Annotated in this window: 62 protein-coding genes and 2 pseudogenes (2 of these 64 only partly in view); 33 read left to right on the forward strand and 31 right to left on the reverse strand. The window is 60.0% G+C overall.

All coding sequences use genetic code 11. The annotated features are described in order from the left end of the window. From HWX89_RS17315 to HWX89_RS17335, 5 genes are all read right to left on the reverse strand, one after another. Window positions 1-660: the 5' portion of a GGDEF domain-containing protein gene (locus HWX89_RS17315; RefSeq protein ID WP_138792391.1), read on the reverse strand. Its footprint begins 594 nt before the window's first position; 660 of the gene's 1,254 nt are visible here — the first part of the coding sequence; it begins with the start codon at window positions 658-660; its stop codon lies beyond the left edge, outside the window. Window positions 661-842: 182 nt separating this feature from the next. Next, a complete protein-coding gene (locus HWX89_RS17320; RefSeq protein WP_138792392.1) occupies window positions 843-1,580 on the reverse strand; it encodes an SDR family oxidoreductase in 738 nt (245 codons plus the stop codon). A gap of 101 nt (window positions 1,581-1,681) precedes the next feature. Further along, complete coding sequence (locus tag HWX89_RS17325) at window positions 1,682-2,362, reverse strand: TetR/AcrR family transcriptional regulator (RefSeq protein ID WP_138792562.1); 681 nt, start codon at window positions 2,360-2,362, stop codon at window positions 1,682-1,684. Between the two features lie 67 nt (window positions 2,363-2,429). After that, complete coding sequence (locus HWX89_RS17330) at window positions 2,430-3,266, reverse strand: SDR family NAD(P)-dependent oxidoreductase (RefSeq protein WP_138792393.1); 837 nt, start codon at window positions 3,264-3,266, stop codon at window positions 2,430-2,432. Beyond that, a complete protein-coding gene (locus HWX89_RS17335; protein ID WP_178340815.1) occupies window positions 3,259-3,405 on the reverse strand; it encodes a hypothetical protein in 147 nt (48 codons plus the stop codon). Before HWX89_RS17335 ends, HWX89_RS17330 begins: the two co-directional genes overlap by 8 nt. Window positions 3,406-3,573: 168 nt before the next feature. Here HWX89_RS17335 and HWX89_RS17340 point away from each other — a divergent pair, with 168 nt between their 5' ends. Both HWX89_RS17340 and HWX89_RS17345 read left to right on the forward strand, forming a co-directional pair. Further along, complete coding sequence (locus tag HWX89_RS17340; RefSeq protein WP_138792394.1) at window positions 3,574-3,891, forward strand: hypothetical protein; 318 nt, start codon at window positions 3,574-3,576, stop codon at window positions 3,889-3,891. A gap of 11 nt (window positions 3,892-3,902) precedes the next feature. Further along, complete coding sequence (locus HWX89_RS17345) at window positions 3,903-4,226, forward strand: hypothetical protein (protein WP_138792395.1); 324 nt, start codon at window positions 3,903-3,905, stop codon at window positions 4,224-4,226. A 73-nt stretch (window positions 4,227-4,299) separates the two neighbouring features. On the opposite strand, the gene HWX89_RS17350 is transcribed toward HWX89_RS17345, so the two are convergent. From HWX89_RS17350 to ftrA, 3 genes are all read right to left on the reverse strand, one after another. Beyond that, a complete protein-coding gene (locus HWX89_RS17350) occupies window positions 4,300-4,674 on the reverse strand; it encodes a VOC family protein (RefSeq protein WP_138792396.1) in 375 nt (124 codons plus the stop codon). An 84-nt stretch (window positions 4,675-4,758) separates the two neighbouring features. After that, entirely contained in the window at window positions 4,759-5,103 is a 345-nt protein-coding gene (locus HWX89_RS17355; RefSeq protein WP_246705207.1) for a YkgJ family cysteine cluster protein, read from the reverse strand. Window positions 5,104-5,622: 519 nt separating this feature from the next. Next, complete coding sequence (ftrA, locus tag HWX89_RS17360) at window positions 5,623-6,642, reverse strand: transcriptional regulator FtrA (protein ID WP_210271442.1); 1,020 nt, start codon at window positions 6,640-6,642, stop codon at window positions 5,623-5,625. A gap of 58 nt (window positions 6,643-6,700) precedes the next feature. Between ftrA and HWX89_RS17365 the strand changes: the two genes are divergently transcribed. Then, window positions 6,701-7,117, forward strand: a complete 417-nt coding sequence (locus HWX89_RS17365) for a rhodanese-like domain-containing protein (protein ID WP_138792397.1) — start codon at window positions 6,701-6,703, stop codon at window positions 7,115-7,117. A 40-nt stretch (window positions 7,118-7,157) separates the two neighbouring features. Here the strand turns inward: HWX89_RS17365 and arsH are convergent, their stop codons facing one another. The 7 genes from arsH to HWX89_RS17400 form a co-directional block, all read right to left on the reverse strand. Next, a complete protein-coding gene (arsH, locus tag HWX89_RS17370; RefSeq protein ID WP_178340816.1) occupies window positions 7,158-7,934 on the reverse strand; it encodes an arsenical resistance protein ArsH in 777 nt (258 codons plus the stop codon). Further along, window positions 7,861-8,286 carry an arsenate reductase (glutaredoxin) gene (gene arsC, locus HWX89_RS17375; protein WP_178340817.1) on the reverse strand — a complete coding sequence of 142 codons (426 nt, stop codon included), beginning with the start codon at window positions 8,284-8,286 and terminating at the stop codon, window positions 7,861-7,863. Before arsC ends, arsH begins: the two co-directional genes overlap by 74 nt. A gap of 2 nt (window positions 8,287-8,288) precedes the next feature. Beyond that, complete coding sequence (gene arsB, locus HWX89_RS17380; protein WP_138792400.1) at window positions 8,289-9,347, reverse strand: ACR3 family arsenite efflux transporter; 1,059 nt, start codon at window positions 9,345-9,347, stop codon at window positions 8,289-8,291. A 1-nt stretch (window position 9,348) separates the two neighbouring features. Next, window positions 9,349-9,876, reverse strand: a complete 528-nt coding sequence (locus tag HWX89_RS17385; RefSeq protein WP_138792401.1) for an arsenate reductase ArsC — start codon at window positions 9,874-9,876, stop codon at window positions 9,349-9,351. A 39-nt stretch (window positions 9,877-9,915) separates the two neighbouring features. Beyond that, window positions 9,916-10,281 carry an ArsR/SmtB family transcription factor gene (locus HWX89_RS17390; protein WP_138792402.1) on the reverse strand — a complete coding sequence of 122 codons (366 nt, stop codon included), beginning with the start codon at window positions 10,279-10,281 and terminating at the stop codon, window positions 9,916-9,918. 118 nt (window positions 10,282-10,399) lie between these two features. Beyond that, window positions 10,400-11,167 carry a hypothetical protein gene (locus tag HWX89_RS17395; RefSeq protein ID WP_246705235.1) on the reverse strand — a complete coding sequence of 256 codons (768 nt, stop codon included), beginning with the start codon at window positions 11,165-11,167 and terminating at the stop codon, window positions 10,400-10,402. A 147-nt stretch (window positions 11,168-11,314) separates the two neighbouring features. Next, entirely contained in the window at window positions 11,315-11,878 is a 564-nt protein-coding gene (locus HWX89_RS17400) for a TetR/AcrR family transcriptional regulator (protein ID WP_138792403.1), read from the reverse strand. 80 nt (window positions 11,879-11,958) lie between these two features. On the opposite strand from HWX89_RS17400, the gene HWX89_RS17405 reads away from it, so the two are divergent. Together HWX89_RS17405 and HWX89_RS17410 are read left to right on the forward strand one after the other, a co-directional pair. Continuing rightward, the gene (locus HWX89_RS17405) at window positions 11,959-13,161 is read left to right on the forward strand and encodes an MFS transporter (RefSeq protein ID WP_138792404.1); all 1,203 of its coding nucleotides are present in this window, start codon (window positions 11,959-11,961) and stop codon (window positions 13,159-13,161) included. Window positions 13,162-13,244: 83 nt separating this feature from the next. Further along, window positions 13,245-13,832 (forward strand): sugar O-acetyltransferase, encoded by a 588-nt coding sequence (locus HWX89_RS17410; protein WP_138792405.1) that lies wholly within the window; start codon window positions 13,245-13,247, stop codon window positions 13,830-13,832. 61 nt (window positions 13,833-13,893) lie between these two features. On the opposite strand, the gene HWX89_RS17415 is transcribed toward HWX89_RS17410, so the two are convergent. Further along, window positions 13,894-14,382, reverse strand: coding sequence for an Imm63 family immunity protein (locus HWX89_RS17415; protein ID WP_138792406.1), 489 nt, complete (start codon window positions 14,380-14,382; stop codon window positions 13,894-13,896). A gap of 247 nt (window positions 14,383-14,629) precedes the next feature. On the opposite strand from HWX89_RS17415, the gene HWX89_RS17420 reads away from it, so the two are divergent. Beyond that, entirely contained in the window at window positions 14,630-15,694 is a 1,065-nt protein-coding gene (locus HWX89_RS17420) for an AI-2E family transporter (RefSeq protein ID WP_178340818.1), read from the forward strand. On the opposite strand, the gene HWX89_RS17425 is transcribed toward HWX89_RS17420, so the two are convergent. Further along, a complete protein-coding gene (locus tag HWX89_RS17425; RefSeq protein WP_138792408.1) occupies window positions 15,666-16,124 on the reverse strand; it encodes an Lrp/AsnC family transcriptional regulator in 459 nt (152 codons plus the stop codon). The two genes, HWX89_RS17420 and HWX89_RS17425, sit on opposite strands and share 29 nt — an antisense overlap. 251 nt (window positions 16,125-16,375) lie before the next feature. Here HWX89_RS17425 and HWX89_RS17430 point away from each other — a divergent pair, with 251 nt between their 5' ends. Both HWX89_RS17430 and HWX89_RS17435 read left to right on the forward strand, forming a co-directional pair. Then, a complete protein-coding gene (locus HWX89_RS17430) occupies window positions 16,376-17,014 on the forward strand; it encodes an AzlC family ABC transporter permease (protein WP_138792566.1) in 639 nt (212 codons plus the stop codon). A gap of 16 nt (window positions 17,015-17,030) precedes the next feature. Continuing rightward, window positions 17,031-17,330 (forward strand): AzlD family protein, encoded by a 300-nt coding sequence (locus tag HWX89_RS17435; RefSeq protein ID WP_422646297.1) that lies wholly within the window; start codon window positions 17,031-17,033, stop codon window positions 17,328-17,330. A 20-nt stretch (window positions 17,331-17,350) separates the two neighbouring features. Here HWX89_RS17435 and HWX89_RS17440 read toward each other — a convergent pair whose 3' ends face one another. Beyond that, window positions 17,351-18,805, reverse strand: a complete 1,455-nt coding sequence (locus HWX89_RS17440; RefSeq protein ID WP_353505700.1) for a metal-dependent hydrolase family protein — start codon at window positions 18,803-18,805, stop codon at window positions 17,351-17,353. A gap of 622 nt (window positions 18,806-19,427) precedes the next feature. Here HWX89_RS17440 and HWX89_RS17445 point away from each other — a divergent pair. Beyond that, window positions 19,428-22,340, forward strand: coding sequence for an autotransporter family protein (locus HWX89_RS17445; protein WP_138792410.1), 2,913 nt, complete (start codon window positions 19,428-19,430; stop codon window positions 22,338-22,340). Between the two features lie 39 nt (window positions 22,341-22,379). On the opposite strand, the gene HWX89_RS17450 is transcribed toward HWX89_RS17445, so the two are convergent. Further along, on the reverse strand, window positions 22,380-22,664 hold the full coding sequence (locus tag HWX89_RS17450; protein ID WP_138792411.1) for a K+/H+ antiporter subunit F: 285 nt from the start codon (window positions 22,662-22,664) through the stop codon (window positions 22,380-22,382). Between the two features lie 300 nt (window positions 22,665-22,964). On the opposite strand from HWX89_RS17450, the gene HWX89_RS17455 reads away from it, so the two are divergent. From HWX89_RS17455 to HWX89_RS17465, 3 genes are all read left to right on the forward strand, one after another. Further along, on the forward strand, window positions 22,965-24,119 hold the full coding sequence (locus tag HWX89_RS17455; protein ID WP_138792412.1) for a calcium:cation antiporter: 1,155 nt from the start codon (window positions 22,965-22,967) through the stop codon (window positions 24,117-24,119). Window positions 24,120-24,193: 74 nt separating this feature from the next. Further along, on the forward strand, window positions 24,194-24,364 hold the full coding sequence (locus HWX89_RS17460; RefSeq protein ID WP_178340819.1) for a hypothetical protein: 171 nt from the start codon (window positions 24,194-24,196) through the stop codon (window positions 24,362-24,364). 237 nt (window positions 24,365-24,601) lie between these two features. Next, a complete protein-coding gene (locus HWX89_RS17465; RefSeq protein ID WP_138792413.1) occupies window positions 24,602-25,348 on the forward strand; it encodes a F0F1 ATP synthase subunit A in 747 nt (248 codons plus the stop codon). Window positions 25,349-25,424: 76 nt separating this feature from the next. On the opposite strand, the gene HWX89_RS17470 is transcribed toward HWX89_RS17465, so the two are convergent. Beyond that, window positions 25,425-25,940: a DUF6428 family protein gene (locus tag HWX89_RS17470; protein ID WP_138792414.1), complete on the reverse strand. Its 516-nt coding sequence runs from the start codon at window positions 25,938-25,940 to the stop codon at window positions 25,425-25,427. Window positions 25,941-25,982: 42 nt separating this feature from the next. Here HWX89_RS17470 and HWX89_RS17475 point away from each other — a divergent pair, with 42 nt between their 5' ends. Next, complete coding sequence (locus tag HWX89_RS17475; protein WP_138792415.1) at window positions 25,983-26,333, forward strand: ArsR/SmtB family transcription factor; 351 nt, start codon at window positions 25,983-25,985, stop codon at window positions 26,331-26,333. Beyond that, the gene (gene arsK, locus HWX89_RS17480; RefSeq protein ID WP_138792416.1) at window positions 26,326-27,504 is read left to right on the forward strand and encodes an arsenite efflux MFS transporter ArsK; all 1,179 of its coding nucleotides are present in this window, start codon (window positions 26,326-26,328) and stop codon (window positions 27,502-27,504) included. Before HWX89_RS17475 ends, arsK begins: the two co-directional genes overlap by 8 nt. Here arsK and HWX89_RS17485 read toward each other — a convergent pair. From HWX89_RS17485 to HWX89_RS17510, 6 genes are all read right to left on the reverse strand, one after another. Then, window positions 27,501-28,178 carry a DUF4405 domain-containing protein gene (locus HWX89_RS17485; protein ID WP_138792417.1) on the reverse strand — a complete coding sequence of 226 codons (678 nt, stop codon included), beginning with the start codon at window positions 28,176-28,178 and terminating at the stop codon, window positions 27,501-27,503. The two genes, arsK and HWX89_RS17485, sit on opposite strands and share 4 nt — an antisense overlap. Further along, on the reverse strand, window positions 28,175-28,648 hold the full coding sequence (locus tag HWX89_RS17490; RefSeq protein ID WP_138792418.1) for a cytochrome P460 family protein: 474 nt from the start codon (window positions 28,646-28,648) through the stop codon (window positions 28,175-28,177). The genes HWX89_RS17485 and HWX89_RS17490 overlap by 4 nt, the downstream gene beginning before the upstream one ends. Beyond that, on the reverse strand, window positions 28,641-29,132 hold the full coding sequence (locus HWX89_RS17495) for a (R)-mandelonitrile lyase (RefSeq protein WP_138792419.1): 492 nt from the start codon (window positions 29,130-29,132) through the stop codon (window positions 28,641-28,643). The genes HWX89_RS17490 and HWX89_RS17495 overlap by 8 nt, the downstream gene beginning before the upstream one ends. Window positions 29,133-29,135: 3 nt before the next feature. After that, window positions 29,136-29,480, reverse strand: a complete 345-nt coding sequence (locus HWX89_RS17500) for a carboxymuconolactone decarboxylase family protein (RefSeq protein WP_138792568.1) — start codon at window positions 29,478-29,480, stop codon at window positions 29,136-29,138. Between the two features lie 161 nt (window positions 29,481-29,641). Next, a complete protein-coding gene (locus HWX89_RS17505) occupies window positions 29,642-30,652 on the reverse strand; it encodes an alpha/beta hydrolase (RefSeq protein ID WP_246705237.1) in 1,011 nt (336 codons plus the stop codon). 140 nt (window positions 30,653-30,792) lie between these two features. Then, on the reverse strand, window positions 30,793-31,875 hold the full coding sequence (locus tag HWX89_RS17510) for an alpha/beta hydrolase (protein WP_210271467.1): 1,083 nt from the start codon (window positions 31,873-31,875) through the stop codon (window positions 30,793-30,795). 313 nt (window positions 31,876-32,188) lie between these two features. On the opposite strand from HWX89_RS17510, the gene HWX89_RS17515 reads away from it, so the two are divergent. Then, window positions 32,189-33,502 carry an adenylate/guanylate cyclase domain-containing protein gene (locus HWX89_RS17515; RefSeq protein WP_138792422.1) on the forward strand — a complete coding sequence of 438 codons (1,314 nt, stop codon included), beginning with the start codon at window positions 32,189-32,191 and terminating at the stop codon, window positions 33,500-33,502. Between the two features lie 4 nt (window positions 33,503-33,506). Here the strand turns inward: HWX89_RS17515 and HWX89_RS17520 are convergent, their stop codons facing one another. Then, the gene (locus tag HWX89_RS17520; RefSeq protein WP_138792423.1) at window positions 33,507-34,400 is read right to left on the reverse strand and encodes a LysR family transcriptional regulator; all 894 of its coding nucleotides are present in this window, start codon (window positions 34,398-34,400) and stop codon (window positions 33,507-33,509) included. A gap of 134 nt (window positions 34,401-34,534) precedes the next feature. On the opposite strand from HWX89_RS17520, the gene HWX89_RS17525 reads away from it, so the two are divergent. From HWX89_RS17525 to HWX89_RS17545, 5 genes are read left to right on the forward strand one after another with little or no spacing between them, the layout of a single operon-like run. Further along, complete coding sequence (locus HWX89_RS17525) at window positions 34,535-35,968, forward strand: MFS transporter (RefSeq protein ID WP_138792424.1); 1,434 nt, start codon at window positions 34,535-34,537, stop codon at window positions 35,966-35,968. 16 nt (window positions 35,969-35,984) lie between these two features. Then, a complete protein-coding gene (locus HWX89_RS17530; protein WP_138792425.1) occupies window positions 35,985-36,968 on the forward strand; it encodes an aldo/keto reductase in 984 nt (327 codons plus the stop codon). A gap of 16 nt (window positions 36,969-36,984) precedes the next feature. Continuing rightward, window positions 36,985-37,974: an aldo/keto reductase gene (locus HWX89_RS17535; protein ID WP_138792426.1), complete on the forward strand. Its 990-nt coding sequence runs from the start codon at window positions 36,985-36,987 to the stop codon at window positions 37,972-37,974. A 10-nt stretch (window positions 37,975-37,984) separates the two neighbouring features. Further along, window positions 37,985-38,896, forward strand: coding sequence for an FAD:protein FMN transferase (locus tag HWX89_RS17540; RefSeq protein WP_353505701.1), 912 nt, complete (start codon window positions 37,985-37,987; stop codon window positions 38,894-38,896). A 1-nt stretch (window position 38,897) separates the two neighbouring features. After that, the gene (locus HWX89_RS17545) at window positions 38,898-39,287 is read left to right on the forward strand and encodes a hypothetical protein (RefSeq protein ID WP_178340820.1); all 390 of its coding nucleotides are present in this window, start codon (window positions 38,898-38,900) and stop codon (window positions 39,285-39,287) included. Between the two features lie 48 nt (window positions 39,288-39,335). On the opposite strand, the gene HWX89_RS17550 is transcribed toward HWX89_RS17545, so the two are convergent. Then, a complete protein-coding gene (locus HWX89_RS17550; protein ID WP_138792428.1) occupies window positions 39,336-40,508 on the reverse strand; it encodes an MFS transporter in 1,173 nt (390 codons plus the stop codon). An 88-nt stretch (window positions 40,509-40,596) separates the two neighbouring features. Between HWX89_RS17550 and HWX89_RS17555 the strand changes: the two genes are divergently transcribed. The 3 genes from HWX89_RS17555 (at window position 40,597) to HWX89_RS17565 (ending at window position 43,379) form a co-directional block, all read left to right on the forward strand. Continuing rightward, complete coding sequence (locus tag HWX89_RS17555; protein ID WP_178340821.1) at window positions 40,597-41,094, forward strand: Lrp/AsnC family transcriptional regulator; 498 nt, start codon at window positions 40,597-40,599, stop codon at window positions 41,092-41,094. Window positions 41,095-41,178: 84 nt separating this feature from the next. Then, window positions 41,179-41,670, forward strand: coding sequence for a P-loop nucleotide/nucleoside kinase family protein (locus HWX89_RS17560; protein ID WP_138792430.1), 492 nt, complete (start codon window positions 41,179-41,181; stop codon window positions 41,668-41,670). 107 nt (window positions 41,671-41,777) lie between these two features. Then, on the forward strand, window positions 41,778-43,379 hold the full coding sequence (locus HWX89_RS17565; RefSeq protein ID WP_138792431.1) for an EAL domain-containing protein: 1,602 nt from the start codon (window positions 41,778-41,780) through the stop codon (window positions 43,377-43,379). A gap of 5 nt (window positions 43,380-43,384) precedes the next feature. Here HWX89_RS17565 and HWX89_RS17570 read toward each other — a convergent pair whose 3' ends face one another. Beyond that, on the reverse strand, window positions 43,385-44,266 hold the full coding sequence (locus HWX89_RS17570; protein ID WP_178340822.1) for a LysR family transcriptional regulator: 882 nt from the start codon (window positions 44,264-44,266) through the stop codon (window positions 43,385-43,387). A 157-nt stretch (window positions 44,267-44,423) separates the two neighbouring features. Here HWX89_RS17570 and HWX89_RS17575 point away from each other — a divergent pair, with 157 nt between their 5' ends. The 10 genes and pseudogenes from HWX89_RS17575 (at window position 44,424) to HWX89_RS17620 (ending at window position 53,642) form a co-directional block, all read left to right on the forward strand. Further along, window positions 44,424-45,077, forward strand: a complete 654-nt coding sequence (locus HWX89_RS17575) for a hydrolase (protein WP_138792432.1) — start codon at window positions 44,424-44,426, stop codon at window positions 45,075-45,077. 152 nt (window positions 45,078-45,229) lie between these two features. Next, the gene (locus tag HWX89_RS17580) at window positions 45,230-45,967 is read left to right on the forward strand and encodes an SDR family oxidoreductase (RefSeq protein ID WP_138792433.1); all 738 of its coding nucleotides are present in this window, start codon (window positions 45,230-45,232) and stop codon (window positions 45,965-45,967) included. A gap of 76 nt (window positions 45,968-46,043) precedes the next feature. Then, window positions 46,044-46,700, forward strand: a complete 657-nt coding sequence (locus HWX89_RS17585) for a DapH/DapD/GlmU-related protein (RefSeq protein WP_138792571.1) — start codon at window positions 46,044-46,046, stop codon at window positions 46,698-46,700. Window positions 46,701-46,748: 48 nt separating this feature from the next. Continuing rightward, a pseudogene (locus HWX89_RS17590) lies at window positions 46,749-47,947 on the forward strand (MFS transporter). A 19-nt stretch (window positions 47,948-47,966) separates the two neighbouring features. After that, a pseudogene (locus HWX89_RS17595) lies at window positions 47,967-48,405 on the forward strand (acetyltransferase). Window positions 48,406-48,482: 77 nt separating this feature from the next. After that, window positions 48,483-49,301 (forward strand): nucleotidyltransferase domain-containing protein, encoded by an 819-nt coding sequence (locus tag HWX89_RS17600; protein ID WP_138792434.1) that lies wholly within the window; start codon window positions 48,483-48,485, stop codon window positions 49,299-49,301. Between the two features lie 150 nt (window positions 49,302-49,451). Then, window positions 49,452-50,183, forward strand: a complete 732-nt coding sequence (locus HWX89_RS17605; protein ID WP_138792435.1) for a class I SAM-dependent methyltransferase — start codon at window positions 49,452-49,454, stop codon at window positions 50,181-50,183. 47 nt (window positions 50,184-50,230) lie between these two features. Beyond that, on the forward strand, window positions 50,231-50,617 hold the full coding sequence (locus HWX89_RS17610; protein ID WP_138792436.1) for a nuclear transport factor 2 family protein: 387 nt from the start codon (window positions 50,231-50,233) through the stop codon (window positions 50,615-50,617). 183 nt (window positions 50,618-50,800) lie between these two features. Further along, complete coding sequence (locus HWX89_RS17615; RefSeq protein WP_138792437.1) at window positions 50,801-51,988, forward strand: MFS transporter; 1,188 nt, start codon at window positions 50,801-50,803, stop codon at window positions 51,986-51,988. Between the two features lie 100 nt (window positions 51,989-52,088). Continuing rightward, window positions 52,089-53,642: a hypothetical protein gene (locus HWX89_RS17620; RefSeq protein ID WP_138792438.1), complete on the forward strand. Its 1,554-nt coding sequence runs from the start codon at window positions 52,089-52,091 to the stop codon at window positions 53,640-53,642. Between the two features lie 21 nt (window positions 53,643-53,663). Here the strand turns inward: HWX89_RS17620 and HWX89_RS17625 are convergent, their stop codons facing one another. Beyond that, on the reverse strand, window positions 53,664-54,164 hold the full coding sequence (locus HWX89_RS17625) for a GrpB family protein (RefSeq protein WP_138792439.1): 501 nt from the start codon (window positions 54,162-54,164) through the stop codon (window positions 53,664-53,666). A gap of 64 nt (window positions 54,165-54,228) precedes the next feature. Then, window positions 54,229-55,048, reverse strand: the 3' portion of a protein-coding gene (locus HWX89_RS17630) for a M20 aminoacylase family protein (protein WP_138792440.1). Its footprint extends 338 nt past the window's final position; the window shows 820 of its 1,158 coding nt (coding positions 339-1,158); its start codon lies beyond the right edge, outside the window; it ends in the stop codon at window positions 54,229-54,231.

Genomic DNA, 55,048 nt, shown 5'->3' on the forward strand with positions numbered 1-55,048 from the left:
CTCCCGCAGCCCGGCGACGCTGCGCTCATAAGCCAGAGACAGCGAAAAAGCCCCGCTCGCGCTGATGTGGATGGCGGCGGCAATGAGGTTGAGATCGAGGAAGATATCGGCGGGCAGCAGGTTGTCCATGCCACGGTCAAGAAGCAACCCCTGCAGCACGCGAAGCGCCGAGGAGGCCGCAACGGCGCCATAGGCGAACACCAGACCCCAGCGGGACGGTAGTTGCTCGCGCTCCCGCGCCAGCGACACCATGATCGCCACGATCTGCGCAGCGACGATGGCGTTCGTCAGGCCGAAGATCAGGCCCTTGCCAAGAACCGGTGAAAACAACAGCGCCAGCGCAATGAAGACACTGAGGGACAGAAACCAGACCGACGACGAGGCATGCCCGAAAAAGCTTCTGATCGCCCGCCATCGCAGGCCAAGACCGATGACGAGCAGACCATTCGGCAAGATCAGATCGCCCGGCGTGCCATTGATCTGGCGCGAGAACAGAACGAAAGCGACGGCGAAAACAACATTGGATGCGACGAGATAAGCCCAGTAACGCCGATCCTTCTGCCAGAGCCCCGCAAAGGAAAAGGCCGCAGCGAACACGATCAGCAGCAACGCATTCAGCTTGAACATGGTTTGCTGGTCGAGGCCGAACAGAGGTTCCATAGAGTAGAAAGTACCAATTCACATCTTTGACGTGCAGACAGATTAGGCCAACTCATTGACAATCCCCTCAAACACCGCACGCCATTTTTAATCTCATTTTAGGCAAGTGGGGGATGGCCTGGCGAAGTAGCGAGTAACGTCATTGCAGAGCGTTGCTCGACTTCACTTGCCTCGGACGTGTGCTACCACGGCAGTGAACCATCATCGTTGAAGAATCCGCCGCTCGGTCCGGTTTCATCGAGCGTCGCCAGTTCGACGACAATTTTCGCACCTTGATCGACCGTTCGCGTCCCCTGATGATTGTTCAAATCGGTCGCGATGTGTCCCGGCGTGGCTGCGTTGATCTTGATATGTGCATGTGCGCTGCTCCGGCGGAAAGCGTTAGCGTATTGAACGGTCAGCATGGTGAGAGCTGCCTTGGACGACGCATAGGCAAGAATAGTGTCAGATCTGCCAAACAGGCTTTTCGGATCACTGCACAATGTCTGCGATGCACTCGTGCTTGCAACTGTTACAATGCGTGCACCGGCAGAGGCCTGTAGCAGAGGAAGCATTTTGTGAATGGTGCGAACAACCCCGAAAACGTTCGTTGCATAGGTGTCCTGCATATCAGTAGCGGTTGTCTCAAGGGTTGGTACTCGCCGTAATATCCCCGCATTTGCAACGAGGACATCAAGCCGCCCGTGCCCGTCGCCAATCCACCTTGCCGCCGAGGCAACACTGTCGTCATCCCTTACGTCGAGATATAGTGGCTGAACATTCAGACCTTCGCCCCGTAACTCACGAGCTGCTTCTTGCCCAAGACGCAAGTCTCTCGCTCCAAGCAAGACCTGCATGCCGAGAGCGCCAAGCTGACGTGCAACTTCTTTCCCAAGACCTTTGTTCGCGCCCGTGACGAGCGCAACCTTTGCATGGTGCATGGAGATTTCCTTCTGACCACATTGACCAACAGCGATCCCGCTCCGTGCAACGATGCTGACGGATTACGAGCCTGGACAAGGATGACTTTTGTTATCGGGCTTCAGCGACCAGTGGGGTGTGAGATGCCCTTACCTGCGACGATCAAGAACCGAGACAACCGTTCCACAAAATCAACGCGAGCGTGAGCGAGATCCGGGTGTCTTAATGCTTCTCGAACGGACTCCGCTGGATTTGCGAACGGCCACAGTCCGGCAACCATGACAATGGTGATGGACACGAATTCCCGAGCATTCCCAATACTCAATCCAGGAAGTGACGAGACAATGATCTCCGCGAGACGTGCCTGGCATTTTGAATGTTCGAGTTTGAAAATACGCACTGCATCAGGAGAGATGTTGCGCTCCAGCTCCCCTCCCAACGCACTCCAGAGTTTGCAGATGTTCGGCTGGCGTCCGATTGCTTCGGCGAAAGCATGGGCGAAAGGTTCGACCCCTGCCGCGCCTTCTGGAAATCTCTCACGAAACGCGACGTCAACGACATCGAGCCATTCCTCAAATTCCTGATTGAGCAAGGCAAAAAACACCGCTTCGCGGGTCTCGAAATAGCGAACCACGTTGGTCTTGGACAAACCAACATGGCGACTGAGTTCGCGAAGACTGATTTCGCTAACGGGCGTCGTTTTAAGAAGCTCTTTGGCTGCATTCAGAATGACCGCGCGACGTGTCTCTCGTTGTGCTTCGTTACGAGCACGTTGGAATTCTGGTTTTGGTTCGTTCACCATCGTCACGATTTCGTCCGCTTATCGCTACAGAGCCGCGTTTTTCTCAAGCTTCGGCGACCATCGCAAATCATTCAGCATAGGACACCGACTCGCTGAGATAACGCCATTTTTCGTCTGAAGCAGCAAGATTGTTGGCCGCCATTTGGGCAACAGCAACAGCATCGCTGCCAAGCAACAGATGAAGTGGCGGTTTGTCCATTTTTGCAAGTTCCATAAGAACGACGGCAATGCGTGAGGGGTCACCTGGCTGCTTTCCATCAGCTCCGCGCAGACGTTCAATAATCGGTTCCATCACGGGTTTATAGGCATCGCTGAATGGTGGTGTGGACATGGATGACCCGGCCCAGTTCGTTCGCATGCCGCCCGGTTCAGCGATGGTTACCTTGATGCCGAACAAAGCAACCTCCCGCGAAAGGACTTCAGAAAAGCCACCAACGGCCCATTTCGCAGCCTGATACGCACCAAGACCGGCTCCACCAATCCGCCCGCCGACCGATGAAATCTGGATGATGTGCCCGGATTTCTGTGTTCGCATGATCGGCAGTACGGCGCGGCTGAGATTGACGACGCCGTAAAAATTTGTGTCGATTTGGGCGCGGAAGGTTTCCTCGTCCATTTCCTCGATCGGCGCTACGTCGGCGTACCCGGCATTGTTGACGAGCACATCCACGCGACCAAACGTATCGACTGCTTCGCGAATGGCGTCACGGGCGGCGTTCGCATCGGTTACATCAAGCGAAACAGATTTAATCCTCGAGCCGTATTTAGCTGCAAGCTCATCAAGGTGTCGTTTATCACGCGCCGTAGCAACCAGATTTGCGCCGGATTCGAGAATGGTTTCGGCAATATTTCTCCCAAGCCCGCGTGCGCTCCCGGTAACGAGCCAAGTTTTGTTCTCAGTCATGAAAAATCTCCGGATTGATTTCAATTCCATGGTCAGGGTGCCAATTTAGCGTGGCGGAAAATAAAAGACCAATGGTCTCTAAATAAAATACCAGCGGACCTTTGTCAACGAGCCATCGAGAAAATGTCTCTGCTGCCACGCCAATCTCCCTCGACAACGCGGAAAATCACTTGAATCATTTCCCGAGAGAAAGAGGGTTGGGAGTGGTGGCGCGACATGTTGAAATTTCCAAAATGCACGCACTTTTACGGATCGTTTTAAGTGATCCGCAGGGGATGTTTCATAGCTTTGCTATGGGGAGGCCTGTATGTCCTGGAGCCGAAAGATCACTGAGAATTTGCAGGCGGTCGCGCGCAACACCAACCGCACCCACGACCAATGGTCGAAATCGCCGTTGCGTGCGCTCTTCCGCGAGTTTTTCCGCGACTATATCAACCTGGCGTTTTTCAGCCGCATATCGATTTTGATGTATATGAGCATCGGCTTCTTCACGGGCGCGATTTTCGGACCACTCGCGGGTTTTCCTGCCATCTATGCCTGTTTTGCCCTGACGTTCCTGGCTGTACTTGTCTGGGCCCTGATGCGCGTTGCCAAACGGTATGAGCGCCGTCACTACGGATCATGAAAGAAGGCGGGATGAAGACGTTTCTGGGATTGCTGTTCGCCCTCTTGTGCATTGCTGCGGGAACAGTGTTTCGACCGTTCTGGCAATCCGAATACGGCGCTCCGACCTTTATCCTGCTTGTCTGGCTGACGATGTCGGTGGCGATGGGATGGGGAGGAAAAGGCAAGCGCTACGCGCCATGGTTCGGCCTCGTCTGCGCAAGCCCGATCGCGCTCTCACTGGTCCTTGCACTTTACACCAACACGTTCATCGCCGCCGGAGTGCTGATCGCCATCGTCTACTTCGGACTGAAAACAAAATTCGTTGCCCGCAGGCTCGAAGAGCTCAAGCCATAAGGGCGACGCCGCGTGACAACCAGCCTTGGGAGATCGTGACTTTCCGCCTCAAACGGTCAGGCGGGCGCCCACATCATTTTGTCGGCTGGGACCGTGCGGTCAGTTTGTTTCCGTCGGGGTCGCGGAGATAGGCGACGAATGCGCCGTTTGGGCGTTCCGAGGGTGGGGTTTCGATTGATTTGCCGCCGTTGGCGGTGCCTGCGGCGTGCCATGCCAGAACATGGTCGGGGCTTTCGGCGGCAATGCCGATTGTTCCGCCGTTGGCCGCAGTTGCCGGGTTGCCGTCGATCGGCGTGGTGACCATCAGGCGTCCGCCCTCATGGACGTAGATCAGCCTGCCGCGCGCATCCATCTCGCCGGGCTTGCCGCCGAGTGCGGCGAAGGTGGCGTCGTAAAAGCGTCTGGCCTGCTCCAGATCGTTGCTGCCAATCATGATATGGGTGAACATGCTTCATCTCCAGAGACCGAACCGGTTCCGGCCAGAGCGCCATTTTTTCAGAGCTTTTGCAAGGCCGCGCGACGAGGTTTCTGCTCAGATGCCCGTTTCCATGCCATGAGCGGCGCGGGCCATTATGCATTCGGGATCTCCCGGCAGGCAGGCACGACAGACATCCGGGCGGACGTCATAGACCGTGCACGCGGTGCCCTTGCCTATTTCGCCTGACAGCGCCGTACACCGTTCGCCATCGCAACGCATGCCCCGCGCGTCGTCGGAGACGAACTTTGCCGGAATCCGGTCCAGCGCCTCATCGCTTTCCATGGTGAAACGCGGCCATTCCGACGAATAGGAACAGCAGGCACCGCAGGTCTGACAGTCCCAGTCGACGCTGGTTTCAAGGTCGGAAAATTCCATGGCGTAGTCATAACCCTCAGGCATTTCGGCGCTCCTTGCCCAATGGCTTCGTTCTCAACAGTCATCATTGTGATCCCCCACCCAGAAATAGTCATGCTGGAAATCCGCAAGTCGGCTTCTGGAACAGTCACGCTCTGCGGCATGCCGTCGGTGGGTCAGGCTGATACGCCGTAGACTGTCCTATAGATCACATGGACGTTGGGAGGAAGGTCTTGTGCCGAAACGTGGCGGATGCCCGCATTTTCCACATTCCGGGAGAGGTTGACGGCTCAATCGCAAGCCGCGGCTCGCGCTACATCATCGTGAATGTAATCAGGATCAATATCGTCAAAGCATCTGCTGATCCTAGAATTTGCTTCCCATACTGGAATGATCACGACGTGCAGTATTCCTGCCCACACGCATCCCGTCAAAACGCACATGAAAACGATAAGAGTTCGATCCTTCATTGATTGCCAGTAATGCAGGAGTTTTCGTAATGTCTTCAGACATAAGGATTGCGAAAAGTGTTGGATATGAGGCTTGCGACAATCCTCTCCACTGTCAATCGCGCCGTTTTTCAGTTCCCGCCCTGTCCGCCGTTTCCCGCATGAAGCGGGCTCGATATTCTACCGGGCTGATGCCGACTTTTTTTCGGAAGTGGTGGCGCAGGGTGTGGGAGCTTCCGAAGCCTGCCGTCATGGCCACGGCCTCCATTCTGGCGTTGCCCTGACAGAGCAGCCGTTTGGCTTCGTTGATGCGCTCATCCGCCAGCCAGTCTCCCGGCGTCTGGCCGGTGGCTTCTGAAAACCGGCGCAGAAAGGTGCGGGTGCTCATGCGGGTTGCCTCGGCCATCTGCTTGACGCTCCATTCCCGTGCCAGATCGGCGCGGATGCGGTCGAGAAGCGGGGCTATTTCCAGGCCTTCGCGGGCCGAGACGGGTCGTTCGAGGAACTGCGCCTGTCCGCCTGTGCGGTGCGCGGGCATGACAAGGCGTCGCGCCACGGAGTTGGCGGCCCCTGCCCCGAAATCCTGCCTGACGATCTCGATCAGAAGATCGATGCCCGCCGCACTGCCGGCGGAGGTGTAGATGCGATCATGGGCACGGTAGAGCGAGGCATCGTCGACCTCGATATCGGGATAAAGCTGGCGCAGCCTGTCGGCGTAACGCCAATGCGTTGTCGCGGTGCCGCCGGAGAGAAGACCGGTTGCGGCCAGCACGAAGGCGCCGGAGCAGATCGAGGCGATCCGTGCGCCACGGCTGTGCGCGGCCCGAAGCTGACGGCACAGTGTTTCCGGAACGGCAATGTCGGTGCCCTTCCAGCCGGGAACGACGATGATATCGGCCTGTTCGAGAATTTCAGGCCCGTGATCGGCAACAATCGAAAAACCGCCATGAGCGCGCATCGGCCCCTCATCCACCGCGCAACTGGCAAAGCGATACCAGGTCTCGCCCATTTCGGGCCGTGACAGACCGAAGATTTCGGCAACGATGCCGAATTCGAAGGTGCAGAGGCCATCGTAAAGAAGGCCGACAACGAGGGGTCCGGTGAGGTTTGGCATGATCTTTACGTATATTGTCATTTGCGCCAATTGCAAGCACGGCTGCAAGGGATAGACCGGAAGGGCTAAGGAGATCCCCATGACCACAGCCGTAACCGCCGTTCCGCCTGCCCCAAGCGCACTGGCCCGCGAGCATTTTGCCGCCGAATTCACCTTCGAAACCGATTGCTGGGATGTGCACGACGCGCTCGAAAAGGGTGCGGATTTCGTGCTCATCGATGTGCGCAGCCCCGCCCTGTTCGCCAGAGGCCATGTGCCGGGCGCCATCAACCTGCCGCACGGCAAGATCGTCCGTTCGAAGATGAGCGAATGGCCGGAAGAAACTGTCTTCGTCACCTATTGCGCCGGCCCGCATTGCAACGGCGCGGCCCGCGGCGCGCTGCGTCTTGCCGGGCTGGACCGCCCGGTCAAGATCATGGCTGGCGGCATCACCGGCTGGATCGATGAAGGGTTCAGGCTGGAAACGGCCGAAACTGCCGCCGCAACCGGTACCTGATCCCTTGATCCCTTGCGGCCCAAGGCCATGATGCGGCCGGTCAGATCGATGTCAGAGAGACCCGCTTTTCCAGTTCGGCCGCCTCTTCCTTCCGCTCGCTGTAGCGGTCGGTGAGGTAAGCCGATGCATCGCGCGTCAGAATGGTGAACTTGACCAGTTCCTCGCAGACATCGACGACGCGGTCGTAATAGGAAGATGGCTTCATCCGGCCATCCGCATCGAATTCCTGATACGCCCGGGCGACCGACGACTGGTTGGGGATGGTGATCATCCGCATCCAGCGGCCGAGGATACGCATCTGGTTGACCGCGTTGAACGACTGGCTGCCGCCGGAAACCTCCATCACCGCAAGGGTCTTGCCCTGCGTCGGGCGTACGGAGCCAACGGAAAGCGGTATCCAGTCGATCTGCGACTTCATGATCCCCGTCATCGCTCCGTGGCGCTCCGGGCTGATCCAGACCTGCCCCTCCGACCATTGCGAGAGTTCCCGCAGCTCCTGCACCTTGGGGTGACTTGCGGGTTCTTCATCCGGAAGCGGCAGTCCCTTCGGGTCGAACACCCTGATGTCGCACCCCATTTTCTCCAGCAGGCGTTTCACTTCAAAGGCAAGCAGGCGGCTATAGGACACCTCACGCAGCGATCCGTAAAGGATCAGGATGCGTGGCTTGTGGCGCGAGAATGCCGGGCGCAGGGCATCGTGATCGATCGCGTGAAGATGTTCGCTCGCAAGCGCCGGAAGATGATCAGACAAGGCGCTTTCCTTCGTCGTTGAGAAGCTGTTCGCCGTCCTCCTTGGTAAACGGCCGCTTGAAAGCATCGGCAGGAAGAATATCGAGAACGACTTCGGATGGACGGGATAACCGCGTGCCCATCGGGGTCATGACAAACGGACGATTGATCAGGACCGGCGTTTCCAGCATCGCATCCAGCAACTGCGCGTCGCTCAGCTCCGGATTGTCCAGGCCGAGTTCCGCATAGGGTGTGCCCTTTTCGCGCATTGCCTGCCGTACCGTGAGACCGGCACTGGCAATCATCCGCACAAGCTGCTCGCGGCTCGGCGGGGTCTTCAGATATTCGATCACCGTCGGCTCGATGCCGGCGTGACGGATGAGTTCGAGCGTATTGCGCGACGTGCCGCAGGCCGGGTTATGATAGATCGTGACGTCCACGTTCAGGTCCTTTCAGTGACGATGGTTCGGGAAACGGCGGGGGAAGCTTCGTACCAGTCCTTCGAGCGGTTCACGATCCAGACGACCGAGAGCATGACCGGAACCTCAATCAGCACGCCGACAACCGTTGCCAGCGCCGCGCCCGACTGAAACCCGAACAGACTGATGGCGGCGGCAACCGCCAGTTCGAAGAAATTGCTGGCGCCGATCAGTGCCGAAGGTCCGGCGATGCAATGGCGTTCGCCCGTGATCCGGTTCAGGAGATAGGCAAGACCGGAGTTGAGATAGACCTGGATGAGGATTGGAACCGCGAGCAAAGCGATGATGCCCGGCTGCGCGATGATCTGCTCACCCTGGAATGCAAAGAGCAGCACCAGCGTCGCGAGCAATGCCACAAGAGACATCGGCTGAAGTTTCGAAAGCAGGCTGTCGAGCGCGCCGGTCGTTCCATCCGCCGTCAGGTGGCGGCGCACGACCTGCGCAATGATGACAGGCACGACGATGTAAAGCGCAACCGAAAGCAAAAGTGTCGCCCACGGCACGGTGATCGCCGAAAGACCAAGCAGAAGCCCGACGATCGGCGCGAAGGCAACGACCATGATCGCGTCGTTCAATGCGACCTGCGAAAGCGTGAACAGCGGTTCACCCCGCGTCAGATTGCTCCAGACGAAAACCATGGCGGTGCACGGCGCTGCCGCGAGAATGATCAGCCCTGCAATGTAGGAGTCTATCTGATCGGCAGGCAGATAGGGACGGAACAGCCAGCCGATGAAAAGCCAGCCGAGCAGCGCCATTGAAAACGGCTTCACGGCCCAGTTGATGAACAGGGTGACGCCAATTCCACGCCAGTACGACCCTACCTGCGTCAACGACCGGAAGTCGATCTTGAGCAGCATCGGGATAATCATCAGCCAGATCAGAATGGCGACAGGGATGTTGACGCTGGCAATCTCTGCCGCTGCGATGACGTGGAAGACGCCCGGCATGATATGACCGAGTGCAATGCCAACGGCGATACAGAGGAAGACCCAGACGGTCAGGTAGCGTTCGAACGCGGACATATCACGCATCCCCGGTGGATTTGACGGAGGCACCGTCAAGCGAACCGATCTGGCGAACATGCTGTTCGAGCGCCATGCGATCGATGGAGGCGATGGGCAGATTTATGAAGGCGGTGATACGGTTTTTGAGGAAGCGGGCTGCCTGTGCAAAAGCGCGCTGGACCTCGACCTCGGAGCCTTCCACCGCCGCCGGATCTTCGATACCCCAATGTGCGGTCATTGGATGACCGATCCAAACCGGACAGGCCTCACCGGCGGCGCTGTCGCAGACCGTGAAAATGAAATCCATCTCCGGGGCATCCAGCCCCGAGAACACGTCCCAGCTTTTCGATGAGAAACCAGTTGTGTCGTACCCAAGCGCGTTCAGTTCCTGAAGCGCGTGCGGGTTCACGCTGCCTTTGGGCTGGCTGCCGGCCGAATAGGCCCTGAAGCGTCCCGCCCCTTCCTTGTTGAGAATGGCTTCGGCGAGAATGGAGCGTGCGGAATTGCCCGTGCACAGGAAGAGCACGTTGTAGATCCTGTCTGTCATGGTCGTGTGTCCGTGGTTACGCCGGAGCGTGATGGAGCGTCATGAGGGTTGTTGACGGTTGGCCGCACCCGGCGCGCAACAGGGCGTCAGCTCCGCGATCAGTGGCGCGCAGAGTTCGGTCGAACCGCCGCAGCAGTCCTTCAGCAGAAACAAAGTCAGATCACGCAGGCCATCGAGATCGGCCCGATAGATGATCGATCGGCTCTGGCGTTCGCTTTTCACCAGACCGGCACGCGACAAGGTGGCAAGATGCGCCGACATGGTGTTCTGCGGCACATCGAGAAGCCGGGCAAGCTCACCAGCCGGAACGCCCTCCGGCTCGTGCCGCACAAGCAGCCGGAACGTATCGAGCCTGGTGGTCTGGGCGAGCGCGGCAAGCGCCGCTATTGCTGTCACGTTTTCCATATATCCAGATTTATGGATATAATGTTCTTTGTCAATGGAAAATCTTTATTAGCGCGGGAGGCGGTGGAAAAATGCACCTACAATAGCCACGCGACTAGCTACATTTTCCGCGCGACATTCATAAGAGAGGGATAAGAACAAGATCAACCGGCCCAAATCCACGAAGCCAAAGTCGATTGAAATTTAAATGGCTCAAGTCGACCGCAAGCTCTGAAGTAAATGGAACTGCATAGGTCTCGGCATCAAAGCCCTTGAATCTTAAGCCTTTCGCCTTCATGGCCGAGAATACTCTGATAGTTGCGGACACAAAAATGGGCATCAAATCCAAGTATACACGATCACTAGAATATCGATCCTGTAACGTTCTCTTACGTATAGTCGAGAGATTCAACTGCGCATTTATCAATTTTAAACGTTGCGCTGCTTTCGCGCTATTTACCGATTGATCGAGGTAAGGTGACTTCATTGAGGGATCTAATCGCGCTTCTATGTCATCTAAACGGACATAGTGAGACATTGATATCCCGCCACCAGTAGCCATTTTGTGATCTGAGAGCAAAAAAGAAGCGCCCAGGGAACGCTCAATGTCTTTTTCAATGTGTAAACGTTGGTTTAGGCTGCGAAAAAGTGGGTGATTTCGGTGATGTATTGCGTTTCTAACGACAATCATCAATGTCGTATCAGCATGGTCAAAATATTGGAATATATTTTTGGAGACATCGTATAACGTGTGAAATCCCTCCAGTTTCATTTCGAATGCTCGATCGACGTTGTTTATTGCTTCTTCAGCATCGACCTTAAATATTTCTCGAAAACGTAAATTTGCCTCCACACATATTCGCATGCAGTTTGCCAAATTACTGATGGCATCTTCTACAATATTCATTTCGTTCAAAGCTCGCCCCTAGCGCCATCGCAAAAGATTATTTTCGGACCACACGTATTACTTCAGATGACCCATCATCTAGCGGAAATCACCCAGTCTTCAACATTTTGAAAACTGTATTAAACTAGCACATATATACTCCAAAAGTCAGCGCGTCAGCGTCTCCACGATCCGGGCGATATCGGCGCGGTCGAGCAGTTTGGGATTGGTAGCGTTGTGGATGGTGATGCCTTCGATCATGGCGTCGAGCGCCCTCGCCTCTTCCGGCGAAAAATGCTGTTCCAGTGCACGGCGGCTGGCGGCCATCCAGTTCAGCATGATGGTTTTCAGAAGCGTCCGGCGTGAGGCATAGGCGTAGAGTTCGTAGATGACGATCATGTCGTCGGATTTGTCCGGCGCATCGTCGCAGAGATAGGAAACCAGCGCCTCGCGCGCCGCCTCGCGGTTTGCCGCAGCCGCCATGACGGCAAGGAAACGGCCGGAGACCTCCTCGGCCAGCTGCTCGAAGGCGGCGGCGATGATCTCGTCGAGACCTGAAAAATAATAGGTCAATGAACCGAGCGGCAGACCGGCGGTTTCCGCAATGCGCCGATGCGTGGTGTCGGCAACGCCAAGCCGCGCAATGGTTTGGCGGGCTGCAGCGATGATTTTATCACGCCTTTCCGGGTCGTTGGCGGCCCGGCGGCTTCTGGGCGGGGAAACTTTGGTCATGATCGTCGCTTTTCAGGTAGATTGACGTTGTGTACTATCGTACATATATCAACAATTCCTTTCCCAGACCAAGAGATACCATGCCCTCGCTCCAGCAACGACGCCTCGCTCTCTTCGCGTTCTTTTTCCTTCCCGGCATTGCCATGGCCTCCTGGGTCACCCGCACCCCTGCCATTCGCGATCGCATCGATGCCTCGATTGCCGAGATGGGGCTCGTCCTTCTCGGTCTCTCGGTCGGCTCGATGACCGGCATCCTGTTTTCCGGTTTCGCCGTTGGCAGGTTCGGCACCAAAACGGTGATCCACGCCGGAACATGGGCAGTGGCAACGGGTGTGGCGCTGATGGCAACCGGCACGTTGACCGGACAGGCCGCCATTGTGGCACTGGGGCTTGGATCGTTCGGCCTCGGCATGGGGTTTGCGGAAATTGCCGTCAACATCGATGGCGCCATGGTCGAGCGCGCCTCGGGAAAGCCGTTGATGCATGCGCTGCACGGCTGTTTCAGCTTCGGCACGGTGCTGGGGGCGCTGGCCGGTTTCGCCGCCAATGCGCTGGCCGTGCCGGTCGAGGCGCATCTGGCTGCCGTGGTCGTTCTCATCGCACCATCGACGCTCTATTTCATCCGCCATATCCCCGAGGGAACGGCGCGCAACGATGCAGCGCAGACCAGCGAGGTGAGAGGCGACAGCGAAGATGCCCCCTGGCGCGACCCGCGCCTGCTCGCCATTGCCCTGATCGTTCTTGCCACGGCGCTGGCCGAAGGTGCAGCCAATGACTGGCTGCCGATCCTGATGGTCGACGAGCATGATTTCTCCAAAACCACGGGTTCGCTGATCTTCCTGGTGTTTGCCACGGCCATGACCATCGGGCGCTTCTCCGGCGGGTATTTTCTGGAGCGTTTCGGCCGGTCCGCCGTTATTCGCACCAGCGCGATCTTCGGTGCGCTCGGGCTTGCCGGGGTGATCTTCTCGCATCACCCGGTTCTGGCCGGCGCATCCGTGCTGTTATGGGGCCTTGGCGCCTCGCTCGGCTTTCCGGTTGCCATTTCCGCCGCCGGTGACTCCGGCGCCAACTCCGCAGAGCGGGTCAAGATCGTGACGATCGGCGGATATGTCGCCTTCCTCGTCGGGCCGCCGCTGCTCGGACTGATCGGCGAACATTATGGCCTGCGCAACGCCATGCTGGTGGTGCTGACGCTGCTGTTCTGCGCCATTGCCGCCGCCCCGGCCGTGCGGCCAAGGGCTGCGGCAAACGCCGAGGAAACATCGAGAACGCCGGCCTGATCGGCGTAACCTGACCATCCTGCTGGCCCGTTCCACAATCCCACAGCCTCACGGGCCTGCAAAAGACATCGAAAGGATACCCCATGAACGAAATGGAAAAGGCGGCCGCCGGCCTGCTCTACGATGCGAACTACGATCCCGAGCTGAAGCGTCAACGCGATGCCGCCAAGGATGCGCTGTTTGCCTTCAACACAACGCCGCCCAGCCAGAGCGAAAAGCGCCGCGAAATCATCCGGTCCCTGTTCGGCAAGACCGGCAAGGAGTTTCTGATCGAAGCGCCGTTCAACTGCGATTACGGCTTCAACATCGAAATCGGCGAGAACTTCTACGCCAACGTCAATCTGGTCATTCTCGATGGCGCCAAAGTAAAGATCGGCAGCAATGTCTTCATCGCACCGAATGTGCACATCTGCTGCGCCGGGCATCCGCTGGACATAGAACGCCGCAACAAGGGGCTGGAATATGCCTTCCCGGTGACGATTGAAGACGACGTCTGGATTGGCGCGGGCGCGCAGATCCTTCCCGGCGTCACGGTTGGCCGTGGCAGCGTCGTGGCTGCCGGCGCCATCGTCATCCGCGATGTGCCGCCCATGTCACTGGTCGGTGGAAACCCCGCCCGCGTTATCCGTCAGATCACTGACGCCGATATCGCCAAGTACCGCGAGGCGTAATCGCCACATATCTGTCGCCTGGGCCTCAACGATCCGGCTGAGGCCCTTTCACCCATCGCCGTCACGCCGCAAACGGCAGCAAGGGATAACGGGCATTGCGTTTTTCAGATGCGTTGAGCGGCGCATGGCGCAGCACCTCGGCATAATGCTGTTCCATGAAGGCGCCCATCTCCGGCGAAATGCGGTGCATGGTGGCGATGGCGGGGGCCATCCAGTTCCAGCGCGAATAGCCGTCATCCTTCAGGCCGTAATCCAGCGGAGGGGCGTTTTCGGGCGCACGTCTGTCCTTCAGTTCAGAGGCGCAGGCATGGCCGAACGCCATGCCGGACAAAAACCAGCGTGCCGCATCCGGTAGCGAAAGACCTGACATCCGCTGCGTCTCCTGCCCGCGTTCGGTAACGACGATCTCGTAGAGGCCACGACGGATTTCGACATGCGGCGATCCATCGTCCTGACGTGTAGTCCTGACACGGACAGCCGCACCAAGACCGGTCTTTTCCCAGGCGGTGTCGATGGTCGATTGCAACGTGTCGATCAGCCCGTCATCCATCCGCCGCGTCCATTTTCCCAAAAGCCTCATACTGCCGCTACCGCCATTCGCCTTCTACCCAGCATTGCACCTGTTGTATCGAGCCGTTATAGCTTGGGGAATTGCCGGTTCCCGCTTCCCCCATAGAAAACGGGTAGTTCATGCGACGACGCCTTGCAGCCTTTTTATCACCTGTCTTCACCGCTGCCTCCCGGCTGAATGCTGTCGATCAGCATCGTCGCCACAAGGCAATATCAGGGGCGAACTGATGGCCGGATTTCAGGGCGCGCGTGTCAGCCTGACGGTGATTGCGGTTCTGATTGCGCTGTGGTCGGCCAAGGCTGCCTATGTGTTTCTGGCCCCGCTGACGCTTGCGATCTTCGTGCTGGCGCTGGTCTGGCCAGCGCAGAAGGCGTTGCAGATGCATGTGCCGAAGGTGGTTGCCGCAGCGGTGACACTGGTGGGCGCGACACTGGTACTGGCGCTTTTCGGTTTCGCCATCGTCTGGGCATCCGGCGCGGTCTGGAGCAATGTTGCCGCCCAGTCGGAACGCTACCAGTTGCTCTACCAGAGCGTCACGGGCTGGCTGGAAAAGAACGGCATTGTCGTTGGCGCGCTGTGGGCCGATGGTTTCAACGTCAACTGGATGCTGCGTGCCGTGCAGCAGGCCTTTTCGCGCATGAGCCAGTTTACCAGCTTCCTGATGGTCGCCGTTGCCTATCTTCTGACGGGGCTGATCGAGGTCGATGCCGTTGAGAAACGTCTCGACCGCTTCTCACTGGGCTCGTCGGCCAAAATTATGCTCGATACCTGCCGCACCACGGCAAAGAAGCTTCGCACCTATATCTGGGTCCGCACCGTCATCAGCCTGCTCACGGGCTTCTGCTTCGGCGTGGTGATCTATGCGCTCGACGTGCCGCTGGCGCCGCAATGGGCGGTGATCGCCTTCGTGCTGAACTACATTCCCTTTATCGGCCCGCTGATTGCCACTATCCTGCCCACGGTATTCGGGCTCGTCCAGCTTGGCGACCCGTGGACGGCATTCGTGCTGTTTTCCACCCTCACCGTCGTGCAGTTCGTCAGCGGCAACTATCTCGAACCGGTGCTTTCTGGCGGCATGCTGACCCTGTCGCCCTTCGTCATTCTGGCGTCGATCTTTCTCTGGACCTTCCTGTGGGGCATATACGGCACCTTCATCGGTGTTCCCATCGCCATTGCGGTGGCCTCTTTTGCCGCCTCCTCGCCATCGGCCGCGTGGCTTGCAGCCTTGATGGGCGCCGAAGGACCGGAGCGCGATCCGGACGCTATACCGGAACCTCCCACGACTGCTTGATCTTCTGCATCGGGATTTCCGATTTGATGTTGCGCACGCCCTTGATGCGGCCAAGGTGCTCCATCTGGAAGCGGCGATAACCATCGAGATCGGGCGCCACGACGCGCAGCATGAAATCGCAGTCGCCCGCCATCAGGTGGCATTCCACCACCTGCGGCAGCTTCTCGGCCGCTTCGTAAAAGGTCGTTGTGGTTTCCTCGTCCTGGCTGTCGAGCCAGATGCGCACGAACACGGTAAAGCCCATGTCGAGCTTGGCAGCGTCGACCAGCGCCACATACTGGCGGATGATGCCAGCCTCTTCCAGAAGCTTGACGCGCCTGAGACACGGCGATGGCGACAGGCCGACTTTGGCCGCGAGGTCGGTGTTCTGAATGCGCCCGTCCTGCTGCAGCACACGGAGAATCTTGCGGTCGATGGCATCGAGTTTCATTGGCGTTTCGTTTCAAGGATATGGCGATTGATTGGCACAGAACGCCAGTTTTTCGAAAAATTGGAAAGAGAACGCAACCAACCACCACACCGACAGCTCTATGATGCCGCCGTCCCGACCAAGGTTTCGGGGCGAAATGGCATGAAAGTGAAAAGAGACGTTCGGTGGTTGAATATGTTGCAAGTGACGCCCGCCTTTATGGTGGTGCGCGAAGCGAACTGTGGCGCGGATTGAAGGATGGCATTCCGGTGATGCTGGGCTTCGTGCCCTTCGCGCTGGTGCTGGGGGCGCAGGCCGCCGCCAAGGGGTTCAGCATTGCCGAAGTGCCGCTGATGACCGGGCTGAATTTTGGCGGCGGATCGGAATTTGCCGCCGTCGAGCTATGGACCTCGCCGCCGCATATCGCGCTCATCGTCGCCATCACCTTCCTCGTCAACAGCCGCCACCTGCTGATGGGCGCGGCGTTTGCACCGCTGATGCAGCACCTTTCCCGCCGCAAGGCATTGGTGGCGCTGTTCTTCATGTGCGACGAAAGCTGGGCGATGGGTCTGGCCGATGCCCGGAAGGCGAGACGCGGCCTGAGTGCGGGCTATTTCTTCGGTGTGGCGCTTGGCCTTTATGTGAGCTGGATCGTCTTTACCGCTGTTGGCGCAGCCGTCGGCCCGCTCTTGGGCGATGTGACGCGTTACGGTTTCGACATGGCCTTTCCGGCGGTGTTTCTGGTGATGCTGGCAGGCATGTGGAAGGGCGCGCGCTCTGCCCTGCCCTGGCTCATCAGCCTTGTCGTGGCGGCCACCGTTCACCTTCTCGTTCCCGGCGCGTGGTACGTGCCCGCCGGTGCGCTCTCCGGCGTCCTGTTCTCTTATCTACTGGCCAAACCGCATGCTTGACGCACTCCCCACCCCCCTGTTCGACCCGCATTATGTCGCGGCGATCTTTCTGATGGCAACGGTGACCTATCTGACGCGGATCGGCGGTTATCTGTTCCTGCGCAACCGCGCGCTGAGCCCGCGCATGCAGGCGGCGATGGAAACCGCGCCGGGCTGCGTGCTCATCACCATCATCGCCCCGGATTTCGTCTCGGGCCGACCGGCCGATCTCATCGCGCTGGCCGTGACGATGCTTGCCGCCACGCGCCTGCCCATTCTGCCGACCGTCATCATCGGCATCGTCTCTGCCGGTCTTCTGCGCAACATGATGGGCTGAAAAGACACCTTGCCGGCGTTTCAGGCAGGCAAGGTGTTCTTGTGGATGCGCCCGTCCTTCATCACCAGCGGCATGCTGCGATCGGGGTCACCGATCAGGGATATGTCCTGCAGCGGATCGCCATCCAGCAGCAACAGGTCGGCATAGGCGCCGGCCTCGATGCGGCCAAGTTTGCCGGGATAGGGATTGCGCGGGCCCGAAAGCCCCAGGAGATCGGCATTGCCGCTGGTCAGCATCCGCAAAACCTCGGCATTGTCATACCAGCGGGCGAATTTGGCGAGCTGCCTGCCCTGCGTGGCGGTGCCCGCCGGGCTGAACAGAATATCGGTGCCCAGCGCCATCCTGACCTTGTATTTGCGGCCAAGTTCGATCGCCCGCACCGTGCCCTCGGCAATCAGCTCCTGCTGCTGCCGCTGTTCCGGCGATGGTTTGGCATTGGCATCCTCATCGGCCAGAAACGGCTGGATACTCCACCACGCATCGGCATCGGCGATCCGCTGCACGGTTTCCTCATCCGCGAGCTGGCCGTGTTCGATGGATTTGACGCCGCATTCCAGCGCCCGGCGAATGGCCGCGGAGGTGTAGGCGTGAATGCAGACATAGGTGCCCCAGTCTGACGCCGCCGCAACGGCCGCCTTCATTTCGGCGGGCGTATATTGCAGGGAATCGATCGGATCGAAGGAGGATGACACACCGCCGCCGCCCATAATCTTGATCTGGCTGGCGCCAAGCATCAGCTGCTCGCGCACCCGGCGCAGCACTTCCGCTTCGCCATCGGCAATGGCCGAAATTCCCGCCGTCTCCGCAACGCTGAGGTCGCTCTGCGGCTGGCGCGGCAGATCGGTGCGCATGCGGAAATCGCCATGCCCCGAGGTTTGCGACACCATGGCACCGGAGGGATAGATGCGCGGACCGGCCACGCGGTTTTCATCGATGGCGCGTTTCAGCGCGAAGGAAGGCCCGCCGACATCGCGCACGGTGGTAAAACCGCGCAGCACGGTACGCTCGGCCTCCTGTGCCGCGACCAGATGCACATAGGGAATATCCGCCGTCATGGCCGCAACCTGCGAAATACCGGCGAGAATGGAATGCCAGTGGGCATCGATCATGCCGGGCATCAGGGTGCGGCCACCGCAATCGATCACCTGCGCATCCGCAACCGCATCCGCCGCGCCGACCAGCGCCTTGATGAGATTGCCCTCGATCAGCACGCCGTTGCCCTCGATCAGCCTGCTGTCGATGCCGTTGAAGATTTTGACATTGCGCAGCAGGATCGATTTTGCCGGTGCCTGCGCAAAGGCAGGGTCGACCTGACCGAGTGCGGCCACCGCCAGGCTTGCCGCAATGCCATTCAGCACCGAACGGCGGGAAAGCCCGGCATTCATGCGCGCAAACAGGTTTCGGGCTTCGGGACTATGGCAGGCGCAGCCGCCATCATGAACGAGATGAGCGTATCTTTCTCCGAGACGAAACACCAAGCGACACCCCTTGTTTCTGCGGAAGCGGATCAACCACCGTCGGGTTGCGAGTTAAGCCGATTTGCCGTTGAGCGACAAGCGCAATCATGCCGGGAACAGCGGACAGGCGAACAATCAGACCGGCAGATATTTTTTCGACGCTCAAACCGTAAATGACCGTTTCAGCCACCTGCCCCACGCCACAAAGTGCTGTCGCGGATGAGCGTGGGAACGCACGCGTGCTGGTTGCCGCGTCAATGCATTTCGGGGCAATTTTCAGGCTGAAATGCCGCAACCGCGAAGGGAATGACAGGCAATGAACGAAATGCCGACAACACGCATAGAGTGTAATTGATCCCTTGACGAATACCAGCTTGCGAAGAGCACCTTACGTTAAGGGAAGAGATTCAACAGATATAATTTTAACATATTGTTTTACAACGTATTCGTGAGGATAAATCGTTGTGGCGCGACACCTCCCTCAATTTCCATCCGAGAAATCTTGTTCTAACAATCGTCAGTTTTTTCGACTATTCGACATTGCGAAACTGCAACTTTCCCTTGTTCTCAGTGAGTCTGAAAAAGGGAGAGACGGGCAGATCGGCCGCACTGCGGTATTTGTCATATTCGGGGGCGAATAGTGAACGACGTTACGGTAGAACCACGGGCTTCGAAAGAAGCGCGCGCATTGGCATGCAATGCCATCAGATCCAGCAAAAACATCCGTTTTCTTTCAGGCGTGTCTCTCGCCGTTCTGGCACTCGGCTGTTCCATGCGGCCGTCGCTGGCCGCAAGTTTCACAGCCTCCAATGAGGCCGAACTTTCACAGGCCATTACCGACGCGGCAGCCAGCGGCGACGCCTCCTCCACGATTACGCTGACCGGCAGTTTCTCTGTCACCAGCACGCTTCCGGCCGTCAGCAGCAACATCACCGTGGATACGGCAAGCTACACGCTGACCTTCACGACGGCGGCAAACCTGGATGTCGCCAGTGGTTCGACATTGACCTTTTCCGGCCAGCTTGCCGGCAGCAACACGGTGCTGACCGTCAATGGCACAGGCACTCTGGTGGTCGATGCCACGGCATCCGGTATCAGCCGTATTACCGTCGATCAGGGCGCACTGGTGGTGAATGGCGGCGGCGATGTCATCTTCGGAACATCGCTTGGTTCCACGATCTCGCAGCTCGATATTGCCGGATCGGCCGGTGCCAATGGCAGCGTCACCGTATCGGGTGCCGGAACGCGCCTCATTGCCACCGGCTCGGATAACGTCGATCTCAGCAATGCTTCCGACACGGTTGCGACGCTGACCATTCAGGACGGCGCGGCCCTCACCACTGGAACCTCGTCTATCCGCATTCACACCACCAGTTCGCAGGGTGTCGCCACCGTCAATGTGCTGGGTGCCGGGTCCAGCCTGGAGAGCAACAACTTCGGCTCCTATAACGGCACGACCAGCATCAATGTGCTGGATGGCGCCGTGGTCGACATCAGTTCCGCGACAAACTGGGGCGGGCTTGCCGCCACGGCTTACGCGGGCGCCAATGTCACCGCTGTCGTTTCGGGCGACGGTTCCCGCTGGGATACCGGTGCGACATTCGCCATGCAGATGGGCTCCCTTTCCGTGCTCGATGGCGGCGTCGTGACTGCAACGACCATGAACATTGCCACGGCAGCCGGCGCTGTCGTTCCCGACTTCAGCGTGCTCGTCTCCGGTCAGGGCTCTGAACTCAGCGCTACCAACATCAATGTCGGCACCTTCGGAACCGGTGTGCTGACCATCGCCGACGACGGCACGGTCGTCGTCAATGGCGGCGCAAACGAACTGCGGATCGGCGGCACGGATGCAGACAGCAACGCATCGCTGAACATCGGTGGCGTGGCCGGTCAGCCCGCTGCGGCGGCGGGTACGCTGGTCGCCTCCGCCGTCACACTGGCGGCAAGTGCCGAGGTCAATTTCAACCACACTGAAACCGGCTATGTGTTCGACACGCCCATCAATGGCAGCGGTGCGATCAACCAGTATGCCGGCCGCACCATCTTCAATGCCGCCCAGACAGGCTTTTCAGGCACCACCAGCATCTATGGCGGCGTTCTCGAAGTAAACGCCACGCTCGGCGGCGTGGTGGATGTCATCTCCGGTACGCTGGCCGGTACGGGCACAGTCGGCAACACCACCAATCAGGCTGGCGGCACCATTGCGCCCGGCAGCAATGGCATCGGCACCCTGACCATCGGCGGCGATTACACCGGCAATGGCGGCACGCTGGCGATTGAAAGCGTGCTGGGCGACGACAGCTCAGCCACCGACAGGCTGGTCGTGACGGGCAACACCTCCGGCAGCACCAATGTCGCCGTGACCAATCTCAATGGCGATGGCGCATTGACGACCGACGGCATCAAGATCGTCGATGTCGCGGGCACTTCGGCAGGTCTTTTCTCGCTGCTTGGCGATTACACCTATGAAGGCGAAGAGGCCGTGGTCGGCGGCGCTTATGCCTACCGGCTTTATCAGGGTGCGGATGGCGACTGGTATCTGCGCTCCGTTCTCGATGCATCGGTTTCGGTCACGGACCCGCTCTACCAGCCGGGCGTGGCGCTTTACGAAGCCTATCCGCAGATGCTGCAGATGCTGAACGAACTGGACACCCTGCAGCAGCGCGTCGGCAATCGCTACTGGCAGACGGATCTCGAGCCTGTTGCGACATCGGGTCTCGATGGCGTCTGGTTCCGCACCAAGGGCATGCATGGCAGCATCGACCCGAAGTCCAGCAGCAGCGGCGCGACCTATGACTACGATCTGTGGAAGGCCGAAGGTGGCATCGACGGCGCGCTTTACGACAGTGAAAAAGGCCGTCTGATCGGCGGGCTCACCGCCCATCTCGGCACCATCACCGGCGATATCAACTCGATCTACGGCAATGGCGAGGTCGACACGACGGGTTATGGCATCGGCGGCACGCTGACCTGGTACGGCAATGACGGCTTTTACGCCGACGCCGTGAGCCAGGCGACGTGGTACGACACCAACCTGAAATCCGATCTGGTCGATGGCGCACTGAAAAACGGCAGCAACGGCTTCGGTTATGCCCTCAGCCTCGAAGGCGGCCGCCGCTTCACCTCCGGCTCATGGGTCATCACCCCGCAGGCGCAGCTCGTTTATTCCTCGGTCGATTTCTCCACCTTCAACGACCGCTTCGGCGCCCGTGTTTCGCTGAAGGACGGCGACAGCCTGATCGGGCGTCTGGGCGTGGCGGTGGACCGCGACGAGACCTGGCAGGACAAGAACGGCGAGACCGTTCGCGGCCGCATCTACGGCGTTGCCAATCTCTATAACGAGTTCCTCAACGGGACCGCCATCGACGTCTCCGGCGTCGGCTTCGACAGCAGCAGCGAACGGCTCTGGGCCGGCGTGACGCTGGGCGGCTCCATGACCTGGAAGCAGGACCGCTTCTCGATCTACGGCGAACTCACCGCCAAATCCGGCCTGAAAGACTTCACCGACAGCTACGCCCTCAGCGGAACCGCCGGCTTCCGCGTGAAGTGGTAACCTGAAACGACCGGCGGGCGGCAGAAGCTGCCCGCCGTCTCACTCGATCACCTCGCCCCGCATCAGAAACTTCGACAGCACAACCGTCGAAATGAAGCCGATCACGGCGAAGATGAGGATGAATGGCAGGTAGAGCGGATTGCCTCTTTTGATGGCCAGAACCAGCGCCTGCAGCATGGCGATATTGTAAAGCGTATCGGCCGCCAGAATCCGGTCCTGCGCCCGTGGGCCACGCAGCAGCCGGAGGGCGGCGATCAGCATGGCAAGCGCCAGCATGACCTGAGCGAGACTGGCCGACCAGTAGACGATCATCGAACCCGACATGGCGATTACCCGCGCATGTGGCTGATATCGAACGGAAAAACCGGCTGGAGAATGCAGAGTAAACGGATATGCATGGCGACCTCGTGAAAAACACAGAGGGGCCGTCCCCGAATGAGAAACAAGACACGGGTCGTCCCGTGTGACACCGGGATATCATGATCTCCCCTGCCCGGACAAGCACACTCTGGACCCTCGCGCACAGACGTGATAATTCCTCGAACCAGCTTGATAAGCTCCGTTCGGGACGACCCGAGGGCGGCATGATGTGATTGGGGACGACCCCGGATGAGGTCACCATTTATGCCCCACATGCCCGCAATTTCTCTTTTCCGTGGTGTTGTTCCCAAGCTTGTCATCGCCTGGGCCGTCGTTGCCGCGTTTCAGTTCGAGTTTCATTCCTGGCTTTCCGCCGACATGTCGCCGATGGTGGCGATCGGCTGTTTTGCCGTGCTGTTTGCGACAATCCTGATGGCGGCGTTCGGTGTCGTGCGTGAGGCCGATGCGCTGGCGCACCGGCTTGGCGAACCCTATGGCACCCTGATCCTGACGCTTTCCATCGTGTCGATCGAGGTGATCCTGATTGCCGCCGTGATGCTTGGACCGGGCGAAGCGCCGACCATTGCGCGGGACTCGATCTTTGCCGTGATGATGATCATCATGAACCTCATCACCGGTATCTGCCTGCTCGCCGGTGCGCTGAAATACGGCGAGCAGGAATACAACGCCCCCGGCACCATCACCTTCATCAGCATGATCCTGATCCTCGTCGGCGTCGCACTGCTGCTGCCCAACACACTGAGCACGGGCAACGGCACGTTCACGCCGGTGCAGGCGGTCGTTCTCTCGGTTCTGACCGTGATCGGTTATGGCGGTTTTCTGGCGCTGCAGATGGGCAGATACCGCAGCGATTTCATGCAGCCCGAAGCCGGGCGCATGTGGATTCTGCTGTCGGAAGCGGCAAGCCGCAACAAGGCCGACGACACGAAGGCGCAGGCCAGCGGCAGCAGCAACCTCATGCATGCGGTCAGGCTGGTGGCACTGATGTTGCCCATCGTGCTTCTGGCGCATGACCTCGCCATCATCATCGACAACGGCGTGGTGCAGGCTGGCGCACCGGTTGCCGTGGGTGGCGTGCTGATTGCCATCATCGTCTTCACGCCGGAATCCATCACCGCCATCAAGGCCGCACTCAACAACGAAACGCAGCGCGCGATCAACCTTTGCCTCGGCGCCTTCGTCTCGACCGTGGGCCTCACGGTTCCAGCCGTGCTGACAGTGGGCCTGATGACCGGCAAGACCGTGGTTTTCGGCATTTCAGCGGTCGAAACCGTGCTTCTGGCACTGACCATCGGGCTGACGACGCTGACCTATCTCGGGCACCGCACCTCCGCCACACAGGGCATGCTGCATATTCTTCTCTTCTTCGTGTTCGGCCTGATGCTGTTTACCGCCTGACACGCAGATGCACCGCAGGACGACCTGCGCTCTGCCAAGCGACCAGGGGACGGCCCCACAGCCATGAGGCAATCATGATGTGGACCAGCCGCCGAAAGCTTTACCGGGCGATACGCCAGACGATCATGGACAATGCGTGCGAGCGTTCGCCGGGCATCGTTACACGCGTGTCCGCGCTCGCCATTTTTCTGCTCACTGCCAACCGTGAGGTGCGTTTTCGCCGTGCAGCAGCCTTTGAACGATAGCCGTTGCAATCAGAGCGCGACGCAGCTAAGAAGCCCCTGTGCGGGACGACCCGCGCCTTGAAACGTTCCGGGGACGGCCCCGAATCTCCTTGTCGAGATCAGAGGCCGCCCGATTGTTGACCGTCACCCATCATCCAGAAATCATTGGTCCGCAGGCTCTGCGCGCCCGGCAACGCTGTGGCGCTGCTTTGGCGTGCCGTTGGTCTGTCGTGGCCACAGCCCGTCAGAGGAAGCCGAATGGCCGGACCCATTGAACAATTCGAAGTGAAAAAGATCATCGAGATCAACATCGGCGGTGTGGATCTGAGCTTCACCAACGCCTCCGCCACCATGTTTTTGACCGTCGCCATCGCCACCGGTTTCCTGCTTCTGGCGACAGCGCAGAAACGGCTTGTCCCCGGCCGGTGGCAATCCAGCGCCGAAATGCTCTACCTGTTCGTCAACAAGACGCTGCGCGACAATGTCGGCAAACACGGAATGCACTTCTTTCCGTTCGTTTTCACGCTGTTCATGTTCATTCTGACCGCCAACCTGCTTGGCATGTTTCCTTACGCTTTCACGGTCACGGCCCAGATCGTCGTGACCTTCGGGCTCGCCGCACTCGTGTTCCTGACGGTGACGCTCTACGGCCTCTACAAGCACGGCCTCGGTTTCCTGCGCCTGTTCAAGCCGGATGGCGTTCCCGCCGTTCTGGCACCGATCATCATTCCCATCGAGCTGATTTCCTACCTCTCGCGCCCGGTCAGCCATTCGGTGCGTCTCTTCGCCGTCATGCTGGCAGGCCACATCACGCTCAAGGTGTTTGCCGGTTTCGTCGCATCGCTCGGTGCCATGGGAACGCTGGGTGTCGCAGGCGCCATCATGCCGCTGTTCATGACGGTTGCGATCACCGCACTGGAATTCCTGATGGCTGCCATTCAGGCTTACGTCTTCACCATGCTGACCTGCATGTACCTGAACGACGCACTGCATCCCGGCCACTGAGACCCAGCAACTGAAACCCGGGCACTGAATCCCTGATGTGAAACGGGCGGGCCAAGGCCCGCCGCTTTCCGCAGGATCAGGCGCAACAGCTTGCAGATGACGGTGTGCAGCACGGCTTTGGCGTGGCGGTTTCCTGCTCCGCCAGCCACCGGTCACGCGGCTTGCAACTGGCCGGGCGCGGTGCAAGCTCTACCGAGATGACAGTCTCGCCAACCTGCGGCATTGCCGCGCAATAAAGCGCCATCGGCCGATCCCCGTCGCTGACTTCGAAGGTCAGTCGCGCCGAGCCATCCAGCTTCACATGCTCCGATACCTTGCGGATGATCGCCGCAAATTTCCCGGCCTGCATATGGGTTCGCCCGCCGTCTTCGACATCCCAGAGCTGCACGAAGATTTCCGCCCATGCCTCGGGGTTCGCGCCGCAATCCAAGCCCGAAAACTGCCCGGCCTTCACTTCGGTCACATGATAGCCGGGCTTTACCACCTGCCCGTCATAGCGGAACACCAGCGGCAGGTCGGGTTTGCGCGCCAGCGTTTTGAGCAGAAGCCCGAGGCTGATGTCAGGCGATGAGGTCTTGTAGAAGGCGTTCATCTGCGTTATTCCTCGTTTCAATATTTCAAGGATTATTGAAACATGGAAGAACGTCAAGCCCTCGCATCCTTCGGCGCGCTGTCACAGGAAAGCCGGCTACAGATCGTGCGGATGCTGGTGGTGGCGGGTCCGGACGGCATGTCGGCGGGGTCGATTGCCGAACGGCTGGAAGCCTCGCCCTCCAACGTCTCGTTCCATTTGAAGGAGCTGGACCGTGCCGGTCTGATCGGCCAGCAACGCGAGGCGCGCTCGATCATCTACACCGCCAATTATGATGCGCTGAGCGGTCTGGTGCGCTTCCTGCTGGAAGATTGCTGCGCCGGACACCCGGACATCTGCAAGCCCATGTCCTGCAAATCAGAAGCGAACACGAACGGAAAACCAATTGTCTGATCGTGTGCCTGTTGCCGCCGTCCTGCTGCTGGGCGTTACCCAGAACATCGGTTACGGAACGCTCTATTACAGTTTCAGCATTCTTGCGCCTGATATGGCCGGGCATTTCGGGCTTTCGCAGCAATGGGTGTTTGCCGCGCTGTCGGTGGCGCTCATGGTTGGCGGGTTGACGGCGCCGTGGCTTGGCACGCTATTTGACCGGCTGGGCGCGGCAAAGGTCATGACGGCAGGCTCGGCGGTGGCGGCGGCAGCGCTTGTTGCCTGCGCCTACGCACCGGAAAAGGCATCCTATGCCGCCGCGCTGATCGTGATGGAGGTGGCGGCCAACCTCGTTCAGTATGGCGCGGCCTTTGCGCTTCTGGTGCAGCTTCAGCCGCAGGTCGCCGCACGCAGCATCACCTATCTGACGCTGATTGCCGGTTTTGCCTCCACCATCTTCTGGCCGATCACCACGGCACTGCACGCCCATCTGTCGTGGCAGCAGGTCTATCTGGTGTTTGCCGCCCTGAACCTGTTGATCTGCCTGCCGCTTCACGCCTGGCTTGCCGCGACCATGGTAACGTCGCGCAACGCCCCTGCCCGCGAGGTCCAGCTTGTCGAAGGCGTCCTGCCTGGAGAGCATCGAAAGCTTGGATTTGTGCTGATGGTGGCGGGCTTCTCCCTGACCTCGCTGGTCAGCGCCGCCGTGCTGGTGCACATGGTGCCGCTGCTGTCCGGCCTCGGGCTTGGCGCAGCCGCCGCCATGATCGCCACCCTGTTCGGCCCCTCACAGGTGGCGAGCCGGTTGATCAACATGGTGTTCGGCAAGGGCATCGATGCCGCGCATCTGGCCATCATCGCCGCCGCGCTGATGCCGGCAGGCGTGATGACGCTTGCCGTTTCAGCACCCTCCATCGCCGGCGCCATGGTCTTTGCCGTGGTCTTCGGCATGGGCAATGGCCTGTTGAGCATCGTGATCGGCGCCTTGCCGCTCCACCTCTTCGGCAGCCAGGGTTATGGCAGGCTGCAGGGAAAGATGATGGCGGCGCGTCTGATCGTCTCCGCACTCGCGCCCTTCGCGCTGGCATTTGCCATGTCCGCCATTGGCATCGGCGCTTCGCTTGCGGTCACCGCAACCCTTGGCGCATCGGCGATCATCCTCTTCGTCAGCCTGGCAAGACTGGCGCGCTAGACACCTGATCTGCCGCGTCTGACAAGCAGCAGTGCGTAATGGGTCACGGCGGCAAACAGCCCGACGATCGACGCGTAGTTGACGAAGAACTGTAGCGTCGAGGCGTTGAAATCCCACATATCCAGCGCGTAGGTCAGCATCAGCTTCGAGCCGAAACCCATCTCGACCGTGCTTTCGACACCATGCGCTGCAACGGCCGCTGTCACCAGCCGCAGACCCGCCGTGCGCCAGCGGCTTTTGCCGTCGAGACGCAACAGCGCGGCGCAGGCATTCATCACCACCTGCCAGCGGGTGCCGAGATGGATGGCGATGACAAGCAGCACCCAATAGGCTGCAAACATATGCAGTTCACGCACAGCAAAGGCGCCGTCCAGCGCCATGAACGGCAGGAGGTCGCGCGAGATCAGCACGCTCGTCACCAGCATGATCGTCATACCCAGGGCGAGACAGGCGATGGTCGCCAGATTGACGATGCGCACGGCATCCAACCTGCGCTTCGCCACGCCGCCATACCAGCGCCGATTGAAGACATTGTGCCCGATGACCAGCGCGAACAGGGCCGTGCCGAAGACCTCATGCGCAAGATTATCGAGCCACCAATAGGCCAAACAGGCGACAATCAGCCCGATGGCAACGACATCGAGCAGCAGGCGCAGACGAAAGACGGCGTTCATTCGAATTCGAACCGGCGCATGTCGTTGAAGGTATAGAGGAAGTCCCGGTCTGCCCGCGATGTGTGGCAGCGCTGGCAGCGCGCCGTGTTCTCTTCCATGTTGATCGAGCCATCGGGCTTGAACCACTGGAACTGCCAGTCGGCGGTGCGGCGGTTTTCATCATAGTCCTGCCCCCAGCCCTCGCCTTTTTCCATGATGAAATAACGGAAGACCTCGCCACCGCGATAATCGACCAGCGCCACATGCGTACCGTTGGGGATCGGCTCGCCCCGCTTGACCGCCTCGATCGCTTCCCGCGTCGTCATGATATGCTCCGTCACCTCACCCCGCGTCACCGTGGTGTAATGGACGAGCTTGCTGATATCCGGCATGGTCGCCCGCGTCGGCTCTGCCTGAACCTGCATGCCGACAAGCACGACGGCGCCAGTGACGAAAGCGGCAGCAGCCGCCATCCTGAAAACCTTATTCATCGGCGCCCCCGTTTTTCAGGCCATATTGTGCGTCGGTCACGTGTTCCATCCACTCCACCGTCTTGCCATCAAGGGCTTCCGCAACGGCGATATGCGCCATGCCGCTTTCGGGCGATGCCCCGTGCCAATGCTTGACGCCGGGCGGTATCCACACCACGTCTCCGGGAACGATCTCCTCAATCTCGCCATCCCAGTGCTGCACGCGCCCCACGCCCTCCGTCACGATCAGGGTCTGACCGAGTGGATGGGTGTGCCAGGCGGTTCGGGCAGCCGGTTCGAAGGTAACGAGGCCACCACCGACCCGGGCGGGCGATGGCGTCTGAAACCGCGACTGCACTGTCACGGAGCCAGTGAAGTTTTCCGCAGAGCCTGCGGTCGCAGTCGCAACACTCGACCGCGCAACCTTCACGGCGCGATCGGGTTCAGCAAAAGCTGCGGTGGCGCTCAGAGCTGCAGCGACAGTAACCAGCGATGTCGTGTTCATGGATCAGTCCTCCGCAAACACGTCTTTGGCGATCGCGACAGCCGAAACACCACTCGGCCAGCCGGAATAGAAGGCCATATGCGTGATGGTTTCGACGATCTCCTCCTCCGTCAGACCATTCTGTCGGCCAAGACGGATATGCGAGCGCAACTGATCGGGACGATTGAGCGCAATCAGCGCCGTGATCGTCACAAGGCTGCGGTCGCGTTTGGAGAGTTCGGGGCGTTCCCAGATATCGGCGTAGAGGACACCATCGGTCAGTTCGGCGAGCTTTGGCGCGGTCTCGCCCATCAATTGCTGGGCACGGCTCTGCTGTGGCGAAGGTGTCGTGGTCTGGGCTTGGGTCATCGTAACGGAACCGAGAATGAGAGTGACGCTGGTGGCGAAAAACAGGCTTCTGGTCAGTCGTTTCAAAGGGAACTCCTTGCATGGCAAAGGGGATGGCCGGGGCGATGCGGCATGGCAACGCCCTGACCTGTTTTCGAGGGGAATGAAAAAACGGGGCTGTTTCAGACGAGCGTTCGGCCGAAGAACGGGGTCAGCTTGTCGAGCGCCGCATTGACATATTCCGGCACCCAGTAGGTTTCGATGTGTCTGGCGCCGGCAATCCTGAAGAGTTCCTTGTCCTTCGTGCCGGTGGCCCGGGGGAACGCGTCTTCCGTCATGTAAAGCGTATCGGCTTCGCTGCCGGCGATCATCAGCAAGGGAACGTCGATCAGCTCGATCTCGTCGGTCGCATCCCAGCGCATCAGATCCATCAGGCTGCTCATGGTGTAACGGAAGGTCGAGCCCGGATGCGCATGGGTGCGCCAGTAATAGTGATAACCCTGGCGATAGAGATCGAAGGGCAAGGCTTCGATCTGCGCATCGGTCAGGTTGGCATCACCGGCATAAAGCACCTCTCCACCGGCCGCTTCCTGAGCGCGGGCGGCGGACGCCTGCTGCAGCCGCGTCTGGATCGTTTCGAGCTGCGAGTCCTGAAAACCGTTGCGGCGAACGCGGCCGGAATTGAACATGCTGAGCGTGGCAACCGCCCTGAAACGCTTGTCGGTCTTGGCTGCTGCCAGCGAGTATCCGCCACCGCCGCAGATGCCGAGCAGCCCCAGCCGCGCCGTATCGACACCCGGAAAACGGCTGATGAAATCGGCCATGCCGTGAATGTCCTCGATGCGATGCTGCGGTTTGTCGACGCTGCGCGGCGCCCCGCCGCTTCCGCCCTGATAGGCGGCGTCGGCCGTGATGGTGATGAAACCGCGCTCCGCCAGACGCTGGGCGTAAAGCCCGGTGGTCTGTTCCTTGACGCCGCCATTCGGGTGAGCCAGCACGATGGCGGGGTGTTTCTGCGCCGGGTCGTAATTGGCAGGCGTATAAACATTGGCAACGATATCGAGACCATCGAGCCTGTATGTCACCGGGTGGATATTCACCTTGCCCGGTTCGTTTTTGGTGATCGCACCGTCATAGACCAGTGTGAACGGGTTCTGTTTGTAATCGGCTGCGACAGCCTCGGTCGTGCTCATGGTTGATACTCCGAAAATTGCGCCGGAAACGAAAAGCGCCGTGGCGCCGAGAAACTTGCGTCTCGCGCCGTTGATGATGTCATGGCTCATGCAGAGGCTCCTTGTCAGATCGGGCCGGGTTTTGCCCATGCGCCGCTCGCTCAATCGAGCGCCTTGTCGGTGAGGAATTGCGAGATCTGGTCGGCGATCTCGATATTGTTCAGGTCCGACATCAGAAAATGCGTGCCGCCCTTGATGCCCTTTTCCGGCAGGTGAACCAGCGTGGCGTCGCCACCGTGTCTGTTGACGGCATCGACCCAGAGCTTCGCCATCGCCAGCCGCACACGCCAGTTGTCCTGGCCGCGCTCGGCGGTCGGTTCGGTCGGGAAATTGTCGCCGTAATAGATGACGATCGGCAGACGGGTCAGCTTTTCGAAATCGGCAGCAGGGACCGCCTCGCCCTTCAGCGTGCCAGCCGCACTCGGCATGTCGGCAGGCACCTCACCTTCTGGAAAGATGAAACCGCTGCCCGGCTCCAGCGCCACGATGGCCTTGACGTTCGGGTTCCTGATCGCCGTCAGCCAGCCGGGGCCACCGGCCTGCGAATGGGTGAACAGAATGGCGGGACCGGTCCGGTCGAACAACGCCGACATGGCATCCGAAATCACCTTCGCATCAAAAGGACCGGTATTGGGTGTGACCGAACGGAAAAACTGGTCGAGTGCGGCCGGGTCACGCGAGAACTGCACGTTCCCGAAATAATCGGGCCATTTGCCGATGCGGAACTGGTCGAAAAACAACTGGTCGTAGGGCGTCGGCTCGATGGTCGTCGCCACCGTGCTGTTGCCCGCCCGGCCCCGGCGCGGCTGATCGACGAGATAGGTGGAATAACCGCGACGCAGGAAGATGTTCTGAAAACCCTCACGTCCATCTGGCGTGGTTTCCCAGCTTCGCGCCGACTGAAAGGCGCCATGCAGCATGACGATGGGCAGCGGCTTCGGGTTCTCCGGCACCTGATAGAAAACATAGGCGTGGTCGCCGTGGAGCGACTGTCCCTCGGCACCAGGCGCATTGTTGTTGTAGGTGCCCGGCGTCTTTGCCACCGTGCCGCCCACGGCAAAACTGCCCTGCTGCTGAATGACGATGGGGCCGGGTTTGACCGCCTCCGCCCATGCCGATGGCGATGCCATCAGGCCACCAGAGAGCACCAGTACCGACGCCAGCGATTTGAAATTCTGTCTCATCATACCCGTCTCGAGAATTGCGATGAGAAACGATATCGCGGTCGCTTTGACGGGATTAGCGGCTGGAAACCGGATGAGGTTATTAGCCCCACTTATCAATCACAGAGTGTTGATTACCATTTCGACCTTACCCGAAAAAATACCTCGGCGCCAAAGCGGCTGAAAACCGTTCAAACGGCTGATCGCATTCGGATTTTTACGAAATCTCGCAAAAAACGTCGCCACAAGATTGTCCAGATTCCCACGTTTGCGCGTTGATACCGGGAGTAGCCGTCTGCTTCGCTCCGCGGCTTACATCAACTGTCGTGGAGATATGCCGTTGGAGATAAAAACGCCTGCGCTCGATCCTGCCCTCCGCGCCACGGCATTTGCCGAACGTCGCGGTTTTGAGCTTGCGGTTTACGGCCGCACCGTTGCGGCGGTGCTGATGGCCGGAACGGCGTTCTGGGGGTATCACTATCCCAACAATCTCTGGGTCGCCGGGCTGTTTCTGCTGCTGGCGGCGATCGGTCTGCTACCGCTGGCAGCCGAAGAGACGCGTTACGAAGTCCCCTCACGCTATGCCTTCTTTGCCATGGATGCGCTGCTGATTTCGGCCGTCCTGTCCTTCGTACCATTGAGCAGCGGCGAGATGGTGCCGCAGAACCTCGTCTTTCTGACCAGCCGCGATCACTTCTATTACATCGTCATCGTCGCCTCGGTGCTGACGCTCTCCCCACGCCTCGTCGTGTGGACCGGTGTGTGGTGCATGGCGGGGCTCTCGGCATCGATCGGCTGGATCGTTTTCAGCCTGGGCGACTTCCTGACTTACGAAAACCTGCCGCTCGCGCCGAAACGGGAGGTGTTTTATTCGGTGGTGCTGAGCCCGCATTTTCTTGGCATGGCCTCCAGACTGCAGGAGGTGCTGATTATCGGCGCGGTCACGGGCATTGCCGCCCTCGCCGTCCATCGCGCCCGGCACATGGTACAGGCCAGAGCCGTGGCCGAGACCGGACGGCGGCGCATGCAGCGGATCTTCGGCAAATACGTGCCGCCGCATGTGGTACGCGAACTTGCCAGCAATGAAGGCTATCTCCGCCCGCAGATGCGCGAGGCAACGCTGCTGTTTGCCGATGTCGAAGGTTTTACCGCGCTATCGGAACAGCTTTTCCCCGAAGTGCTGATTGCGGTGCTGAACGAACTCTTTTCCGCCACCGCAGGCGTCATTGCCCGCAATGGCGGTCTTGTCGTCAGCTACATGGGCGATGCCTTCATCGCCTCCTTCAACGCGCCGCTGCCGGTCGACGACCATGCCGAACGCGCCATCGCCTCGGCCCGCGAAATCCTGCGGCTGACGGACCAGAAAAAATTTGGCGGCCACAGCCTGAAACTGCGCATCGGCATTGCCACCGGCCCGGTTGCCGCCGGGACGGTCGGCAGCGATGACCGGCTGTCCTACACGCTTTACGGCGATACCGTGAACCTGGCGCAGCGGCTGGAAGCGCTGAACAAGGATCATGACACGCGCTGCCTGCTGAGCGGCGAAACGGCAAAGGCGGCGGGCCATGCCGTCGGGCTGACCTATCTCGGCGCGGCGAATGTGCGCAACCGGCAAAAGCCCGTCGATCTCTATGTGCTGAACGACTGAAACCCTATCCGCGGTAACGCAGCGCATCGACCACCAGCGCGAAGGCTGGCGAGGCATGACGCCGGTTCGGATAATAGAGGTGGTAGCCCGCAAACGGCGCGCACCAGTCTTCCAGCACCCGGATCAGCTCGCCCTTGGCAATGTGCTCTTCCACCAGATCTTCCGGCATATAGGCCAGACCGAAACCGCGTTTGACGGCATCGAGCCGCATGGCGATGTTGTTGAATACGAGCTGCCCCTCGACACGGACCTTCAGTTCGTGGCCGTCCTTCTCGAACTCCCAGGCAAGAATGTTGCCATAGGTCGGCATTCGGATCTGGATGCAATTGTGGCTGGTCAGATCTTCGGGAACCTCCGGCCAGAGGTTCTGCTGAAAATAGGAGGGCGAACCGACCACAGCCATGCGCATTTCCGGGCCGATCCTGACCGCGATCATGTCCTTGGCCAGTTGTTCGCCGAGCCGCACGCCCGCGTCATAGCGCTCCGCAACGATGTCCGTCAGGCCGTAATCGACGGTGATCTCGACGTTGATATCGGGATATTGCGGAATGAATTTTTCAAGCGCGGGCGCAAGCACCGAGATTGCCGCATGTTCGCCGGTTGTGATGCGAATGGTGCCGGCGGGTTTGTCGCGCATGTCACTGAGCGCAGACAGCTCCGCCTGTATCTCATCGAAGCGCGGTCCCGCCGTCTGCAACAGACGCTCGCCCGCCGCCGTCGGTGAAACGCGGCGCGTGGTTCGGGTGAGCAGGCGAAGCCCCAGCCGCTCCTCAAGACCGCGCACCGTCTGGCTGAGCGCCGATTGCGAGACACCGAGCTTGACGGCTGCGCGGGTAAAACTCTCCTCGCGCGCCACCGTGACGAAGGCGATCAGATCGTTGAAATTTTCCTGCGGCATTTATTAGGTGTCCTTATAGCCTCATGCTGATTACTGCCTCTAATCGATAAGGTCGGCAAGGAATATCTTCAGAGCATCGAAACCGCAGCCTTGCCGTGGAGGACGGCCAAGCGCCCGCGCAGAACGGAACAAAGATGCCCGACAGACACTTGACCGCCTCCCCGCAACACAAAACCGCAATCCTCGCCATCATCCTCATCAGCTACGTGATGATCGTGCTGGACATATCGGTCGTGTTGACCGGACTTCCGAAAATCCACCATGAACTCGGCTTTACCGATGCCGGCCTTGCCTGGGTGCAGAGCGCCTATACGCTGACCTTCGGCGGCTTCCTGCTTCTGGGTGCACGCGCCGGTGACATTCTCGGCCGTCGCCGCATGTTCATCACCGGCATGGCGATCTTCACGCTCGCCTCGCTTGCCATCGGCGCCTCGCAATCCGCCGCCTGGATGCTGGCGTGGCGAGCCATTCAGGGTCTCGGCTCGGCCATTCTCGCGCCCGCCACGCTTGCCCTGCTGCAAACCAATTTCGAGGAAGGCGATGAACGCGTTCGCGCCGTTTCGCTCTACAGTGCGGCGGCCGGTGTGTCGGCGACTGTCGGCCTGATCGTCGGCGGGCTGCTGGCCGACTGGCTGTCCTGGCGTGTCGGCTTCCTCATCAACCTGCCGATCGGCATTGCCATGATCCTTGCGGCCCGCGTCTACATCAAGGAAACCGGCAGACAGCCCGGCACCTTCGATATTCCCGGTGCGCTGACCTCGACCACGGGCATGAGCGGCCTCGTCTACGGTTTCATCCGTTCGGCGCAGGCCGGATGGGACGGCACGACCATCGGCATCATTGCCCTGTCGCTCGTCCTGCTTGCCACCTTCGTGCACATAGAACGCCGCGCAAAACAGCCGATCCTGCCGCTGCGCCTGTTTTCGGATATCGAACGTTCCGGTGCCTATGGCGCCCGCGTTCTCTACCTCGGCGCAATGGTCGGCTTCTTCTTTTTCACGACGCTCTATCTGCAGGAAGTCGCAGGGCTGCGCCCAGCGCTCACAGGCATTGCCTTCGTTCCGGCCACAGCCCTGCATGTGCCCATTGCCATGATCGTGCCGCGCCTGATCCGCCGGTTTGGCCGCAACGCGGTGCTTGTTGCCGGCATGATAGTCGGTATCGTGGCGATGGCCTGGCTGAGCCGCGCCGGCGTCGGCTCCAGCTACTGGACGGCGATTGCCATGCCCATGCTGCTGATCGGCATCAGCCAGGGTCTGACGCTGAGCCCGCTCACCTCATCCGGCGTTGCCCGCGTGGACAATGCGGATGCCGGTGCAGCCTCCGGCGCGGTCAATGTCGCCCACCAGATGGGTGCTTCGGTCGGCCTCAGCGTGTTGATCGCCATTGCGGCCATCGGTTCTGCTGGCCTCAGCGGCGCTGACCTGACGGCCTACCGTGTGTCCCATGCCTTCGATGCCGGAACGGTTATGCTCGTGCTGACATTGATCATTGCCCTTCTGACAATCGTGCCTGCGGCCTCGCGCCAGGCAAACTCCAACGCCGTGCCGACTGAGCGCACGGCCTGACCCGAAGGAGAATAAAATGCAAAATCGCAAACTCGGAACGCTCAACGTCTCCGCCCTCGGCCTTGGCTGCATGGGCCTCAGTTTCGGTTATGGCGCAGCGATCGACACGAAGGACGCCATTGCCCTGATCCGCGCCGCCCATGACCGTGGCGTGACCTTCTTCGACACCGCGCAGGTCTACGGCCCCTTCACCAATGAAGAACTGGTTGGCGAAGCGCTGCAGCCGTTCCGCGACAAGGTGGTCATCGCCACCAAGTTCGGTTTCGAACTGCCGAGCCCGGATGGCGGCCAGCACATGAACAGCCGCCCCGATTACGTGCGCCAGTCGGTCGAGGCCTCGCTGAAGCGCCTGCGCACCGATGTCATCGATCTGCTTTATCAGCATCGTGTCGACCCGAACGTGCCGATCGAGGATGTGGCGGGCGTGGTGAAGGACCTGATTGCCGAAGGCAAGGTCAAGCATTTCGGTCTTTCCGAGGCCGGTGCGCAGACCATTCGCAGGGCACATGCGGTGCAGCCTGTCACGGCGCTGCAAAGCGAATATTCGCTGTTCTGGCGCGAGCCGGAAAAGGAGATCATCCCAACGCTGGAAGAGCTTGGTATCGGCTTCGTGCCGTTCAGCCCGCTCGGCAAGGGTTTCCTGACCGGCAAGATCGACGCCTCGGCAACCTTTGCGCCCGGTGATTTCCGCAGCGTCGTGCCGCGCTTCCAGGCCGAAAACCTCAAGGCCAACACGGCACTGGTGGAAGCCCTGACGCAGATTGCCGACGCCAAGGGCGTGACACCGGCACAGATCGCCCTCGCCTGGCTTCTGGCCCGCAAACCCTGGATCGTGCCGATCCCCGGCACCACCAAGCTGCACCGTCTGGAAGAAAATCTCGGTGCCGCGACTGTTGAACTGAGCGCGCAGGATGCCGCCGAAATCGCCGACGCGCTGGCGAAGATCGATATCGTCGGCGACCGCTACCCGGCCCATCTGCAAGCCCGCGTCGGCAAATAACAACGGGAGAAACCCCATGAAAACCAGAACAATCGGAGACCTTGAGGTCTCCGCCCTCGGCCTTGGCTGCATGAGCATGAGTTCGGCCTATGGCCCGGCCGCCGACCGGGGCGACATGATCGCGCTGATCCGCCATGCCCATGACAGGGGCATCACCCTGTTCGACACCGCCGAAGCCTACGGCCCCTTTGGCAATGAAGAGCTGCTGGGCGAAGCCCTGTCACCGATCCGCGACAGGGTGGTCATCGCCACCAAGTTCGGTTTCGACATTGACCTTGAAACCGGCGAACGCCGCGGCGGCACCAACAGCCGCCCGGAGCATGTTCGCGCCGTGGCCGAAGCCAGCCTCAAGCGGCTGAAGACCGACCGTATCGATCTGTTTTACCAGCATCGCGTCGATCCGGCCGTGCCGATCGAGGACGTCGCCGGTGCGGTGAAAGACCTGATTGCCGAAGGCAAGGTCAAGCATTTCGGCCTTTCGGAAGCCGGTGTGGCGACCATTCGCAAGGCCCATGCCGTGCAGCCGGTGGCCGCCGTGCAGAGCGAATATTCGCTGTTCTGGCGTGGTCCGGAGGCAGAGCTTCTGCCGACGCTCGAAGAACTGGGCATCGGTTTCGTGCCGTTCAGCCCGCTTGGCGCCGGTTTCCTGACCGGCAAGATCGATGAGAACACCACCTTCGACCCGACCGACTTCCGCAACAGCGTGCCGCGCTTTACGCCGGAGGCACGCAAGGCGAATTTCGCGCTTGTCGATGCCATCACGGTCATCGCCGAAAACAAGCGCGCCACACCCGCCCAGGTGGCGCTGACCTGGCTGCTGGCGCAAAAACCGTGGATCGTACCGATCCCCGGCACCACCAAACAGCATCGTCTGGACGAAAACCTTGGCAGCGTCGATCTGCAACTGACCGCAGCCGACCTCACGGAAATCGACGCCGTGCTGTCCAGGATCGAGGTGGTTGGCGACCGGCTTCCCGAAGCCGCCATGAAGATGACGGGCCGCTGAGATGGATGGCGTGCCGAACTGCCGTTTCAGCTTCGATGCCATCGGCACGCGCTTCGAGATCGACACGCCGCAACCGCTTTCGACCATCATGCGAGAGCGCGTGCTTGAGCTGACGGAAGACTTCGACAGGCTCTATTCGCGCTTTCGCGACACCTCACTGATCGCAAAGATCGCCGCTGCCAAAGGCGGTGGTGTCTTTGCCTTTCCGCCTGATGCGGCGGTGATGTTCGACCTCTACGACCGGCTTCACACGGCAACCGATGGCGCGGTCGATCCGCTGGTTGGCGCCGATCTCGAGCGGCTGGGGTATGACCGCAGCTATTCGCTTGTCTCCACCTCTGACACGGCACCCTGCCCGGCATTGCAACGCCCGGCATGTAACCGCCCGGCATGGAACCGCGATGTCACGAGACATGGCGCGACACTCACGACCGGACGACCGCTGACCATCGATCTCGGCGCACTCGGCAAGGGCCGGCTTGTGGACCTGATCGCCGACCTGCTGAAATCGAAAGACATCGAGAATTTCCTTGTCGATGGCAGCGGCGACATGCGGCATCGGGGCAACCTGCCTGTGACCGTCGGGCTGGAAGATCCACGCGATCCCTCACGCGTTATCGGCATCGCCACGCTTGCCGATGGCGCACTCTGCGCCTCGGCGGTCAATCGTCGCGCCTGGGGCGATGGGCTGCACCACGTTGTCGATGGCCGCACCGGACGACCGACGCACGATGTCATCGCCACATGGGCGGTGGCGGCTGATGCGGCGACGGCCGATGGCCTTGCCAAGGCGTTGTTCTTCGCCCCGGCCGCACGTCTGAGGCAGGCATTCGATTTTTCCTTCGTCCGCCTGTTCGCCGATGGCCGCGCCGAAGTTTCCGACAACTTCGATGGCGAAGTTTTCACTGAGAAAGGACATTGATATGACCAGCCAGACCAGAACCATGCTGATGGCATCGGCTCTCGTGCTGACACTTGCCGGAGCGGCCGATGCGCAGGGCGTGAACCGCAGCCGATATGTCGATGGTGACTATGAAGCGACCGGCCAATATGGCGGCCAGCCGTCTTTCGTAACCGTGCGCGTCACCTTGAAAAACGACATCATCACTGCCGTCACGGTCACACCGCATGCCTATGTCCCAAGGTCGCTGGAACTGCAGCGCGCTTTTGCGGCGGCAGTGCCCGATGTCGTGGTTGGCAGGCGCATCGATCAGGTCAAGGTCGGCAAGCTGGCGGGGTCCAGCGGCACGCCGAAAGGCTTCAACGCGGCTCTCAGGCAGATCAGGGATCAGGCGGCGCGCAAAGCCGGATAAGACAACGGCCGGTCGAAACCGGCCGCCACAGATGTTCGGCGAAAGGTGTTATTCCGCTGCCGCCCGGGCATATTCCGCATCGGCTCCAAGCCGTGCGATGAAGGCCAGAGCCAGCGCGATGAGCGACAGAATAGCGCCTGCCCAGTTCGGTGAGGCAAGACCGAAACCGGCCGCAATGGTGGCGCCGCCCGCCCAGGCACCAAGCGCGTTACCGAGATTGAACATGCCGATATTGACCGAAGCGGCGATGGTTGGCGCACCGGCGGCATTGGCGCGGTCCATGACCAGCTTCTGGATCGGCGAAACCGTGGCAAAACCGAAGGCCGCCATGAGGAAGACCGAGGCCGAGGCGACCACGGCATTTTCAACGCCGGCCCAGAACACCATCAGGATGGCGGCCTGTGCGGCAAGCGTCACGAACAGCGTACCAAACAGCGAGCGGTCGGCAAAACGCCCGCCCACCCAGTTGCCGACGGCAAGGCCAAGACCGAAGAGAACCATCAGCCGCGCCACACCGGCTTCCGAAAAACCACCCTCCTCGATCATCATCGGCGCGATATAGGTGATCGAGGTGAAGAAGGCCGCCGGGCCGAAAACGGTGATGCCCATGGCCAGCAACACCTGCGGATCGGTGAAGGCACGCAGCTCGCGGCGCAGGGCAATGGCCTTGCCCGCCTTGATCTGCGGCACCAGCAAAGCAACGCTGACAATGGTGACAACGCCGATGGCGGCCGACAGCCAGAACACCAGCCGCCAGTCATAGACCTGTGCCAGCCATGTCGCGGCGGGAACGCCGACGAGATTGGCCATCGTCAGGCCGGAGAACATGAAGGCGATCGCACGCGCCTGCCGGTCAGGGGCCACCAGCGAGGCGGCAATGATGGAACCGATGCCGAAAAATGCACCGTGGTTGAAGGAGGTGATGATGCGCCCCGTCAGCGCAATCGACAGGGTCGGCGCGATCGCGGTGATGACATTGCCAAGCGTTAAGATGACCGCAAGACCGATCAGCATCGTCTTTCTGGGCACCTTCGCCCCCAGCACGGTCAGAACAGGTGCGCCGACAAACACACCCAGCGCATAGGTGGTAGCCATGAGACCGGCCGTCGGTATGTCGACGCCGAACTCCTGGGCGATCTGCGGCAGGATGCCGGCGACGACGAATTCGGTCAATCCGATACCGAAAGCGCCGACGGCCAGCGCGAGAAGAGCCAAGGGCATGATGAAACTCCAGATAGGCAATTGTCTTCCGAATAAAATTCGGCGTTAATGGCCATATGGTGGAATGAAATTCGGAGGTAAAGCCGAAATGGCAGCTGAAGTTGAAGAAAAAGATACGGTTCGGCAAACACGCCATCACCCTGCCGATATCGATGCGATCGACCGAAAAATATTAGGCGTGCTCGCCGAGGATGCCTCCGCCAGCTACGCCGAACTCAGCAAGATCGTGAATCTCTCCGCCCCCGCCGTGCACGAACGCGTCAAGCGTCTGAAGCGCGATGGCGTCATCAAGGGCACGGTTGCCCAGCTTGACGGCTGCAAACTCGGCCGCTCGCTGCTGACCTTTCTGGTGATCGATACCAGCAGCTACAGCGCAACGCGCGAATTGCTGAAATTCACCAAACGGCCCGAGGTCGAAGAACTGCATACCGTGGCGGGCGATGGCTGCGTGCTGGTCAAGGTGCGGGCTGTCGATACGGAATCGCTCGAAAACTTCCTGATGGAAATTCAAAGCCTCGAAGGGGTGCGCTCCGTGCGCAGTTATATCGCCCTTTCAACCTTTCTGGAGCGTGGGCCCTACCCCTGAACGGCAGACATCACGGCGTCACGGGCTCATGGCGTCATGGCGTCATGGCGTCGAAGATGGAACGGGGTTGATCGGGAGGGTGACATGCTGATTATTCTGGGCGGCCTGCCCGGTTCGGGAAAAAGCACCATCGCGCAAGCTCTCGCCGCACGCATCGGCGCCTGTTACCTCAGGGTCGATACGCTGGAGCAGGCGATCCGTTCGTGCCTGCCGGACGGATGCGATGTCGGACCGGCCGGCTACATCGGCCTTTACCGGCTGGCGGCGGACAATCTGCGGCTCGGCCGGACCGTGATTGTCGATTCCGTCAATGCAACGGAGATCACCCGCAGGGCCTTCAGGCAGGTGGCGACGGAGACCGACCGCCGATACATCGAGATTGAAATCCGCTGCTCGGATGCGACCACCCATCGTCACCGCGCAGAGACCCGCCCTTCGACCATCGAAGGCCTGACACCGCCCACATGGGCGGCAATCGAGGCGCGCAGCTTCGAACCGTGGTCGACTGACCTCAGCCTCGACACATTTCGCCTGTCGGTCGAAGACAGTGTGGCTGAGATCATGGCTTTGCTCTGATGGATTGTCCCCGTGAGAATTACCACCGCAATTGTAAGGTTCTGACAACCTTGAACGTTTAAGTTGAGCATCATTGCTTGTGATGCCCGGCGCTCAAGGAAGCCAAGATGCGGCGAAACATTGTTTTGACGATTGCATTCGGATTGGCAATTTGCGCCGGAGCTTTGCCGCTGCTCGCCGCAGTCTACATTTCACGCGAACGGGCCTTTGCGCTGGAAAGACGGCATCTGGCCGATTATGCCGACTGGACCGTGCAGCGCGGCGACCTCAACATTGCCCGCGCCCGCGCCGTGCTCAAGGTGCTTGCAGCGGAAAATCGCCAGTCCTGCACGCCCGACGATATTGCCCGGCTGCAGAAACTGACGACCGACGCACTCTCCGTCGATGAGATTGCCGTGACGAACAACGGACAACTCGTCTGCGACACCTGGGGGCTGGCCCGCACCGAGGCAACGCTGTTCGAGGACAGCATCGCGCTTTCCGAAGGCTATGAGCTCCGCCTCAATGGCGGCGGTCTCTCGGACCCGGTCGATGGCATGATCGTGGTAAGCCAAGGCAATTACCACGCGCTTCTGAAACGCGAACGGCTGGTTGATGTGCTGCACGACACGCCCATGCTGCTCGGCATCGCTTCGCTGGATGGCCAGCCGATTGCACTGTCCGGCGCAGCCGATCCGCAGCTTGTCTCGCGTCTGGTCGGCCAGGAAACCAGCGGTTTCAACGACAGGCAGGTCTTTTCCTCCCGGCGTGGCAAGGACTTTGCCGCCTTCGCCATTTCCAACCGCAGCGTCGTGGACTGGCGCACCGACGCCGAACTCTGGAAAATGATCCCGGTTGGCATCGGCATATCGCTCGGCCTCATCGCGTTGATTGCCTGGGTGTCGCGGCAGCGATTGTCACTGGCCGGTGAACTGGCAATCGGCATTCGTCGCAAGGAATTCGTCGCCCATTACCAGCCGATCATCGATCTCGCGACCGGCCGCTGCATCGGGGCCGAAGCCCTGATCCGCTGGCAGCGCCCGGATGGCTCCTCTGTCCGGCCCGATCTTTTCATTCCCGTTGCCGAGCAGAACGGCATGATCGGCCAGATCACCGAAATCATGGTGCGCAACGTGCTTGAAACCATGAAGGATGCGCTTGCCGAACACCGCGACATGCACGTCGCCATCAACATATCGCCGCAGGATGTGGAGGACGGCCGGTTCCTGACCCAGATCGACGATCAGCTCCGGACCATGAAGGTCCAGACATCGCAGATCTGGCTGGAGGTGACGGAGCGCGGCTTCATTCAGGCAGATGCCGCCAGCGCCACGCTGACCAGAGCCCGCGACGCCGGACATGTGATTGCCATCGACGATTTCGGAACCGGTTATTCCAGCCTGTCGATGCTGCAGAGCCTGCCGGTGACGGTGCTCAAGATCGACAAGTCCTTCATCGATGCCCTCGGTCGCAATGCCGCCACCAGCCTCGTCACACCACACATCATCGAGATGGCGCACAGCCTGAAACTCAAGATGGTCGCGGAAGGCATAGAAACCGCCGAACAGGAAGCGGTTCTGCACAAGGCCGGGGTGCAATATGGGCAAGGCTGGCTCTATTCGAAGGCCCTGCCCTTTGAGGACTTCATGGCGTTCTACGAGCGGCGCAACGCCGATATCAAGGGCGGCGCCAAGATCATCCGCCCGGTTCACTTCAGCCATTCACGTTAAGGCCGTCAGCCCGCACTGCGCGTGTGCTCGAAACAGTCGATCAGCATTTCGGTCAGCACCCGGACCTTTCTGGAAGGGTGCTGCCCCGGCGGGCGGATGACATAGATGCCGGCCGGCGGCGGCGGATAGCGGGTCATGACCGGCACCAGCGCACCGGAGGCGATGTGTTCGCCGGTAATGCCATCCGGCAACCAGCCGATGCCGAGACCGGCCAGCGCCGCAGCGGTCAGCGCCACGGCATTGTCGGCCTTGAACCGTCCGCGCGGATAGACCGTGATCGTCTTCTCTCCATCCAGAAACTGCCAGGCTTCCGTGCCCTGCATCAGCGCCTGATGATCGACAATTTCGGCCGGTGTCTTCGGCTCGCCATGTTTCCTGACGTAGTCGGGGCTGGCGACCAGCTTGCCGTAAAGCGGGCCGACACGTCTGGCAATCAGGTTGGAATCCGCCAGATATCCGACGCGAATGGCGCAATCGAAACCCTCTGCAATCAGATCGACAAAGCGATCGCTGTAGGATGTGTGCACATTGAGCTGCGGATGGCGCTGCGCCATCTGCGCAAGCACCGGGGCAAAATGCGTCGGGCCGAAGGAAAGCGGCACGGCAATGCGCAGGCGCCCGCAAAGCTCTCCCGCCGGCAGGATGGTTTCTCTGGCTTCATCGATTTCGGCGCAGGCTCTGGCCGCATGATCGCGAAAGGTGATCCCGGCCTCGGTCAGGGCGGCACCCCGTGTCGTGCGGGCCAGAAGCTGGATGCCGAGTTCCGCCTCCAGCCGGATCAGCCGGCGGCTGACAATCGATTTCGACAGGTTGAGCCGCCGTGCGGCCGGTGAAACACCGCCGGCTTCGGCAACTTCCACGAATGTCCTGAGGTCTTCGATATCCATCTGGCGTTCCGGTTTGCGCGACACAGCTTGTCGCAAGTCAGCACTATCGTAGCGAAAAACGCAATGACAGTGTTCGCGCCACAGGCTGCGCCGCTGTCAGCGCAACCCTGTCGGCAAACGAACGTCACACCCAAAACGACAGCAAGAGGATGCATTCATGACCTTTCGTAACGGCCTTGCTTCACTCCTTCGCCCCGAAGATTCGGTTCTGGTTCTGATCGACCATCAACCCTACCAGCTTGCCAACCTGAACAGCCACGAGCCGCAGATGGTGGTCAACAACGCGACGGCGCTGGCAAAAGCCGCAAAGGTGTTCGGCGTCCCTACCATTCTGACCAGCGTGATCGCCGATCGCGGCGGCCTGATCTTCCCGCAGATCACCGATGTCTTTCCGGGTCAGGAGGTGATCGACCGTACCTTCATCAACACCTGGCAGGATCAGACCGTGGTGGATGCCGTCAAGGCAACCGGACGCAAACAGCTCATCATCGCCGGTCTGTGGACCGAGATCTGCGTTGCCATGCCGACGATCCAGGCGCTGGGCGAAGGCTGGGATGTGACGGTGATTACCGATGCCTCGGGCAGCGTGTCCGTCGAAGCCCACGAACTTGCGATCCAGCGCATGATCGCCGCCGGTGCCAACATGATGACATGGCTGGCACTGGCCGCCGAATGGCAGCGCGACTGGGCACGCACCGAACACGCCGCGGAACTGACGGATATCCTGAAGCACCATGCGGCAGGCAGCGGCATCGCCTATCTCTGGGAGCAGCAGCTTCTCAACACCCCGGTCCCGACCACGGCTGGCTGATCATCGGCGCGGGGGTGGAGACCCCATCCCCGACGCCGGTTGCCGCATCGTCTTCTGGCAGAACTGCGTCATCATCGATCATTGCACCGGCTGCATTGCCGGGCGTAGAACAGGCCCGTTTCAGAACGAAATGTGCATAAGGAGATCGAACCATGGGCAGATTCAGTGGCAAACGCATCTTGATCACCGGTGGCACAAGCGGCATGGGACTGGTTGGCGCAAGGCGCATCATTGCCGAAGGCGGGACAGTGCTTCTGACCGGCCTGAACGAACAGCGCCTGAAAGCCGCAGAGCGGGAATTCGCCGACAAGGCCGTGGTGTTCCGCAACGACGCCGCCGAACCGACTGCAACGGCTCTTGCCGAAACCGTGGCCTCGGCCGGTCCGCTGGACGGGCTGTGGCTGAACGCCGCCTTCGCGACCCTTGGCCTGCCGGAAGAGATTGATGCCGAAGGCTTCGACGCCATGATGGCGACCAATGTGCGCGGCCCGATGCTGCAGCTTGCAGCACTTTCGCCGCATCTCGTCTCCGGCGCTTCGGTTCTGCTCACCTCTTCCAGCTCGACCTATGAAGGGGCGGCCGCAACCGCGCTCTACGCGGCAACCAAGGGCGCGGTCGTCGCCATGGCCCGCTCCTGGGCGTCGGCGCTGGCGCCGCGCGGCATCCGGGTCAACACACTGGTCCCCGGCCCGATCGAAACCAACTTCCGCAGCTTTCTGCCGGATGAAGCGCGGCAGGGTTTTGAGGATTTCGTCGTCAATCAGGTTCCGCTCGGCCGGGCTGGCAGCGCAGATGAAGCGGCCGCCGTTGCCCTGTTCCTGCTTTCATCCGAAGCATCCTATGTCACCGGCAGCCAGTATGCCGTCGATGGCGGCCTCATCATGCAGTGAGTGTCGCACCATCGTCATCCGCCTGGTTTAGTCGACGCCCTATCGAGACCTCCCAGGACAGGACTGCATCGTGACGATGACGACATCGCCGGACAAGACGAACGCTCGGCCGGCTCCCAAACTTGCCGAAACCTTCATCCACCCGACTGTGGGACTGCGTGAGGTCGACATCGGCAGACACTGCGAAATCCTCGAGGCCACAAGGGTCGAATATTCGACGCTCGGGGATTTCAGCTATCTCGGTGAAAACTGCACGGTGGCAGATGCGCGGATCGGCAAATTCTGCGCCATTGCCGCATCGGTCAGGATCGGTGCACCGAACCATCCCATGCAGCGCCCCTCCCTGCACCGCTTCACCTATTGCACCGATTATTACTCCAGCGATGTCGGCCGCGATCACGCGTTTTTCGAAGATCGAAGACGCGCCATCGTCACCATCGGCAACGATGTTTGGATCGGCCACGGCGTCATCGTGCTGCCGGGCGTGACGGTTGGCGACGGCGCCGTTCTCGCCGCCGGTGCGGTCGTCTCACGCGATGTCGCGCCCTACACCATTGTTGGCGGCGTGCCCGCCCGCCTCATCCGCGAGCGCTTTTCCCGCGAGATTGCCGGGCGGCTGGCGCGGCTGGCATGGTGGGACAGGCCGCACGACGAGATCGTGGCGCGCGCTGGCGAATTTCGTACCGACGACATCGAAGAATTCTGCCGCCTCTGGGAGACGGATGGCGATTGACCGGGAATAAACGGCGATCTATCCCGCTCCTCAAGCCGGGGGCCAGCCATGACATTTCTTTTCAGCAGAACAGCCGCGACATCGACACCGATCCCGAAAACCGTCTGGCTGCTCGGGCTCGTCAGCCTTCTGATGGATATATCATCCGAGATGGTGCAGACATTGCTGCCGTTTTACCTGGTGTCAGGGCTTGGCGCGTCCGCAATCACCGTCGGTTTCATCGAGGGCATCTCAGTGGCGATCGCCACTGTGACAAAGCTGTTTTCCGGTGTCATTGCTGACTGGACCCGCAACAGAAAGATGCTGGCCGTGATCGGATACGGGCTGGGCGCGGTCTCGAAGCTCGTCTTTCCGCTGGCAGCCTCGGTTGATGCGGTGATTGCCGCCAAGGCCGTGGATCGGGTTGGCAAGGGCATACGCCGCGCGATGCGCTGATTGCCGATGTCACGCCACCGGAAATCCGCGGTGCGGCCTTCGGCCTCAGGAAATCACTCGATACGGTTGGCGGTTTTGTCGGCCCCTTGGCGGCCATCGGGCTGATGTTTGCGCTGAGCGGCAATGTCTCGCTCATCTTCTGGATCGCAGTCATCCCCGCTTTCCTTTCCGTCCTTGTGCTGATGTTCGGCGTGAGCGAACCCGACCAGCCACCACGCAAGGCAAGCCCGGCTCCAAGGATCGGCGAGATGCTGCGACTGAGCCGTGCGACATGGCTCGTCATCCTCGCCGCCTCCGCCCTCACCTTCGTCCGTTTCAGCGAGGCGTTCCTGCTGTTGAAATCGCAGGAGGCTGGTTTCCAGCCCGCCTGGATACCGATCACCATGGTCATCATGCACGCCGTTTATGGCCTGACCGCCTACCCGACCGGACGCCTTTCGGATATCATCGGGCCGAACGGGCTGCTTGCCGCAAGCGTTGCCGTCCTGGCCGCCGCTTATGCCGTGCTGGCGCTTTCGACCTCGATCCCCGTCTTCCTCCTCGGCATTGTTCTCTGGGGTCTTCACATGGGGCTCTCGCAAGGTCTTCTTGCCACGCTGATTGCCCAATCCGCCCCGGCGCATCTCAAGGGCACATCCTTTGGCGCCTTCAACCTGATGACCGGCTTCACCGTGCTGATCGGCAATGTCCTTGCCGGGTTCCTCTGGGAATTCTACGGCTCCGCCACCGCATTCACCACGGGCGCGGTCCTGTCGCTCTGCGCTTTGCCGGTGCTGCTGCTCGTGTCGAAAAAATCCACAACGCAAGCGTGAACTGGTATAGGCGTGGATCATGATCAGCATTCGACCAGCACGCCCCGGCGAGGGCGACCGCATCATGGACATCTGGAGAAGCGCGGTTGATGCCACGCATGGTTTCCCTGCTGCCCGAAGACCGTATCGCCCTCGATGAAATGCTCTGCGGTTTCCTGCCGCAGGCCCCGCTCTGGCTCGCGGTCGATGCGGCCGATCATCCTCTCGCCTTCATGCTGATCGACAGCGGCCATATGGAAGCGCTGTTCGTCGATCCGCGTCACAGCGGTAACGGCATTGGCACCGCACTCGTCCGCCACGGCCTCTCGCTTCATCCTGATATGACAACAGACGTCAACGAGCAGAACGATCAGGCCATTGGCTTCTATAAGAAAATGGGATTTCGTGAAACGGGCCGCTCACCCCTAGACGGACAAGGCAGGCCTTACCCGCTCATTCATCTGGCTTATGTGAACTGAGCCACGCACGCATTGCGGCATTGCCAAAACACCCTATTCTGCTGCTTTGACGAGCAGCTTCCGGAGGAAGGGGTGGCATGAAGCAGACGGCACTCATAGAGCATATTGCTGGCGGGCTTCGCGACGATAAGGCACTGGCTGGTCTTTTCCTCGGTGGAAGTTTCGGGCGTGGCACCGAGGACAGCTACAGCGATATCGACTTCATCGCTCTTGTCGAGCCCGACGCGCAGACCGCAACGATCACCAGATGGCGCGAATGCCTGCAGTCCATCACACCAATCGTTTTCTGGCGGCAACGCGGCCAGGGAAACGTTCTCGTCAATGCAATCACGGCCGACTGGCTGCGATGCGATCTCTCCGTCATGACGCCAGCATCCTTTACCGGGCGGGCCCGAAACACTGTCCGTCCGCTGATCGACAGGGACGACCGTTATGGCTCGTTACCGGAAACGCTGCCGGTCAAAGCCCCTGACACAGGCAAGGTGGAGTTTCTGATCGGCGAATTTCTCCGCGTCCTCGGGCTTCTCAATGTCGTGGTCGGCAGACGGGAATATGTAACCGCTGTCGGTGGCGCCGGCATGCTGCGCGATCATCTGGTGAGCCTGATGCTGGAAGCGGCCAATGTCGCCGGGCGTGGCGGAGCGCTGCATCTCAGCAAGGCCTTGCCCGAAGACGACATGCAAACTCTTCTGCGTCTGCCGTGTCCGAAGCCGGAAAGACAGGCGGTCATCGACGCGAATTTTTCCATCGCCGAGCAATTCCTGCCGCGCGCCCGCGCGTTGGCAAAGCAGCTTGAACTCCCATGGCCCGACGACTTCGAGCAGGCCACCCTGCAGATGCTGGCAAGGTCGCTGGGACCGACACCAGACTGGAATGCGCTGTCGTCCGCATCATGACGCAACCTTCACTAAGGTGAGCGATGCTCGGCTGTCTGCGTCTTTGAAGCTTCTGGCGAAGCAGCTATCATGTGCCGCCGTCATCGGGCGGCCGGGCATGTCTCTTTCAGGTGACAGCCTGTCATGGCAGTGCGGATGCGAGGTTCGATCATGGCGCAGAACATTTACGACAACGCGGCGTTTTTTGCCGGTTACAGCCAGCTTCCGCGCCAAGTGCAGGGTCTGGATGGTGCGCCGGAATGGCCGGCCATTCGCGCCATGCTGCCGTCATTGACCGGCAAACGCGTCGTCGACCTCGGTTGCGGTTTCGGCTGGGCCTCGCGCTGGATGCATGAGCAGGGCGCGGCCTCGGTGCTTGGCATCGACCTCTCCGAAAACATGATCGAGCGGGCACGCGCCGACACGCCCTACCCTGCAATCGACTATCAAAGAGCCGATCTCGAAACGCTTGAATTGCCGAAGGCGTCGTTTGATCTCGCCTACAGTGCGCTCGCCTTCCACTATGTCAGCGATTTTGAGCGCCTCGTTCGCATGGTTCATGCCGCACTCGTTTCAGGCGGCGATTTCGTCTTCACCATCGAACATCCGATCTTCATGGCCGTCGATAAGCCGCAATGGATATCCGATGACGACGGACGAAAGACCTGGCCGGTCAACGGCTATTCGATCGAGGGAGAGCGGCGCACCGACTGGTTCGCCAAAGGCGTTCTCAAATACCATCGCACGATGGCAACGACGCTGAACAGCCTTGTCGCCACCGGTTTTACCATCCGCGAAATCAGGGAATTCGCCCCGACGGCGGACCAGATCAGGCAGTTTCCTTCACTGGCTGAAGAACTTGAGCGCCCGATGATGCTGCTGGTCGCGGCACATCGCCCCTGACGGACACCCCGCCCCACACCTCCCATTCCATGCCGGCCGGAGCTGCAATGTCGTTTGATACGAATGATATCGAGATGTTTTTCTCTCTGGAAACCAGCCTGCACCGCCCTAAGGTCAGATCGTCGCCGCAGGCGGTCTCCGATCTGCTGGCCGATGACTTCGTCGAGTTCGGCAAGTCCGGCCGCGTCTACGACAAGCAGATCACCATCGAGGCGCTGGCGCAGGAAGAGGGATCGGTGTCGACACCACCGCTGGAGGTCGCCGACTTTACCGCAAAACCACTGTCGGAAGATGTGGTGCTCGTCACCTACAAGAGCATCCGCCCGCTGGCGCAGGACCAGCAGAGCAACGAGGCGCTGAGAAGCTCCATCTGGAAACGCATCGACGGTCGCTGGCAGATGATCTTCCATCAGGGAACGCCAGTTCCCGTTTGACGCGTATTTTCTGCTGTCCTTGATGGATGTGGGAGCGGGAGAGATCATCATCCTGTTCACCTTTGCAACACGGCCAAACCGCGGAGCCAGGAAGAGAAAAAAACGAGCAATCGAGCGCTTTTTCAACCCGCTTGCGCACGATCAAAATGAGCGTTACCACAATCATGAATTGAGGGGCGGGACATGGAATCATTCGCGTATGACGTGCTGCAGATGGGGGCGTGGCAGACGCTCTTTTTAGTTTGGGGTATTGTGAGCGTCTCCGGCCTGTTGGCGGGCGCCCTGATACAGCTTCCCTGGAAAATGGGGCGATCTGCATACGTCCTGTCTAACGGATTTTCGTCGTTTCTGGTCGGGCTGACTTCCGTGTTGTCGTTAGCGGTGCCACATGCATCGGAAAACGGCTACCTCTCGCTCATTGTCGCCGCTTACTATGGATCTCTCATACCCATTGGTGCCTTTCTTGGCATCACTGCGGCGGCTCGATCACTCGATGCATATGGAACACGCAACAGATATATCTTGTCGTTCATTCCTGTCGCCAATCTTTTTCTCCTGTTTGCCAAGCCTAAAAACCGCACCAGAACAAGCGGCATGAAAGCGACTGGCATCATTCTGCTCAGCTTCATTCTTGCGATGGCGGGACAGTTAGTGTCGATGCGTGTCAAGGACACGATTGAGAAAAGAAACGCGACCGAGACAGCCTCTGACGACAACGAACAGAGCCTCATCGCCGAACGCTACGTCCAGCTCATTTCCTCCCGGTCCGACAACTTTCCAGACGCTCCGGTGAAGGCGACCAAGGTCGCGGTCAAAGCTGACACCAAAACCCTGATCCAGGTTTTGCAGATCGAGGCCCCCGATGAACAGCAGGCTCTACTTATCCGCGATGGCAGCATGTACGCGCTCTGCAACGCGGAAAACTTGAAGACGCTGTATTCATCAGGCGCAGCCGCAATGTTCAGCTATCAGGACAAGGCGGGAAAAACTCTCGATACGGTGACAGCCAGCACCTCACTCTGTGAGATATGGAACACCGCGGTCGATGACGGAATGACAGCGATTGCAGCATCTGAAAAAACACCGGTAAAAATGGACGAAGTGTCGACCCTCATCCGAATGTCCTACGCCGATAAAACCCTCACCCGCTACATCACACTGAGCATCGCCTGGCCCGACGGGGTAGAGGCAGAGGTCATAAGCGGCGAGTGTCAATTACCGCTATTCCAGGTGAACGTGGGTTTAACGCTTCGGAACGTCTACCTTACGGAAACAGGCGCACCGCTCGCTGCGATTTCCGCCGACTGGGATACCTGTCAGGCTCTAAGCAACCCGGAGCGGCCCACACAGCCAATCGACGATCCTTTATGAGATCCAGGCGATGATCGGATGACGGCTGGCAGCAAGAGCTGATTGCTTGTCCCTTATTTGAAAAAGTTATTATCACAGCCCTTAATTGAAAGAAAAAGGCATGGACACAATCGCGGCTGCGCTGGGATGGAGCATGCTGGCGATGCTCTTCTGGCAATGGGGCATCATGGCGCTTTCAGGCCTGTTCGCGGGTGCCCTGATACAACGCCCGTGGAAGCTTGGCCGCGCCGCGTATTTCGCGTCGCTCAACCTTATCTTCTTTCTGTGGGGAGCAACGTCGTTTCTGGGAACACTGATGCCTCACGCAGCGGCGAATGGCTATGCATTTGCCGTCGTGGCAGTATTTTTTGCCGCCATCGTGGTCTTAGGCGCGATCACCGGTATCTGTGCCGCGTCGCGGTCCCTTGATGTGTTTGGTACCCGCAACAGATGGCTTTACGCGTTCATTCCCTACCTGAACCTTCAACTGCTGCTGCCGCCCTCATCTTACCATCCGAACCCAGATCGTGTCGGCCCCATAAAAGCGGCGGGGCTCTTCACCCTTGGCCTCACCCTGTGTGTTGGCGGACCGCTGATCATCCCGTCAATGTACAAGCCTTTCCTGCAGGCCATGGATGAATTGCCGCACCAGTCTCCTGAAGAAGCGATGAGAATGCAGTTTGAGACATTCAAACCGCATATCATCAAGAATTTTGCCGGCAGGCTTCCCTTGCCGATCGACGACAACAGGACTTTGATCGACGTAAAAGTCATAGGCAGAACCCTTATCCGCACGATTAAAATTCACGGCGATGCTGAAGCGGATACCGATCTGCTCACAGCTTACGAAACTAACGATGCCTGTAACTCACCGGAGGTCGAAGAGGTTTTCGATTGGACCGGAATTGCCGAAACCCGTTACTTGGACAAGAACGACCAGCCCATCGTAAACGTGACGTTGACGCGGTCTTCGTGTGAGGTCTGGAACAAGAACAGAGTTGAAGCGACGGCAGCAAAAGCGGATCGAAAGTCGCTTGAACGGAGAATTACCGCCGCGCAGACGACAGGACGTTCCCTCGCCCACAGACAGGCGATGCAAATCGTATCCGATATGAGCCTGAAACCTCCGATGAACATGGAACCTGGGCTTACGCTTACAGCGGTAAAAGCAGAATCTGACGCCGTTCTGCTTGTGATAAGCGCAACGGGCAACAAGGGAAAACCCGAGGAAACGAAGCTCCGCGAAATCTACACACGCTGCACCGACCCGGCCATCCGGAGAGAATTCTTTGACAGGGGCGTCAGCATATTGAGCCGTTACCACAATCGCGACGACAACACTGTTCTGGATGTGCGGATCAACACGGCTCAATGTCAGACCCTGGATGAACAGATCGACGCCTATATCGCAGGTCTGGCGAAGGTGAACTTTCTGGAAGGAGTTGAATATACGTATCATCCACCGCGTTACACGAACAAAAACTATATATTATATCTCTTCATGTCTGGCCCGATTTCCGCCGGGTTTGATGCCGATGCGAAAAAACGCATGTGCAGCGCGCCTCATTTCCAGACAGCCCTTCGTCTCGGCGTAACGATCTGGGCAATCATCATCCGCAATAGCGACGAACCGTCGAAACAACTCTACGTGGACCGCGCCACCTGCGGCGTTTGAGAGCCACCGGTCGTGCCGCCTTCAGGTCTCCCTGCCGACAATCCCGGCGATGAAGGCGGTTTTTTCCGAGGTGTAACGGTCGCCATCATAGGGAAAACGGGCAGCAAGCCGGGTTTTCAAGGCCGCATAGGCGGCAGCCGTCTGCGGATTCTGGCGCAGGTGGTTTCGAAACAGCATGCGGGCCTGATGGGTCCGGTTTTCGGGCGGGCAGAGATAGACCCTGAGCTGCGGCGCGGAATCTCTGTCGAGGAAGGCCCAGATATCATCAGCGTGGCGATTGCCACGCGGCTCGAACCCGGCCTGAACAAGCACCGCGCTCGCATCGGCAATGTCACCGGGGCCTGACACGGTCACATCGATATCGATGACGGGCTTTGCCGAAAGCCCGGGAATGGCGGTGCTGCCGATATGATCAATCGCCACGACCCGGCCGGCGAGCATGGCCCGCAACCGCGCTGCAGCGCGTTCGAAATCTCGCGGCCAGTCCGGATCATATGCAACGATTTCAACCAAGGTCGGCATGGAAAACCCCTGAAAACACCGCCATCCGTTTGGACAGGCTTTGTCTGCGGAGATCAAGCCATTTTCAGCCCTGTCGCAACCGCCGCTCAACGATGCCGACATGGAAGTTGGCGCCGTGGATCAGGCCGTCGTCGTTGAAATCGTAGCTGGCATTGTGCAGCGGCGCGGAGTTTTTGCCGTTGCCGAGAAAGACAAAGCAGCCCGGCACCTTATCCAGAAAACGGGCGAAGTCTTCCGAGCCGGTCATCGGTTTGTCGGCGATATCGACATTCTCGCTGCCGTAGAGATCCTCAGCCAGAGACAGCACCTCGCCGGCAAGCGCCGCATCGTTGACCAGCGGCACGAACTCGCGGCTGTAGGCCACCTCTGCCGTGACATTGTAGGTCAGCGCCGTTCCCTCGGCGATGGTGCGCATCTGCTGTTCGATGCGCGCGCTGACGCTCGGGTCGAAGCTTCTGGCATCGCCCAGAATGCGCGCCAGACCGGGAAGCGCGTTGCGCGTGCCATCGGTAATCAGTTCGGTCACGGAGACGACGCCGATATCGGCCGGATCGATGCGGCGCGACACGATGGTCTGCAGGTTGGTGACAAGCGCGCAGGCCGCCACCAGAACCTCGTTGCCCCAATGCGGACGGGCCGCATGACCGCCAACACCTGACAGCGTGATTTCGAAATTGTCCTCCGCCGACATGATGGCCCCGGGCCGGGTTTGCAGCAGACCGACGGGAAGACCGGGCATGTTGTGAATGCCGTAGATTTCATCGAAGGGAAACCGCTGAAACAGCCCGTCATCGATCATCGCCAGAGCGCCCCGCCCCCATTCCTCGGCCGGCTGGAAGAGAAAGCGTACGGTGCCGTCAAAATCGCCCTCTTCCGCCAGGTGT

The sequence above is a fragment of the Rhizobium sp. RM genome, from assembly GCF_013390595.1.
GTDB lineage: Bacteria > Pseudomonadota > Alphaproteobacteria > Rhizobiales > Rhizobiaceae > Agrobacterium.

Bases quoted from the DNA above. Each gene is read 5' to 3' on its own strand.
- HWX89_RS17490 (WP_138792418.1), bottom strand. From the start codon at position 28,648: ATGAATAAGGTTTTCAGGATGGCGGCTGCTGCCGCTTTCGTCACTGGC.
- HWX89_RS17515 (WP_138792422.1), top strand. From the start codon at position 32,189: ATGCCGTTGGAGATAAAAACGCCTGCGCTCGATCCTGCCCTCCGCGCC.
- HWX89_RS17555 (WP_178340821.1), top strand. From the start codon at position 40,597: ATGGCAGCTGAAGTTGAAGAAAAAGATACGGTTCGGCAAACACGCCAT.
- HWX89_RS17385 (WP_138792401.1), bottom strand. From the start codon at position 9,876: ATGACAGACAGGATCTACAACGTGCTCTTCCTGTGCACGGGCAATTCC.
- arsB (WP_138792400.1), bottom strand. From the start codon at position 9,347: ATGTCCGCGTTCGAACGCTACCTGACCGTCTGGGTCTTCCTCTGTATC.
- HWX89_RS17610 (WP_138792436.1), top strand. From the start codon at position 50,231: ATGTCGTTTGATACGAATGATATCGAGATGTTTTTCTCTCTGGAAACC.
- HWX89_RS17535 (WP_138792426.1), top strand. From the start codon at position 36,985: ATGAAAACCAGAACAATCGGAGACCTTGAGGTCTCCGCCCTCGGCCTT.
- arsH (WP_178340816.1), bottom strand. From the start codon at position 7,934: ATGCTTTCAAGCGGCCGTTTACCAAGGAGGACGGCGAACAGCTTCTCA.
- HWX89_RS17625 (WP_138792439.1), bottom strand. From the start codon at position 54,164: ATGCCGACCTTGGTTGAAATCGTTGCATATGATCCGGACTGGCCGCGA.
- HWX89_RS17460 (WP_178340819.1), top strand. From the start codon at position 24,194: ATGATGTGGACCAGCCGCCGAAAGCTTTACCGGGCGATACGCCAGACG.
- HWX89_RS17455 (WP_138792412.1), top strand. From the start codon at position 22,965: ATGCCCCACATGCCCGCAATTTCTCTTTTCCGTGGTGTTGTTCCCAAG.
- HWX89_RS17325 (WP_138792562.1), bottom strand. From the start codon at position 2,362: ATGGTGAACGAACCAAAACCAGAATTCCAACGTGCTCGTAACGAAGCA.
- HWX89_RS17400 (WP_138792403.1), bottom strand. From the start codon at position 11,878: ATGACCAAAGTTTCCCCGCCCAGAAGCCGCCGGGCCGCCAACGACCCG.
- HWX89_RS17330 (WP_138792393.1), bottom strand. From the start codon at position 3,266: ATGACTGAGAACAAAACTTGGCTCGTTACCGGGAGCGCACGCGGGCTT.
- HWX89_RS17430 (WP_138792566.1), top strand. From the start codon at position 16,376: ATGCTGGGCTTCGTGCCCTTCGCGCTGGTGCTGGGGGCGCAGGCCGCC.
- HWX89_RS17390 (WP_138792402.1), bottom strand. From the start codon at position 10,281: ATGGAAAACGTGACAGCAATAGCGGCGCTTGCCGCGCTCGCCCAGACC.
- HWX89_RS17485 (WP_138792417.1), bottom strand. From the start codon at position 28,178: ATGAACGCCGTCTTTCGTCTGCGCCTGCTGCTCGATGTCGTTGCCATC.
- HWX89_RS17520 (WP_138792423.1), bottom strand. From the start codon at position 34,400: ATGCCGCAGGAAAATTTCAACGATCTGATCGCCTTCGTCACGGTGGCG.
- HWX89_RS17340 (WP_138792394.1), top strand. From the start codon at position 3,574: ATGTCCTGGAGCCGAAAGATCACTGAGAATTTGCAGGCGGTCGCGCGC.
- HWX89_RS17465 (WP_138792413.1), top strand. From the start codon at position 24,602: ATGGCCGGACCCATTGAACAATTCGAAGTGAAAAAGATCATCGAGATC.
- HWX89_RS17525 (WP_138792424.1), top strand. From the start codon at position 34,535: ATGCCCGACAGACACTTGACCGCCTCCCCGCAACACAAAACCGCAATC.
- HWX89_RS17420 (WP_178340818.1), top strand. From the start codon at position 14,630: ATGGCCGGATTTCAGGGCGCGCGTGTCAGCCTGACGGTGATTGCGGTT.
- HWX89_RS17545 (WP_178340820.1), top strand. From the start codon at position 38,898: ATGACCAGCCAGACCAGAACCATGCTGATGGCATCGGCTCTCGTGCTG.
- HWX89_RS17410 (WP_138792405.1), top strand. From the start codon at position 13,245: ATGAACGAAATGGAAAAGGCGGCCGCCGGCCTGCTCTACGATGCGAAC.
- ftrA (WP_210271442.1), bottom strand. From the start codon at position 6,642: ATGACAATATACGTAAAGATCATGCCAAACCTCACCGGACCCCTCGTT.
- HWX89_RS17500 (WP_138792568.1), bottom strand. From the start codon at position 29,480: ATGACCCAAGCCCAGACCACGACACCTTCGCCACAGCAGAGCCGTGCC.
- HWX89_RS17395 (WP_246705235.1), bottom strand. From the start codon at position 11,167: ATGAATATTGTAGAAGATGCCATCAGTAATTTGGCAAACTGCATGCGA.
- HWX89_RS17320 (WP_138792392.1), bottom strand. From the start codon at position 1,580: ATGCACCATGCAAAGGTTGCGCTCGTCACGGGCGCGAACAAAGGTCTT.
- HWX89_RS17475 (WP_138792415.1), top strand. From the start codon at position 25,983: ATGGAAGAACGTCAAGCCCTCGCATCCTTCGGCGCGCTGTCACAGGAA.
- HWX89_RS17580 (WP_138792433.1), top strand. From the start codon at position 45,230: ATGGGCAGATTCAGTGGCAAACGCATCTTGATCACCGGTGGCACAAGC.
- HWX89_RS17415 (WP_138792406.1), bottom strand. From the start codon at position 14,382: ATGGATGACGGGCTGATCGACACGTTGCAATCGACCATCGACACCGCC.
- HWX89_RS17615 (WP_138792437.1), top strand. From the start codon at position 50,801: ATGGAATCATTCGCGTATGACGTGCTGCAGATGGGGGCGTGGCAGACG.
- HWX89_RS17495 (WP_138792419.1), bottom strand. From the start codon at position 29,132: ATGAACACGACATCGCTGGTTACTGTCGCTGCAGCTCTGAGCGCCACC.
- HWX89_RS17425 (WP_138792408.1), bottom strand. From the start codon at position 16,124: ATGAAACTCGATGCCATCGACCGCAAGATTCTCCGTGTGCTGCAGCAG.
- HWX89_RS17605 (WP_138792435.1), top strand. From the start codon at position 49,452: ATGGCGCAGAACATTTACGACAACGCGGCGTTTTTTGCCGGTTACAGC.
- HWX89_RS17505 (WP_246705237.1), bottom strand. From the start codon at position 30,652: ATGAGCACGACCGAGGCTGTCGCAGCCGATTACAAACAGAACCCGTTC.
- HWX89_RS17570 (WP_178340822.1), bottom strand. From the start codon at position 44,266: ATGGATATCGAAGACCTCAGGACATTCGTGGAAGTTGCCGAAGCCGGC.
- HWX89_RS17405 (WP_138792404.1), top strand. From the start codon at position 11,959: ATGCCCTCGCTCCAGCAACGACGCCTCGCTCTCTTCGCGTTCTTTTTC.
- HWX89_RS17585 (WP_138792571.1), top strand. From the start codon at position 46,044: ATGACGACATCGCCGGACAAGACGAACGCTCGGCCGGCTCCCAAACTT.
- HWX89_RS17550 (WP_138792428.1), bottom strand. From the start codon at position 40,508: ATGCCCTTGGCTCTTCTCGCGCTGGCCGTCGGCGCTTTCGGTATCGGA.
- HWX89_RS17350 (WP_138792396.1), bottom strand. From the start codon at position 4,674: ATGTTCACCCATATCATGATTGGCAGCAACGATCTGGAGCAGGCCAGA.
- HWX89_RS17565 (WP_138792431.1), top strand. From the start codon at position 41,778: ATGCGGCGAAACATTGTTTTGACGATTGCATTCGGATTGGCAATTTGC.
- HWX89_RS17450 (WP_138792411.1), bottom strand. From the start codon at position 22,664: ATGTCGGGTTCGATGATCGTCTACTGGTCGGCCAGTCTCGCTCAGGTC.
- HWX89_RS17560 (WP_138792430.1), top strand. From the start codon at position 41,179: ATGCTGATTATTCTGGGCGGCCTGCCCGGTTCGGGAAAAAGCACCATC.
- HWX89_RS17620 (WP_138792438.1), top strand. From the start codon at position 52,089: ATGGACACAATCGCGGCTGCGCTGGGATGGAGCATGCTGGCGATGCTC.
- HWX89_RS17600 (WP_138792434.1), top strand. From the start codon at position 48,483: ATGAAGCAGACGGCACTCATAGAGCATATTGCTGGCGGGCTTCGCGAC.
- HWX89_RS17470 (WP_138792414.1), bottom strand. From the start codon at position 25,940: ATGAACGCCTTCTACAAGACCTCATCGCCTGACATCAGCCTCGGGCTT.
- HWX89_RS17345 (WP_138792395.1), top strand. From the start codon at position 3,903: ATGAAGACGTTTCTGGGATTGCTGTTCGCCCTCTTGTGCATTGCTGCG.
- HWX89_RS17530 (WP_138792425.1), top strand. From the start codon at position 35,985: ATGCAAAATCGCAAACTCGGAACGCTCAACGTCTCCGCCCTCGGCCTT.
- HWX89_RS17355 (WP_246705207.1), bottom strand. From the start codon at position 5,103: ATGCCTGAGGGTTATGACTACGCCATGGAATTTTCCGACCTTGAAACC.
- HWX89_RS17575 (WP_138792432.1), top strand. From the start codon at position 44,424: ATGACCTTTCGTAACGGCCTTGCTTCACTCCTTCGCCCCGAAGATTCG.
- HWX89_RS17510 (WP_210271467.1), bottom strand. From the start codon at position 31,875: ATGAGACAGAATTTCAAATCGCTGGCGTCGGTACTGGTGCTCTCTGGT.
- HWX89_RS17365 (WP_138792397.1), top strand. From the start codon at position 6,701: ATGACCACAGCCGTAACCGCCGTTCCGCCTGCCCCAAGCGCACTGGCC.